This is a genomic window from Streptomyces sp. NPDC048349 (genome assembly GCF_040651925.1).
Classification (GTDB): Bacteria; Actinomycetota; Actinomycetes; order Streptomycetales; family Streptomycetaceae; genus Streptomyces.
The window spans coordinates 1-57671 of sequence record NZ_JBEZLA010000045.1; the positions used below are offsets into that span (position 1 = coordinate 1).

The 57671-nt window shown below is 73.1% G+C and carries 44 protein-coding genes; 26 read left to right on the plus strand and 18 right to left on the minus strand.

Annotated elements, in window-relative coordinates; genetic code table 11:
* The first annotated feature begins 265 nt into the window (after positions 1-265).
* Positions 266-832: a hypothetical protein gene (locus tag AB0D44_RS23370; RefSeq protein ID WP_362594275.1), complete on the plus strand. Its 567-nt coding sequence runs from the start codon at positions 266-268 to the stop codon at positions 830-832.
* Between the two features lie 54 nt (positions 833-886).
* Here the strand turns inward: AB0D44_RS23370 and AB0D44_RS23375 are convergent, their stop codons facing one another.
* On the minus strand, positions 887-1792 hold the full coding sequence (locus AB0D44_RS23375) for a Gfo/Idh/MocA family oxidoreductase (protein WP_362594362.1): 906 nt from the start codon (positions 1790-1792) through the stop codon (positions 887-889).
* A gap of 308 nt (positions 1793-2100) precedes the next feature.
* On the opposite strand from AB0D44_RS23375, the gene glnII reads away from it, so the two are divergent.
* Together glnII and AB0D44_RS23385 are read left to right on the plus strand one after the other, a co-directional pair.
* On the plus strand, positions 2101-3120 hold the full coding sequence (gene glnII / locus AB0D44_RS23380; protein ID WP_362594277.1) for a glutamine synthetase: 1020 nt from the start codon (positions 2101-2103) through the stop codon (positions 3118-3120).
* Between the two features lie 425 nt (positions 3121-3545).
* Positions 3546-4139, plus strand: coding sequence for a winged helix-turn-helix domain-containing protein (locus AB0D44_RS23385; RefSeq protein WP_362594279.1), 594 nt, complete (start codon positions 3546-3548; stop codon positions 4137-4139).
* Between the two features lie 73 nt (positions 4140-4212).
* On the opposite strand, the gene AB0D44_RS23390 is transcribed toward AB0D44_RS23385, so the two are convergent.
* Complete coding sequence (locus AB0D44_RS23390; RefSeq protein ID WP_362594281.1) at positions 4213-5688, minus strand: PepSY domain-containing protein; 1476 nt, start codon at positions 5686-5688, stop codon at positions 4213-4215.
* Positions 5689-5746: 58 nt separating this feature from the next.
* Positions 5747-6460, minus strand: a complete 714-nt coding sequence (locus AB0D44_RS23395) for a hypothetical protein (protein ID WP_362594283.1) — start codon at positions 6458-6460, stop codon at positions 5747-5749.
* 74 nt (positions 6461-6534) lie between these two features.
* On the opposite strand from AB0D44_RS23395, the gene AB0D44_RS23400 reads away from it, so the two are divergent.
* The 7 genes from AB0D44_RS23400 to AB0D44_RS23430 all read left to right on the plus strand — a co-directional run bounded on the left by AB0D44_RS23400 (position 6535) and on the right by AB0D44_RS23430 (position 13355).
* Positions 6535-7113 (plus strand): rhomboid-like protein, encoded by a 579-nt coding sequence (locus AB0D44_RS23400; protein ID WP_362594364.1) that lies wholly within the window; start codon positions 6535-6537, stop codon positions 7111-7113.
* 55 nt (positions 7114-7168) lie between these two features.
* Positions 7169-7966 carry a tyrosine-protein phosphatase gene (locus AB0D44_RS23405; RefSeq protein WP_362594285.1) on the plus strand — a complete coding sequence of 266 codons (798 nt, stop codon included), beginning with the start codon at positions 7169-7171 and terminating at the stop codon, positions 7964-7966.
* 183 nt (positions 7967-8149) lie between these two features.
* Positions 8150-10063: a hypothetical protein gene (locus AB0D44_RS23410; protein ID WP_362594287.1), complete on the plus strand. Its 1914-nt coding sequence runs from the start codon at positions 8150-8152 to the stop codon at positions 10061-10063.
* 55 nt (positions 10064-10118) lie between these two features.
* On the plus strand, positions 10119-11015 hold the full coding sequence (locus AB0D44_RS23415) for a metal-dependent hydrolase (protein ID WP_362594289.1): 897 nt from the start codon (positions 10119-10121) through the stop codon (positions 11013-11015).
* The gene (locus tag AB0D44_RS23420) at positions 11012-12055 is read left to right on the plus strand and encodes a PDR/VanB family oxidoreductase (RefSeq protein WP_362594291.1); all 1044 of its coding nucleotides are present in this window, start codon (positions 11012-11014) and stop codon (positions 12053-12055) included. The genes AB0D44_RS23415 and AB0D44_RS23420 overlap by 4 nt, the downstream gene beginning before the upstream one ends.
* Before the next feature lie 23 nt (positions 12056-12078).
* Complete coding sequence (locus tag AB0D44_RS23425; RefSeq protein ID WP_362594293.1) at positions 12079-12798, plus strand: TetR/AcrR family transcriptional regulator; 720 nt, start codon at positions 12079-12081, stop codon at positions 12796-12798.
* Between the two features lie 20 nt (positions 12799-12818).
* The gene (locus AB0D44_RS23430; protein WP_362594295.1) at positions 12819-13355 is read left to right on the plus strand and encodes a GNAT family N-acetyltransferase; all 537 of its coding nucleotides are present in this window, start codon (positions 12819-12821) and stop codon (positions 13353-13355) included.
* Here the strand turns inward: AB0D44_RS23430 and pulA are convergent.
* The gene (pulA, locus tag AB0D44_RS23435; protein ID WP_362594297.1) at positions 13342-18687 is read right to left on the minus strand and encodes a pullulanase-type alpha-1,6-glucosidase; all 5346 of its coding nucleotides are present in this window, start codon (positions 18685-18687) and stop codon (positions 13342-13344) included. The genes AB0D44_RS23430 and pulA overlap by 14 nt on opposite strands.
* Before the next feature lie 97 nt (positions 18688-18784).
* Positions 18785-20485, minus strand: a complete 1701-nt coding sequence (locus tag AB0D44_RS23440; protein WP_362594299.1) for a carbohydrate-binding module family 20 domain-containing protein — start codon at positions 20483-20485, stop codon at positions 18785-18787.
* Between the two features lie 178 nt (positions 20486-20663).
* Here AB0D44_RS23440 and cutA point away from each other — a divergent pair, with 178 nt between their 5' ends.
* Together cutA and AB0D44_RS23450 are read left to right on the plus strand one after the other, a co-directional pair.
* Positions 20664-20990 carry a divalent-cation tolerance protein CutA gene (gene cutA, locus AB0D44_RS23445; RefSeq protein WP_362594301.1) on the plus strand — a complete coding sequence of 109 codons (327 nt, stop codon included), beginning with the start codon at positions 20664-20666 and terminating at the stop codon, positions 20988-20990.
* Positions 20991-21154: 164 nt separating this feature from the next.
* Positions 21155-21547 (plus strand): nuclear transport factor 2 family protein, encoded by a 393-nt coding sequence (locus AB0D44_RS23450; protein ID WP_362594303.1) that lies wholly within the window; start codon positions 21155-21157, stop codon positions 21545-21547.
* Positions 21548-22011: 464 nt separating this feature from the next.
* On the opposite strand, the gene AB0D44_RS23455 is transcribed toward AB0D44_RS23450, so the two are convergent.
* Genes AB0D44_RS23455 through AB0D44_RS23475 form a run of 5 tightly spaced genes read right to left on the minus strand, consistent with a single transcriptional unit; the run spans position 22012 to position 27871 of the window.
* A complete protein-coding gene (locus AB0D44_RS23455; RefSeq protein ID WP_362594305.1) occupies positions 22012-23031 on the minus strand; it encodes a LacI family DNA-binding transcriptional regulator in 1020 nt (339 codons plus the stop codon).
* Positions 23019-24659, minus strand: coding sequence for a glycoside hydrolase family 13 protein (locus AB0D44_RS23460; protein ID WP_362594307.1), 1641 nt, complete (start codon positions 24657-24659; stop codon positions 23019-23021). The genes AB0D44_RS23455 and AB0D44_RS23460 overlap by 13 nt, the downstream gene beginning before the upstream one ends.
* A 54-nt stretch (positions 24660-24713) precedes the next feature.
* Positions 24714-25556, minus strand: a complete 843-nt coding sequence (locus AB0D44_RS23465) for a carbohydrate ABC transporter permease (RefSeq protein ID WP_362594309.1) — start codon at positions 25554-25556, stop codon at positions 24714-24716.
* Between the two features lie 2 nt (positions 25557-25558).
* The gene (locus tag AB0D44_RS23470) at positions 25559-26587 is read right to left on the minus strand and encodes a sugar ABC transporter permease (protein ID WP_362594311.1); all 1029 of its coding nucleotides are present in this window, start codon (positions 26585-26587) and stop codon (positions 25559-25561) included.
* Positions 26588-26596: 9 nt separating this feature from the next.
* Positions 26597-27871: an extracellular solute-binding protein gene (locus tag AB0D44_RS23475; RefSeq protein ID WP_362594313.1), complete on the minus strand. Its 1275-nt coding sequence runs from the start codon at positions 27869-27871 to the stop codon at positions 26597-26599.
* A 222-nt stretch (positions 27872-28093) separates the two neighbouring features.
* Between AB0D44_RS23475 and AB0D44_RS23480 the strand changes: the two genes are divergently transcribed.
* The 3 genes from AB0D44_RS23480 (at position 28094) to AB0D44_RS23490 (ending at position 31730) form a co-directional block, all read left to right on the plus strand.
* Positions 28094-29704, plus strand: coding sequence for a glycoside hydrolase family 13 protein (locus AB0D44_RS23480; RefSeq protein WP_362594315.1), 1611 nt, complete (start codon positions 28094-28096; stop codon positions 29702-29704).
* Positions 29705-29730: 26 nt separating this feature from the next.
* Positions 29731-30771, plus strand: a complete 1041-nt coding sequence (locus AB0D44_RS23485) for a LacI family DNA-binding transcriptional regulator (protein WP_362594317.1) — start codon at positions 29731-29733, stop codon at positions 30769-30771.
* Positions 30772-30845: 74 nt separating this feature from the next.
* Positions 30846-31730 carry a phosphatase PAP2 family protein gene (locus AB0D44_RS23490; RefSeq protein ID WP_362594319.1) on the plus strand — a complete coding sequence of 295 codons (885 nt, stop codon included), beginning with the start codon at positions 30846-30848 and terminating at the stop codon, positions 31728-31730.
* 70 nt (positions 31731-31800) lie between these two features.
* Here AB0D44_RS23490 and AB0D44_RS23495 read toward each other — a convergent pair whose 3' ends face one another.
* A complete protein-coding gene (locus tag AB0D44_RS23495; RefSeq protein WP_362594321.1) occupies positions 31801-33375 on the minus strand; it encodes an amidohydrolase in 1575 nt (524 codons plus the stop codon).
* A 272-nt stretch (positions 33376-33647) separates the two neighbouring features.
* Between AB0D44_RS23495 and AB0D44_RS23500 the strand changes: the two genes are divergently transcribed.
* Both AB0D44_RS23500 and AB0D44_RS23505 read left to right on the plus strand, forming a co-directional pair.
* Positions 33648-34181 (plus strand): SigE family RNA polymerase sigma factor, encoded by a 534-nt coding sequence (locus tag AB0D44_RS23500; RefSeq protein WP_362594323.1) that lies wholly within the window; start codon positions 33648-33650, stop codon positions 34179-34181.
* Positions 34178-35302, plus strand: coding sequence for a hypothetical protein (locus AB0D44_RS23505; protein ID WP_362594325.1), 1125 nt, complete (start codon positions 34178-34180; stop codon positions 35300-35302). Before AB0D44_RS23500 ends, AB0D44_RS23505 begins: the two co-directional genes overlap by 4 nt.
* A gap of 69 nt (positions 35303-35371) precedes the next feature.
* Here the strand turns inward: AB0D44_RS23505 and AB0D44_RS23510 are convergent, their stop codons facing one another.
* Positions 35372-38359, minus strand: coding sequence for a bifunctional [glutamine synthetase] adenylyltransferase/[glutamine synthetase]-adenylyl-L-tyrosine phosphorylase (locus AB0D44_RS23510; RefSeq protein ID WP_362594327.1), 2988 nt, complete (start codon positions 38357-38359; stop codon positions 35372-35374).
* 208 nt (positions 38360-38567) lie between these two features.
* Here AB0D44_RS23510 and AB0D44_RS23515 point away from each other — a divergent pair, with 208 nt between their 5' ends.
* On the plus strand, positions 38568-41396 hold the full coding sequence (locus AB0D44_RS23515) for a PIG-L family deacetylase (protein ID WP_362594329.1): 2829 nt from the start codon (positions 38568-38570) through the stop codon (positions 41394-41396).
* 292 nt (positions 41397-41688) lie between these two features.
* Entirely contained in the window at positions 41689-43743 is a 2055-nt protein-coding gene (locus AB0D44_RS23520; RefSeq protein ID WP_362594330.1) for a PIG-L family deacetylase, read from the plus strand.
* Between the two features lie 38 nt (positions 43744-43781).
* Here the strand turns inward: AB0D44_RS23520 and AB0D44_RS23525 are convergent, their stop codons facing one another.
* Positions 43782-44603, minus strand: a complete 822-nt coding sequence (locus AB0D44_RS23525; protein ID WP_362594366.1) for a helix-turn-helix transcriptional regulator — start codon at positions 44601-44603, stop codon at positions 43782-43784.
* Between the two features lie 151 nt (positions 44604-44754).
* On the opposite strand from AB0D44_RS23525, the gene AB0D44_RS23530 reads away from it, so the two are divergent.
* Positions 44755-46260, plus strand: a complete 1506-nt coding sequence (locus AB0D44_RS23530; RefSeq protein WP_362594332.1) for an MFS transporter — start codon at positions 44755-44757, stop codon at positions 46258-46260.
* Between the two features lie 75 nt (positions 46261-46335).
* Here AB0D44_RS23530 and AB0D44_RS23535 read toward each other — a convergent pair whose 3' ends face one another.
* Together AB0D44_RS23535 and AB0D44_RS23540 are read right to left on the minus strand one after the other, a co-directional pair.
* Positions 46336-46845: a hypothetical protein gene (locus tag AB0D44_RS23535; protein WP_362594334.1), complete on the minus strand. Its 510-nt coding sequence runs from the start codon at positions 46843-46845 to the stop codon at positions 46336-46338.
* Between the two features lie 268 nt (positions 46846-47113).
* Positions 47114-48475 carry a glutamine synthetase family protein gene (locus AB0D44_RS23540; RefSeq protein WP_362594336.1) on the minus strand — a complete coding sequence of 454 codons (1362 nt, stop codon included), beginning with the start codon at positions 48473-48475 and terminating at the stop codon, positions 47114-47116.
* Positions 48476-48649: 174 nt separating this feature from the next.
* On the opposite strand from AB0D44_RS23540, the gene AB0D44_RS23545 reads away from it, so the two are divergent.
* The 4 genes from AB0D44_RS23545 (at position 48650) to AB0D44_RS23560 (ending at position 51135) form a co-directional block, all read left to right on the plus strand.
* A complete protein-coding gene (locus AB0D44_RS23545; protein ID WP_362594338.1) occupies positions 48650-49072 on the plus strand; it encodes a hypothetical protein in 423 nt (140 codons plus the stop codon).
* A 54-nt stretch (positions 49073-49126) separates the two neighbouring features.
* The gene (locus AB0D44_RS23550) at positions 49127-49819 is read left to right on the plus strand and encodes a DUF3105 domain-containing protein (protein WP_362594340.1); all 693 of its coding nucleotides are present in this window, start codon (positions 49127-49129) and stop codon (positions 49817-49819) included.
* Positions 49816-50541, plus strand: coding sequence for a DUF305 domain-containing protein (locus AB0D44_RS23555; RefSeq protein ID WP_362594342.1), 726 nt, complete (start codon positions 49816-49818; stop codon positions 50539-50541). Before AB0D44_RS23550 ends, AB0D44_RS23555 begins: the two co-directional genes overlap by 4 nt.
* Before the next feature lie 174 nt (positions 50542-50715).
* Positions 50716-51135: a CBS domain-containing protein gene (locus tag AB0D44_RS23560; protein ID WP_362594344.1), complete on the plus strand. Its 420-nt coding sequence runs from the start codon at positions 50716-50718 to the stop codon at positions 51133-51135.
* On the opposite strand, the gene AB0D44_RS23565 is transcribed toward AB0D44_RS23560, so the two are convergent.
* Together AB0D44_RS23565 and AB0D44_RS23570 are read right to left on the minus strand one after the other, a co-directional pair.
* On the minus strand, positions 51120-51965 hold the full coding sequence (locus tag AB0D44_RS23565; protein WP_362594368.1) for an alpha/beta hydrolase: 846 nt from the start codon (positions 51963-51965) through the stop codon (positions 51120-51122). The genes AB0D44_RS23560 and AB0D44_RS23565 overlap by 16 nt on opposite strands.
* 194 nt (positions 51966-52159) lie before the next feature.
* Positions 52160-52861, minus strand: coding sequence for a DUF998 domain-containing protein (locus tag AB0D44_RS23570; RefSeq protein WP_362594346.1), 702 nt, complete (start codon positions 52859-52861; stop codon positions 52160-52162).
* A 331-nt stretch (positions 52862-53192) separates the two neighbouring features.
* On the opposite strand from AB0D44_RS23570, the gene AB0D44_RS23575 reads away from it, so the two are divergent.
* The gene (locus AB0D44_RS23575) at positions 53193-54521 is read left to right on the plus strand and encodes a DUF4190 domain-containing protein (protein ID WP_362594348.1); all 1329 of its coding nucleotides are present in this window, start codon (positions 53193-53195) and stop codon (positions 54519-54521) included.
* A 72-nt stretch (positions 54522-54593) separates the two neighbouring features.
* Positions 54594-56348 (plus strand): NAD+ synthase, encoded by a 1755-nt coding sequence (locus AB0D44_RS23580; protein WP_362594350.1) that lies wholly within the window; start codon positions 54594-54596, stop codon positions 56346-56348.
* Positions 56349-56413: 65 nt separating this feature from the next.
* Here AB0D44_RS23580 and AB0D44_RS23585 read toward each other — a convergent pair whose 3' ends face one another.
* Positions 56414-57436 carry an endonuclease/exonuclease/phosphatase family protein gene (locus AB0D44_RS23585; protein ID WP_362594352.1) on the minus strand — a complete coding sequence of 341 codons (1023 nt, stop codon included), beginning with the start codon at positions 57434-57436 and terminating at the stop codon, positions 56414-56416.
* Positions 57437-57671: the final 235 nt, after the last annotated feature.

Here is a 57671-nt window from a genome sequence, read left to right on the forward strand (position 1 = left end):
GAAGCGACGCGACGAAGGAGCGCCCTTGACAGGGCGGCCCGACCCGGAAGGACTATGGGACTGGCGGGAAACCCCCAAACCCTCCCTGATCGGCATCCACAGGAATCAGGCCCCCCCGAAGCCCCCGCCCGGCAAGACGGTCCGCCCCCGGCCGCTCAGTCCGCCCCCGCCCCCACCCCGCCCCCACTCTCACTCCGTCCTCACTCCCGTCCCCGTAGGGTGACTGCAGCACCAAATCGGTACGTACCGCACCAAAGGACCCGGAGTGAACCACCAGCAGCCGAGCACCCCGACCCCCACCCCCACCCCCACTACGCCCGCCGCCTCCACCCCCACGGCGACGGTTCCCCCGCCCCGCCGCGGTGCCGACTGGATGTTCGGCGGGGTGTACGGGACGGTGTTGGCCAGTGGGCTGTTGGCCGCGCTGGACCAGAAGGGCGGGGACTACACCCCGTTCTACGACGCGAGCTGGGTGCTCGTCACCGCAGCCACGGCCGGGCTCGCGCACGGCTACTCGCACCACATGGCCACCCATCAGCAGGGCTCCGTGGGACACCGCTGGCAGCTGCTGACCCGGGCGCTGGGGCACGAGTGGCCGATGGTCGCGGCCACGCTTCCCACCGTGCTGCTCCTCGTCCTGGCCGGACTGACCGGCTGGGACTCGTACGGCGTGACCGCCGTCGGCCTCGGGGTGAACACCGCCCTGCTGTTCGCCTGGGGTTCGTGCGTGGCCGTACGGGTCGGCTACCGGCTGCGCTCCGCGCTGCTCATCGGCCTGGCCGACGCAGCGATCGGACTGGCCATCATCGTCGCCAACGCCCTGATCAAGTAGCGCTCGGCGCTCGGGTAGTCCCCTCAGGCCGGCACCCCAACCAGCCCCACCCCCTCACCCCCGCAGCTGACCCTCCGCCTCCGCCAGGATCTCCGTCAGCCGGGCACCGAACTCCGCGCCCCGCGGATCCGGTACCCCCGTCCGGGCCGCGGTGAGCAGCGCGTCCAAGGCGCGCCCGTAGGCGCCGGGTACGTCGCTCCAGCCGGGCATCGTGTGGATGCCCTCCGTCCCGCGCAGCTCCAGCCCCACGCCGGCGGCCTCCTTCGGCGCGCCCAGGCTGAGCACGGCGGTGCTGGCCGCGCCGGAGGAGTGCCGCAGGGCCAGCTGGACCACGTCGGAGGGGCCGCGGGTGGCGCTGATCGAGGTGATGTCGCCGAGGATCGGGACCAGGACGGAAAGGGCGTGCGGGCCGACGTCCCACAGCCCGCCCTTGGCCTTGCGCCAGGGCGAGGCGGCGTACGCGCTGGGCGCGCCGTCGGGCGGGAAGACGGCGCCGAGCCAGTGGGCGGCGGCGGTGAACCAGCCGGGGCGCGCGGCCTGTTCCGCGACCCAGCCCGCGGTGGGCTCGGCGAAGCGGAGGGTGAGGAAGACGACGGAGGCGACCCGGTGCCGCGCGGCGGCGTCGGCGACGGCCCGGGCGTCCTCGGCGGTCGTCGCGACGGGCTTGTCGAGCAGCAGGTGGCAGCCGGCGGCGGCCGCGCGCACGGCGAGCGGGGCCTGGACGTCCGGCGGCAGGGCGAAGGCCACGGCGTCGCAGTCGGCGAACAGCTCGTCCGGGTCTTCGTACACCTTCACCCCGTACGCCTGCGCCAGCTCGGCGGCGGCCTCGGGGCGGCGGCCCCACACTCCGGCGAACTCGGAACCGGCGTGCGCGGCGAGCGCGGGGGCGTGCGTACGGTGCGCCCAGGGTCCGGTGCCCAGCAGTCCGACCCGGGGCCGGGGGCCTGCTGCGCCGCTCACCTCGGCGCTCTCCGCGCGGGTCTGCGCAGGGGGCTCCACTGCGCTCTCGACGACGCTCCCCGCAGGGTCTTTGACAGAGGCCACATCAGACAAAATGCTCACCCGCCCAGTCTGCCCCACTCGGACAGGTGTACCTCCCGCAACCCGCGATCGACCCGCACAACCCACCCGACCTGCGGTGCAAACCTCGGTAACACGGGGTTCACACATGGGCAACGGAAGGGAAATCGCGGGCGGGCACGCTGCGGTCATCACCGCAGCGATGAAGCAGCGGCCAGCAGCACCCGCAGAGTCTGAGGATGGGGCCCGTGAGCTACAAGGCTGAGTACATCTGGATCGACGGCACCGAGCCGACGGCGAAGCTTCGCTCCAAGACGAAGATCCTGGCCGACGGCGACGCGCTGCCGATCTGGGGCTTCGACGGATCGAGCACGAACCAGGCCGAGGGCCACGCCTCCGACCGCGTCCTGCAGCCGGTGTTCTCCTGCCCGGACCCGATCCGCGGCGGGGACAACGTCCTCGTGCTGTGCGAGGTCCTGAACATCGACATGACCCCGCACGAGTCGAACACCCGCGCGCTGCTGCGTCCGGTCGCCGAGAAGTTCGCGGGGCAGGAGCCGATCTTCGGCATCGAGCAGGAGTACACCTTCTTCGACGGCACCCGCCCGCTCGGCTTCCCGGTGAACGGCTTCCCGGCCGCGCAGGGCGGTTACTACTGCGGTGTCGGCTCGGACGAGATCTTCGGCCGCGACATCGTCGAGAAGCACCTGGACCACTGCCTGGCGGCGGGCCTGAGCATCTCCGGCATCAACGCCGAGGTCATGCCCGGCCAGTGGGAGTTCCAGGTCGGCCCCGTGGGCCCGCTGGAGGTCTCCGACCAGCTGTGGATCGCGCGCTGGCTGCTCTACCGCACCGCCGAGGACTTCAACGTGTCGGCGACGCTGAACCCGAAGCCGGTGAAGGGCGACTGGAACGGAGCGGGCGCGCACACCAACTTCTCCACGAAGGCGATGCGCGAGGACTACCGCGCGATCATCTCCGCGTGCGAGGCGCTGGGCGACGGCAGCAAGCCGATGGACCACGTGAAGAACTACGGCGCCGGCATCGACGAGCGCCTGACGGGTCTGCACGAGACCGCTCCGTGGAACGAGTTCAGCTACGGCGTCTCGGACCGCGGTGCCTCGGTCCGCATCCCGTGGCAGGTGGAGAAGGACGGCAAGGGGTACATCGAGGACCGCCGCCCGAACGCGAACGTGGACCCGTACGTCGTGACGCGCCTCATCACGGACACCTGCTGCTCGGGCCTGGAGAAGGACGGCCTGGTCTAGGACCGCGCCCCGACTCCCCGCACGGCACCGACGCCCGCCAGGCCGCCCAGGCCCGGCGGGCGTCGTCGTATGCCCGGATCCTGGGAGGTTATGTCCCGTATGGGCGAAGTCGCTGGAGGGAATATGGGATTCCGCTCCACTACGTGAGATGGGGCGTGCCCGCCTACCCGCGGGTCTGCTTGAATGGGGCCATGGCCAGCCACTCGCACACCTCGTCAGGTCGCAGCGACCTCGAGCCGTTCTGGCCCTCCCGTCAGGACCACGATTTCGACCGGGTGTGTTGCCGCGCGAAGAACGCGCCGGCCCTCTAAAGCCTCCGGGATCTCCTACCTGAGCTGTCCCCAGGCCTTCGGTCTGCGCGGAACGACACCGATGACGTCCGTACGTCTCCTGCCGACTCCTCCGCGTGAAAGAGCTGACCACTCATGGCGAACACCCGATCCCTGACCTCCGCTGCGACCGCCACCCGCCTGCCCTTCCCGCCCAGTCCGCGTCACCGGCTGCGGGCCGTGGACCGGGACGAGGTGGCCCGGGTGGTGGACCTGCTCCCGCCCGGTGCCACCTGGCTGCCCGCGCCGCAGCACACGCTGCCGGCGCTGCCCGGCCGGCCGCCGATGGTCGGCTACCTGGTCCTGGTGCCGGCCGACCAGCAGCAGCCGGTCGCCTTCGCCCCGCAGGCCGTGGCCGCGCCGGCGGTGCCCCCGGCCCCCTCCGCCCGCTCCGCCCCGTCCGCGGGCGACGCCCTGGTCCGCATCGACCCGGCACAGCGCACCGCCGAGGTCGACGGCCGGGTACTCGACCTGACGTACCTGGAGTTCGAGCTGCTGGCCCACCTGGTGAAGCACCCGCACCGGGTGCACAGCCGCGACCAGTTGGTGACGACGGTCTGGGGGTACGGCCACGTCGGCGACGGCCGGACCGTGGACGTCCACATCGCCCGCCTGCGCCGCAAGCTGGGCGCCGCGCACCGCGGCGCCATCCAGACGGTGCGCCGGGTGGGCTACAAGTACGCGCCCTGAGCGACCCGGTGAGCCTGCCCGCCGGGCCCGCACTCCGGGGTGGAGTACGGGCCCGGCGGCGTGGTGCGAGGTGTTACGCGGCCCCGGCCCGGCGCGCGGCGACGAAGCCGAGCAGCAGGTCGAACGCCAGGAACACGAGCAGGCTGATGCCGAGCATCGGGACGAACCAGCCGACCACGGCGGTCACCGCGGCCAGCGGCAGCAGGAGGGTCACCGGCAGCTTCCGCCAGGCGCCGCGCGGCTGGGCGCGGCCGACGGACAGCCTGCGGTCCTTGGTCGGGCGGCGCAGCCACCACATCCGGTAGCCCCAGAAGACGAGGAACATCAGCCCGACGGCGAGTGCGGCCAGCGCGATCTGGTTGGCGAGCCCGAAGGTCAGGCCCATGTGCAGGTCGATGCCGAAGCGGGTCATCTGGGCGAGCACGGGGTAGTCCGCGAAGCGCAGCTCGTCGAGGATGCGGCCGTCGGCGGGGTCGACGGCGACGGCGTCCAAGTGCACCGGGACCTGCTTGTCCTTCTCCTTGACCACGTACCCCTTGCCCTTGGCGGGGAGCGTGACCTGGAGGTACTCGGTGACCCCGGCGGCCCGGGCGGCCTCGACGGCCCGGTCGATGCCGATGTCGGCGGTCGGCGCGGGCGGGGGCATCTCGGTGCCCTCGGGCATGGTGTGGCCCGCGTGCTCGTCCGCGCCGCCCGCTGCCGCGCCGGGGTTCAGCTGGGCGGAGACGGCCGGGGTGGCCCCGCCGAGGCTGTCCTGGAGCTGCCCGATGTTCTCGCCGGCGTACTTCGACCAGGTCAGGCCGGTGACGGAGAGGACGAGGAGTCCGGCGACCGACCAGAGGCCGACGGCGCCGTGCCAGGACAGGGTCCGGCGCCGGCCGGTGGCCTTGCGGTCGGGCAGGAGGAGTTCGGCCGTGCGCTTGCGGCGGCGGCCGATCCACAGGGCGAGTCCGCCGAGCGCGACCACCCACAGCCAGCTCGCGGCGAGCTCGCTGTAGTTCCGGCCGAACTCGCCGAGCTGGAGGCTCGCGTGGAACTCGCTCAGCCAGGCCCTCAGCGGCAGCGCGTCGCCGGCGGTGGCGAGCTGTCCGCGTACCTCGGCCGTATACGGGTCGACGAACACGGTGAGGGTCTCGCCCTCGGGGAGCCCCTTGCTCTCCATGATCACCCGGGTGGTCGCCTCGGCCTCGGGGGCGGGCCACACGGACACGACTTCGCCCTGGGGGGCGGCCCCCTTGGCTGCTTCGACCTGGGCGCCGAGCGGCAGGACGCTGTCGCCGACGCGGGGGACGGTCAGCTCGTCGGAGTAGATGATCTTCTCGGCCTGCCAGGAGCCGGCGTAGAGCAGGCCGGTGGCGGCGGCGAGGAACAGCAGCGGGGCGATCAGCAGGCCCGCGTAGAAGTGCAGGCGCAGGAGCAGCGGGCGCAGGGCGGCCCAGCCGCCGCGGCGCTTGGCCTGGTCGGCCGAGCCCGCCGGATCGGATATGCCGGCCGGGTCGGGGGAAGCGGCGTCCGGGGTGCGGACGTCCTGGACATCGTCAAGGGACATGGGGGTCCTCAGGGTGGGAGGAGACATGGGGAGCCGGCCCCGGGTCTCTCCCCCTCGCTCAGGCGCGGGCGGGTCGGCCGGGGGCCGTGGTGCGGAAGGCTCGGTCCGCGGGCGGCCCGCGCCGCACCACGGCATGGGCGTGCAGGGCCCCGCGCAGGCGGCGCGGCCGCTCGTACCGGGGGCGGGGCGCGGCCGGGAGGGGTACGGCGGCCACCCGCGCGCCGGCCAGGGCGAGCGCGCGGGCCAGCGGCCGGGCCGCGTGCAGTGCGGCGGCGCCCAGGGTGCGGGCCAGCCGGAAGACGGCCGCTTCGCCCCACGCCAGCCAGGCGGCGCAGAACAGTCCGGCCAGCACGTGCGCGGCGATCATCCCGGCCCCGCCGTGCCCGGCCGCGGCGGCCATGTCGCCCACGGCGGCCATGTCGGCCGTGACGGCCGTCTCCGTCGCGGTCCCGGTGGCCGTCGCGCCCATGTCCATGCCCGGCATGTGGTGGTGCAGCGCCTCGGGCGCGGGCTCCGCCGCCCGGCTCCCGGAGAAGAGGAGGTGCAGCACTCCCTGGACGGCGAGCACTGCGGCGGCGATCCCCGCCGGTCCGCGCCGCCGGCCGGCGGCAAGCCAGGCCAGCGCGCCGGTCACCCCGAAAGCCCCCAGAAGCCCCGAAGGCGGAATGTCGGTGCCGGACATGTACGAATGCCCCACCGCACCCAAAGCGGTACACACCGCCGCGAACATCGCGGCCCGCGTGGCGCGCATCGGCGCGGTGTGCTGGGACATGGCCGGAACATGCTCGCACGGGGCCCGGTGGTGTCCGCCAGAGGGCCGTAACCGATCATGGTCGGGTGAAGCCGATGTCACTGGGAGCCGTGTACGCGGGCGGGGTCCAGCTCGGGGCGTACGCCCTGGAGCGGAGGGGGCCCAAGGAGCGGGAGCGACTGCTGCGGGAGTGCTCGACGAACGTCGACAATCTGGCCGCCGGACGCTGGGAGACGCTGCTGACCAGCGCCCTCGTGGTCGAGGAGCCCATGCCCCTGCCGTACGCGCTGCTGCTCGTCGCCGTCCTCGGATACGCCGAGTACGCCTACGGCGCCTGGTGGACGGCCGCGGTGTTCCTGTTCGGGCACGCCACGGCGACCCTGCTCGTATACGGCGCCCTGCGCAGGACGACCGATCCGCTCACTCGACGCGCCCTGGACGTCGGGACCAGTTACGGGTTCAACTCCGTACTCGGCGCGCTGACTTCGGCCCTGCCGCGCGGGGCGGTCCGCACGACCGCCCGGGTCGGGCTGCTGGCGCTCGCCGCGGCGCCGGTCGTCAAACGGGGGCGGACCTTCACGGACGCCGGGCACCTGGCGGCACTCGGGATCGGCATCGGGGTCTCGCTGGCCCTCGATTGTCTTTCCGGAGTGAAACACCAGAAAATTGCATGAACTGCGCAAACCGCTTGATCACACGCGTCACTCGAACACCGCTGGAGCCGCCACGATGACCGCCACCCCCGCCACCACCGTCGCCAACCTCCGCGACCTCGGCGGCACCCCGCTCTCCGGCGGCCGCACCGTCCGTCCCGGCCTCGTGCTGCGCTCCGGCCAGCTCGACCGCCTCGACCTCGACGCCGACCCGGTGGTGGCGGCGCTGGGGCTGCGCACCGTCATCGACTTCCGCACCGCGACGGAGCGCGCCGCCCACCCGGACCGGGTGCCCGCCGGAGCCCGGCTCCTGGTCGCCGACGTGCTGGCGGACAAGGTGAACGCGGCCGCCGGCCGGATGCCCGCCGCCGCCCAGCTCAAAGACCTGCTGGCCGACCCGGTCGTCGCCGAGGAGCACCTGGGCGGCGGCAAGGCGCAGGCCCTGTTCGCCGACGTGTACCGCTCGTTCGTGTCCTCCGCCTCCGCCCACGCCGCGTACCGGCTGCTGCTCACCGAGGCCGCCGACCCCGACTCCGGCCCGCTGCTCTTCCACTGCACGGCCGGCAAGGACCGCACCGGCTGGGGCGCGACGGTCATCCTGTCGCTGCTCGGCGCGGACGACGAGACGCTGATGACCGAGTACCTGGCGGTGAACCCGGCGGTCAAGCAGGCTTTCGCCCCGATGATCGAGGGCTTCACGGCGGCCGGCGGCGACCCGGACATCGCGCTCGCGCTGATCGGCGTCTTCCCCTCCTACCTGGAGGCCGCGCTGGCCGAGGTCGAGACGCGCTACGGCTCGATGGACAAGTACGTGCGCGAGGGCCTCGGCGTCGGCGACGACACGGTCGAGGCGCTGCGCGCCCGCCTGGCGTAGGACCGTCCGGCGCACGCGCCCCCGGCGCGGGTCGGGCGAGTGGACCGGGGACGGGTGAGTGGACCGGGGACGGGTGGGTGGACCGGGGACGGGCGAGTGGGCCGGGGACGGGCGAGTGGGCCGGGGACGGGCGAGTGGACCGGGGACGGGTGACCATCCGACGATTCGCTCGTTCTGCTGAACGTGACTGCGCCGGATACCGCCACCCTCGTCCCGTCTCCCGATGTCGAGCAGGCCGAGGCCGCCATCGTCGAGCACTACCCGCGGCTGGTGCGGCTCGCCTACCTGGTGCTGCCGCCCGCCCTCGGCCGCAACCGCCGGGTGCTCACCGCCCACTCGCTGGTCCAGCGGGCACTGCCGCGCGGGCGGCGGGAGGGGGCGGCCGCCGTGCGCGGCGGGGTCCCCGGCCAGCGCGGCGGCGAGGGCGAGGCCGGGTACGCCTACGTGCGGCTGCGCGTGCTGCGGGCGGCTCTGGAGGCCGGGGTCCCGCTGACGTTCCGGGCCCTGCCGCGCCGGGCGCAGCTGCCGCCGGCTCTGCCGCAGGTGTGGGGGCTGCGGCTGTTCCCCCGTTCCGGCGGGGCCGAAGAGCTGGCCCTCGACCAGTGGCTGGCCACCCTGGACGGGCCCGGCCGGGCCGCCTGCGTGCTGCGGGCGCTGGAGCGGCTGCCCGAGCCGGAGGTGCTGCGGGTGCTGGACGAGGCGGGGGTCGCGGACCCGGCCGCCGCGGTCGCGGAGTCCGGCGATCCGGCGAACGACGCCCTGTTCGCCTCCCCCGAGTTCGACCCGTGCGTGCTCCAGGCCCGGCCGACCGACCTGCTGCGCCGGCGCCGCCTCGCGCGCGCCGCGCTGGCCGCCGGGGCCGCGCTCGCCGTGTGCGGTGCGCTGCTGGCGCTGCCGGGCGGGGGCTGGGGCCCGGACGGGCCCGCCGCCCCCTTGTACGCGCGCAACGCCGCGGCCGAGCAGGCGCTGGACCCCGGCACGCTGCTGCGGGCCGCGCCCGCGCTGTGGCGTACGTCTTCCCGTACGGACTTCTCCGCCTGGCCCGCCCGCGGCGACCGCGCCGACGACACGGCGCTGCTGCGCCGGGCGCTGGCCGTGTGGGCCCGCCCCGGCGCGTCGGTGGTGGTCTCGGCGACCCCGGGAACGCCTGCCGGGCCGCCGATGGGTCCGGCGCAGCTGCTGTTCGCGGGCGCCGTCGACCAGGCCGTCGTGGTCCTGCTGTACGACGGCCTGCGCGTGGTCCGGTACGCGGAGCCGCGGGGCGGGGCCGGCGGCGCGGCCCTCGACTTCGCGCGGACCGACGGCGCCTCGGCGGACACCGCGACCGCCCTGGTGCTCAGCCGGGTGGACGGGAACGTCCGCTACCTGACCGCTCCTTGGGTCACCGGCGCGGCCCTGCGGGACCTGCTCAAGCCCGGCGAGGCCGCGGTGGCGCTGAAGCCGACGCCGGACGGGGTGACCCCGCCGGTGCCGGGCCCCGCGCCGACGGGCGACTGCACCAGCTGGAACGCCCTGGCCCTGACCGGCGACGGCGCCACCCGGCTGATCACCGACCTGGGTGAGCTGACCCCGGCCCGGCTCACCTCGGGAGCGCCGGGTGCCGAACGCGATGTGACGGAGGCCGCGGAGCTCGGCGACTGGTCGCGGATCGCCTGCCTGCTGCCGTCGGTGCGCTCGCACGGGGTGCGTACGGTCAACGCCTGGACGTACGCCAAGCAGCCGCTGCCGGAGGGCGACGGGACGGCGACCTGGCTGTGCACGCGGGCCGAGACCTGGCAGGGCGCGGCGGACCGGGTGCAGGCGCAGTTCCTGGCGCCGGGCGCACCGCTGGCCGCGCAGGCCGCCCGGTCGGAGGGCTCGCCGGCGTGCGGGCCGCGGGAGCCGCGGGTGCTGGCGGGGGTGCTGTGGAAGTCGCGCGCGGGGCAGTGGTACGTGTTGGCGGCGGGCAGTGCGCAGTTCGCCTCGCTGTCGGCGTCGGGCGGCGGGGTGAACGGTTCGGCGAACGGCAACCGGCTGGCGGTCAAGGCTCCGGCCGGTGCGCAGGTCGATCTGTCGGGCAGGCTCACGGACGGGACCAAGGCGGGGGCGCTGCGCTGAGAGAAGTCCGCGCAGAGGGGTTCTCCTCTCCCCTACCCCTCAGTACATTGACGCCATGTCTAATACGCCGCTCGCGCCCGCCCCCGTGGCGTCGGAACACGTGGACCTGAGGCCCCGGAACGTGTCCTTCGGCTGGGAGGACACCCCGCTCCACTGGCTGCCGAACGATCCCTTCACCGGACACATGATCAATGTGCTGCACCTGCTGCTGCCCGCGGGTGAGCGGTGGTTCGTGCACGTCTACAAGCAGGTGCTCCCGTACATCAAGGACGAGCAACTGCACGCGGACGTGGTGGGCTTCATCGGCCAGGAGGCCATGCACGCCGCCGCCCACGACGACGTACTGCCCCACCTCAAGCGGCTGGGGCTGGACCCGACCCCCTACACGGCACAGGTCGACTGGCTCTTCGAGAAGCTGCTGGGCGACAAGACCCTGCCGCCGGGCAGGGCGCGCCACTGGTGGCTGATGGAGCGGGTCGCGATGATCGCCGCGATCGAGCACTACACCGCGTTCCTGGGCGACTGGGTGCTGAACGCGGACGAGTTGGACCGGCGCGGCGGCGACCCGATGATGCTCGACCTGCTGCGCTGGCACGGGGCGGAGGAGGTCGAGCACCGCTCGGTGGCCTTCGACCTCTTCATGCACGTGGACGGCGGCTACCGGCGCCGCGCGCGGACCTGGGCGACCGCCTTCTCGGCGCTGGTCTTCCTGTGGCAGCGGGGGGTGCGCTTCTTCATGGAGAACGACCCGCAACTGGTCGACGGCAAGGCCTCCTTCGGGCAGTTCTTCCGGGCGGGGCAGCAGGGAGTCCTGCCGTCCGCCGGTGCCATGCTGAAGTCCATACCGACGTACCTCGCCCGCACCTACCACCCCTCGCAGGAGGGCTCGACGGCCCAGGCGGTGGCCTATCTCGCCACCTCCCCCGGCGCGAACGGCGGGGTGAGGGCATGAGGCGCGTGCTGACCGTGGCGGTGGCGGCCGGTGCGGCCTGGGCGGCCAGGCGCGCCCTGAGCCGCCGCATCGCGGCGTCCCCGCTCTGGCCGCTGCCGGCCCTGGAGACCCCGGTGTCGGGGTACTCGCCCCGCCGCCCGCTGCGCGCGCTCATCACCTCCCGCACCCAACCGGCGGACGGGGTGCTCGGGCTGACCCTGGAGTCCCCGGAGCTCCCGGCCTGGACCCCGGGCGCGCACGTGGACGTCATCCTGCCCTCGGGCCTGGTCCGCCAGTACTCCCTGTGCGGTGACCCGGCGGACACCGGCAGGTACACGCTCGCGATCCGGCTGGTCGAGGACGGCCGCGGCGGCTCCCGCGAGGCGCACGCCCAGCTGGTCGAGGGCGCCGAGCTGGAACTGCGCCCGCCGCGCAACCGGTTCGAGCTGCTCCCGGCGCCCTCCTACGTGTTCGTCGCGGGCGGCATCGGCATCACCCCGATCCTGCCGATGCTGCGGGCGGCCACGGCGGCGGGCGCCGACTGGACCCTCCTGTACGGGGGCCGCTCGCGCGCCTCGATGCCCTTCCTCGACGACCTGGCGGTCCACGGCGGGCGGGTGAGCGTCGTCCCGGAGGACGAGGCGGGCCTGCCCGACCTGTCCGTCGTGGCCGCGGCCGCGCCCGGCACGCTGGTCTACTGCTGCGGTCCCGAACCGCTGATGCAGGCCGTCACGGCGGCGGCCCCCGACCCGGCGGCGGTGCGTCTGGAGCGCTTCGCCGCCCCGGCGCCGGGGCCCGCCCGGCCCTTCACCCTCGAACTGCGGCGCTCCGGGCTCACGGTGGAGGTGGGAGCGGACGAGACCGCGCTCGCCGCGGTGCGCCGGGAGCTGCCGGCCACCCCGTACTCCTGCGAGCAGGGGTTCTGCGGAACCTGCCAACACCGGGTGCTGGAGGGTGAGGTGGACCACCGCGACGAGCTGCTCACGGACGGCGAACGCGAGGACTCGATGCTGCTGTGCGTCTCGCGCGCGAAGGACGCTCACCTCACCCTGGACCTTTGACCCGTCCGAAGTAGGGTGTCCGCATGACGACCGGGGTGCGGCGCAGGATGGGTGTCGAGGAGCGGCGGCAGCAGCTGATCGGGGTTGCCCTGGAGCTGTTCAGCCACCGCTCCCCCGACGATGTGTCGATCGACGAGATCGCGGCGGCCGCGGGGATATCGCGGCCGCTGGTCTACCACTACTTTCCGGGCAAGCTGAGCCTGTACGAGGCCGCGCTGCGGCGGGCGGCCGACGAGCTGGCGCTGCGGTTCGAGGAGCCGCGGGAGGGGCCGCTCGGGGCGCGGCTGCTGCGCGTGATGGGGCGGTTCTTCGCCTTCGTCGACGAACACGGGCCGGGCTTCTCGGCGTTGATGCGCGGCGGCCCGGCGGTGGGGAGCAGCCAGACCAACGCCATGATCGACGAGGTGCGGCAGGCGGCGTACGAGCAGATCCTCGCGCACCTGGACATCGGTCCCGCGGACCCGCCGGCGCGGCTGGAACTGGTCGTGCGGTCCTGGGTGTCGCTGGCCGAGTCCACCGCGCTGATCTGGCTGGACGGGCGGAAGATCCCTCGGGCCGAGCTGGAGTTGCAGCTGGTGCACGATTTCGCGGCGCTGGCCGCCGTGAGCGCGGCGTACGACGCCGAGATGGCGGGGATCCTGGTACGGATCCTGGCCGGTGAGCCCGCCGACGGGCCCTTCGGGGACCTGGTGGGGCGGCTGGCGGCGCTGGTTCCTGCCGGGGCGCCCGGTCCCGTGATGTGATCCTGCCCGATAATGCCCGCGTGATCATTGACGACGGGATCTTGTTCCGGCAGGCCGAGGAGAAGGACGCCGGACAGCTGGTGCGGCTGTACGACCAGGCCGCGCGGTGGATGCAGAAGCACGGGATCGAGCAGTGGAAGCCCGGCGACAAGGACGCCGCGCACTTCCGGGCGAAGATGCGCGAGGGCGAGGTGTGGATCGCCGCGGACCCCGACGGGCAGGTCTGCGGGGCGTACGAACTGTGGTGGTCCGACGAGGAGGCCTGGGGCGTCCAGCCGCCGGTCGCGGGCTACGTGCACCGGCTGATGGTCGCCCGCGAGGCCGCCCCCGCCGGGGCCGGGCGCCGCATGCTCGAGCATGCCGAGCGGCGGATCGCCAGGACCGGGCGGGAGCGGGCGCGGCTGGACTGCGTCTCCACCAACCCCCGGCTGCTCGCGTACTACCGGGGTGCGGGCTACCGGGTGGTCGGGGAGTTCCCCCACAAGGAGGGGAAGGACGGCAGGATCTACGGGGTGATCCTGCTGGAGAAGCGGCTGGACCGGCTCAGCGTCGCGTGAAGACCGCAACCGTCCGTCCGGGGACGGTGAACTCCCCCGTCGTCCTGTCGTAGGTGGACCGCTTGACGGTGGCGTCGGAGCCCGCGGCCTGCACGGGGTGCAGGGCGTAGCCGGTGCCCGCGAGGGCCGGGACGCGCTGGGGGCGGGCGGTGGGGGTGGCGTTGAAGACCACCACCAGGTCCCCGAGGACCATGGTGATCACCCCCGGGGTTTCCTCCGGGCCGGAGAGCGGGAAGGACAGCCGGTCCTGGACCGCCTGCGGGGTGGTGAGGGCGAAGGCCCCTTCCGTCGTGCGGATCCTCAGCAGGTCGCGGTAGGCCGCCGAGGCTCCGGTGATCTCGGCGCAGCCGGGGGCCGGGGCGGTCAGCAGGGGCTTCGCGTAGAGCCACTTCGAGGCGTTGTCGGCGGCCGGGGGCAGGCCGCGGCCGAAGCCGTTGCCGTCGCGGCAGTCCCAGTGGATCGCGTTGAACCAGTCGCCGCTGTCGTAGGAGTTGCGGTCCAGGGACTTGGAGCGGAGCAGGTCCGTGCCCGCCTGGGAGAGCGCCGGGCCCTGGGAGAGGGCGGCCGTGGCCATGGCCAGGACCTGCATCCGGGCCTTGTCACCGGCTCCGGTGGCCGCAGGGAGCTTGTAGGCCAGGGCGTCGGCGAGGGTCTCGTTGTCGTGGGCGTCCGCGTAGGCGAGGGCGTCGCCGGGGGCGGCCGCGTAGCCGGCCGGGGCGCCGTTGTAGTCGACCTCGGAGCCCTTGACCCGGCGGCCGGCGGTGTCGGTGAAGGTGTAGGCGGCGAGGTTGCCGGACAGGCCGACCTTGATCAGGTCCTGGGCGTGCAGGAGGCGGGCCTTCTGTTCGGCCGGGGTGCCGTTGGCGGGTGATCCGTTGGGCTCGGTGAACAGGCCGGTGGCGAAGCCCTGGACGCGCGGGTCCTCGTCGAAGGGGCCGCCGCCGCGGACCGCGTCGCGCGCCCGGTCGGAGAAGGTGGCGATGCCGGTGCCGGCCATGTTCTGCTGGGTGGCCTGCACGAACCGGGCGTCGTTGGCGATCTCGCCGAAGTTCCAGCCCTCCCCGTAGAGCACGATCCTCTTGCCGTCGACCCCGTCCTTGGCGACGGTGAGCTCGTCGAGGGCCTTGCGGACGGCGAGGATGTTGGCCTTCGGGTGGTGGCCCATCAGGTCGAAGCGGAACCCGTCGACCTTGTACTCCTTGGCCCAGGTGACGATCGAGTCCACGACGAGCCGGCCCATCATGGCGTTCTCGGGGGCCGTGTTGGCGCAGCAGGTGGAGGTGGCGACGGTGCCGTCGGCGAGCAGGCGCTGGTAGTAGCCGGGGACGATGCGGTCCAGGACGGACTTGTCCGCCTGGCCGGAGGCCACGGTGTGGTTGTAGACCACGTCCATCACGGTGCGCAGTCCGGCCCCGTTGAGGGACTGGACCATCCTGCGGAACTCGACCGTACGGGCCGTGCCGTCCGGGTCGCTCGCGTAGCTGCCCTCGGGGACGGTGTAGTGCAGCGGGTCGTAGCCCCAGTTGTAGGCGTCCTTCGCGGCCGCGGCCGCCACGCACGCCTGCTGCTCCTGCGAGTCCGGGGCGTAGACCTTCAGGTCGCAGGCGGGCTCGGTGCGGTCCGCCGCCTTCTCCGGGACGGTGCCGATGTCGAAGGCCGGCAGGAGGTGGACGTACGAGGTCCCGGAGGCGGCCAGGCCGCGCAGGTGGGTCATGCCCGCCGAGCCGCTGTCGGTGAAGGCCAGGTACTGGCCGGGGTGCTTCGAGGTGCGGTCCGCGATCGAGAAGTCGCGGACGTGGAGCTCCTGGATCTGGGCGGAGGTGAAGGGGACGGGCGCGGGCTTGCGCAGCTCCTTCCAGCCGGGCGGGGCGAGCTTCGGGTCGGCCAGGTCCACGGCCAGGCTATGCGTGGAGTCGGCGGTCAGCGCGGTGGAGTAGGGGTCGGTGGCCAGGTTGCGGACCACCTGCCCGGTGGTCGGCGCCCAGACGGTCACGGCGTAGCGGTAGGGCTTCGCGGTCCAGGAGCGCTCGCCGCGCACCGACCAGACGCCGGTGGCGTCGTCGCGGCGCATGGGGACGGTGCGGCCGTCGAGTTCGAGGGAAACCTCCTGGGCGGTGGGGGCCCAGACGGACAGGGTGGGGCGGCCGTCCTTGAAGACGGGGCCGAGGGATGCGGTCGTGGCGTACAGGTCGTCCAGGACGCCGGCGAGCTGGACGCCGGTGGCGGCCAGGACGGCGCCGTTCGCGGCGCGGGCGCTCGCGACGAGCTGGCCGCGCAGGGCCTCGCGGACCCGGTCGCGGTCGCGCGGGTCGACGGTGAAGGCCGAGTACGCGGCCAGGTGCGGGAACTTCTGCTTCTGCGCGGCGGTGAGCTCGGTGCGGTTCAGGCGCAGCCACCGCGCCCCGCCCTCGTGCAGGATGCCGTTCTCGGCCTTGACGGCGCCGTCGCGGGAGGCGAGGAGCTGGGCGGAGGCGGCGGCCGCGGGGGCGTTCCAGGCGAGGGTGTCGCGGTCGATCCAGACGGCCTGGGCCTTGGTGAGGTCCAGGGCGGCGCCGGAGCCCGCGGGCTGCGGGAGGAGGTACTTCTCCTTGCCGCCCAGCATCCAGACCTCGTGGCCGGTGGTCTTCAGGTCCAGGGACTGGTCGGAGGGGAGGTCCTTCTCGTCGCCCTTGTGGAGGATGTAGCTGAGGCTGGTCGCGCCGGCCGCGAGCGGGACCTCGTACACCGCGCCGTAGGAGTCGGTACGGGCGGGGAGCAGCGGCTTGGACCAGTCGGTGGGGGTGGCGGCTCCGGTCCAGACGTGCAGGCCCCAGCCTTCGTAGGCGCCGTCGGGGCGCTGGTAGTGCAGGACGGCCTTGGACGTGTCCTGCGGCGGGTAGGCGGGGCGGTCGGTGCGGGCGGGTTCCTTGCCCTGCTCCAGCCAGATCTCGCCGGTCCGGGTCACGTCGATGGTGCGGTCGGCGGCGACGTCCTTGGTGCCGTCCTTGTCGATGACGAGGTAACCGACGGAGGAGGCACCGGGCTTGAGCTTGACGTACGCGAAGGCGCCGTACGCGTCGCGGCCGGTGAAGCCGTGCCCGGCGGGCCACGGCGTGGCCTCGCCCTCGGCGATGTCACCCCATGCGTAGAGCCGCCAGTCGGTGTAGTCGCCGTCGGGGCGGTTGTAGTGGACGACGGCGTAGTCGCGCTGGGTGGCGGTCGGGGTCTCCTCGGGCGGGGCCTGTCCGGCGGTGGACGCGGCGAGCGCGCTCGCGGTGCGGCCGGCGGAGTCGACGGCGACGGCCTTGTAGCGCAGGGCGGTTCCGGCGGGGGCGGTGACGTGCTGGGTGACCTTGTAGGGGGCGTGGTCGGCGGAGCCGAGGACCTGCCACTTCCCGTTGCCGGTCTGCGCGGCGAAGACGACCCGGTTCAGGCCGCCGCCGCTCACGTCTGCGGAGAGCTCGACGGTGCCGGCGGCTCCGGGGGCGGGGGCTTTGAGGGTCAGGACGGGCTTGGTGGCGGGGGCTGCGAGGGGGGCGGTGGCCTGGAGCACCACGGAGCCGAAGGCGGGGACGACGACGGTGAGCTTGCCGGCGGCCGAGGCGCGGATCAGTGCGGTGCCGCCGTACAGGGTGCGGTACTGGGCGCCGGCCGGGGCGTCGATCTCGACCGTCCGGGACTCGGCCGCGTTGTTGGCGGCGACCAGGTACTCGGTGCGGCTGCGGGTGTCCGTACGGGCGAAGGCGTAGACGGAGCCGTCGGCCAGGCGCTCGCTCTGGACGCCGTCGCGCAGGGCGGGGTGGTCCTTGGCCAGCTTGGAGAGAGCACTGATCTGCCGGTAGAGCGGGTGCTCCGGATCGTAGGCGTCGCTCGCGTGGGTGCGCGCCGTGCCGAGCTGGTCGTCGTCCAGGTAGTCGGCGACCCGCGACCCGAACAGCGGCTGCCGTGCGTCCTTGTCGCCGCCGGCGCCGGTGAAGCCCTGCTCGTCACCGGAGTAGACCACCGGGTTGCCGCGGGAGAAGAACATCAGCTCGTTGGCCAGCCGGTAGCGGTCCAGCAGCTCCTGCTCCCCGGCACCGGGCCGGTCCTGCTTGAGGAAGGAGCCGAACCGTCCCATGTCGTGGTTGCCGAGGAAGGTCACCTGCTCGTAGGCGTTGGCCTTGTCGGTGGTGTACCGGTAGTCGTCGCCGAGGACGGCGGCCAGCCGCCCGGCTCCCGCGCCCTGGGCCGCGTACGAGCGGATGGCGTCCTGGAGCGGGAAGTCGAGGGTGGCGTCGAGGCGCCCGCGCGTCACGTACGGGGAGGTGACGGCCGTGTCGGCGGAGTAGACCTCTCCGAACATGAAGAAGTCGTCCCGGCCGCGCTTGCCCGCGTACGCATCGAGGGCGGTGGCCCACTGGCTCCAGAAGTCCATGTTGACGTGCTTGACGGTGTCGATCCGGAAGCCGTCGATATCGAATTCCCCGACCCACTTCTCGTAGATCTTCTCCATTCCGCTGACGACCTCGGGACGCTCGGTCCACAGGTCGTCGAGGCCGAAGAAGTCACCCTGCTCGGAGGACTCGCCGGCGAAGGTGGAGTCGCCCCGGTTGTGGTACATCTGCGGGTCGTTGAGCCAGGACGGCACCTTGAGCTTCTTCTTGGCGTCGGGCACGAAGGGCGTCCGCGGGAAGGACTCCGTCCCGGTCCTGGGGAACTTGCCCTTCCCGTCCGCGTAGTCGGCGTCGTCGAAGGGCACCCCGTCCTTGGTCAGATAGGGGAAGGCCCCCTTGGACAGGTAGCCGTAGGAGCCCTCCCGGTAGTCGACGACATCGGCGGTGTGGTTGGTGATGACGTCGAAGAAGACCTTCATCCCCTTCCCGTGCGCCTTGTCGATCAGCCGCTCCAGATCGTCGTTGGTGCCGAAGTGCGGGTCGACCTGGGTGAAGTCGGTGATCCAGTAGCCGTGGTAGCCGGCCGAGACGTCCTCGCCCTTGCCCTGCACCGGCTGGTTCTTGAAGATCGGAGCCAGCCAGATGGCCGTCGTCCCCAGGCCCTTGATGTAGTCGAGCCGGTCGGTGAGCCCCTTGAGGTCGCCGCCCTGGTAGAAGCCCTTGTCCGTCGGGTCGAGGCCGGTCTCCAGGCGGGAGCCGGTGAGGCCGCCGCGGTCGTTGCGCGGGTCGCCGTTCGCGAACCGGTCCGGGAGCACGAAGTAGAACTGCTCCCGGGTCAGGTCGTGCCGGGCCGGCGTGCCGGCGAGTTTCGCGTCCGAGGGCGGGGCCGGCGGCCCGGCCGTCGCGGCCGCTGCGGGGAGGGCGGGCAGGAGCGTCACGGCCAGGGCGGCGGCGAGGACTCCTGCGGCAGGGCGTATCAAGGCGGATCTCCTTGTGTACGGGTCGCATGGATGAGGGCCGCCCGGCGGTGGCGGGAATCGAAAGTGCCGGGCGGCCCTGGTCGGTGGGGCGGGCGGGTCAGCTGCGCCAGGTGTCGGTCAGCGCGACCTTGCCGCTCGCGGGGACGGTGGCCGTACGGTTGGCGCCGCTCTCCCAGGTGACGTTGCCGGAGGCGTCCTTGCGGACGTACTTGTACGCGAAGGTGGTCCCGGCCGGGAGGGTGACGTCGAGCTTCCAGACGGGGTAGGCGGCGGGGTCGAGCTTCGGCGCGGCGGCGGTGTTCCAGGCGCCGAGCTCGGCGCGGTCGCCGACGACGTGGATGTTCTGGCCGAGGGCGGTGGTGGCGTTGACGGCGAAGGAGGCACCGCTGGAGACGGCGGGCGCACCGGAGCAGCTGCGGGCGCCGGCGTGCAGGGCGACGGCGGTCCCGGCGGGCAGGGTGGCGGTGAACTGGCCGCCGGAGTTCACCGTGACGGTGCGGTTGTTCTGCACGTCGCAGTAGTCGCCGCCCGGCAGCGAGGTCTGGAAGGTACGGGTCAGGGCGCTCGCCTCGTGGTTGATCGCCACGTACGCCTTGGAGCCGCGTCCGAAGGCGATCTGGTCGCCGCCGTTGTCCCACCAGCCGGTGACGGCCTGCCCGCGGGCCGCGTTGCGGAAGCCGACCATGGAGGAGATCTCCCGCCAGGCGTGCTGGCACTTCCAGCCGTCCGCGTAGCAGGCGCTCACGGCGCCGCCGTTGGGCGGGCCGGCGTCCTTGTCGGTCCACTCGTAGCCGGAGTGCACGTCGGGCGACCCGTAGGGCCAAGCCAGCATGAACACGTTCGCCAGGGTGTAGTCCGAGCCGTTCTTGTAGCTGAGGGTGTCCCCGCCGCGCTCGGTGTCGTGGTTGTCGACGAAGACGGCGGACTGCCCGCCGGGCATGTACCCCCACGCCTCGCCGAAGTTCTTCAGGTAGGCCAGGTTCTCGCTCTGGAAGACCCGCTTGAGGTCCCGCGCGTAGCGGAACTCCTGCACGTCCCCGCTGCCGAGGTACTCGGCCGGCGAGACGGCTTCACCGGCCCCGTGGATCGCCTCCTGCTTCCAGTAGACGCCGGGGTTCGTCAGCCGGGACTTGATGTTGGCGAGGTCGGCGGCGGGCATGTGCTTGGCGGCGTCGATGCGCAGCCCGTCCACACCCAGCGACAGCAGGTCGTTCAGGTACCCGGCGATCCGCCCCCGCACGTACTCCTCGCCGGTGTCGAGGTCCGCGAGCTGCACGAGCTCGCAGTTCTGGACGTTGGCCTTGTCCTGGTAGTTCGAGATGGTCGCCCGGCAGTCGTCCATGTCGGAGCCGGAGTAGATCCCCGGGTACCCGTACTTCGTGTACGAACTCCCGCCGGTCCCCGTCCCGTCCCCGGCGGCCATGTGGTTGATGACGGAGTCGGCGACGACCTTCACCCCCGCGGCGTGGCAGGAATCGACCATGGCCTTGAAGGCGGCCCGGTCCCCCAACCGCCCGGCGATCTTGTAACTGACGGGCTGGTAGGACGTCCACCACTGGGGCCCCTGGATGTGTTCCTGGGGCGGCGAGACCTGGACGTACCCGTACCCGGCCGGCCCGAGACTGTCGCCGCAGGCCTTGGCCACGGCATCGAACCGCCACTCGAACAGCACGGCGGTGACGTCCTTGTCGCCGGGCGGCACGGCCTGCGCCTGCGGTGCCTGCGCGGTGAGGGAGGCGCCGGCGAGCGCGGCGACGGCAGCGGCGGCAGCCACCAAGGATCTACGGGTGCGGGGCATGTGGGGCCTCCTGGCGGAGAGGTGGGGATTGCACGCGACCGTATGGGCCGAAACCCGCCCCTGCAAGACCTTGCGCAAGAGATTGCAGAATTGTTTCTCGGGCGTGTCCTCCCGGGGCCCGCCGGGCAACCGAATGGGTAGGGTCCGACCGGGCAACCGACGCCGGAGGAGGACCCCGATGCCGACCGACATCGTGATCGCACAGACCACCATCGACAGCGAACACCGGGCGGGCGAACTGGCGCGGGGCGCGGTGGAGGCCCGCCTGGCCGCCTGCGCCCACATCGACGCGCCGCTCACGGCCGTCTACCGCTGGAAGGGAACCGTGGAAACGGCCACCGAATGGCGCATCACGTACAAGACCACACGCGACCGCCTCCCCGCCCTCGGGGCGTGGGTCGCCCAGGAGCACAGCTACGACGTCCCGGAGTGGATCGTCATCCAGGCCGACGCCGGCTCGGACCCCTACCTGTGGTGGGTCACCGAGGAGACCACCCCGGAGTAGCAGCGCGGAAACGTGCCGAAAGCCGGCCGATCACCCGATGTCCACGGCGGCCGCGGTCTGCTGTGCGACGCATCCGATCAGGTGGCACCGCCCGCCGGCGAGTGCGCCCACCGACCCCGCAGACCGGCCCGGGACTACGTTGGCGGCCGACGAGGGAGGAAGCGTTGACCGATCATCCGCACATCGGTGTGTTCCGGCGCGCCATGGAGGCCTTCTCGGCAGGCGACATGGAGTCGCTGGCACAGGTCTTCCACCCCGACGTCGTCTGGCACCACCGGGGCCGGGGGCCGCTGTCGGGGGACTTTCACGGCCGAGAGGCCACGTTCGAGATGTTCAAGCGCGCATTCGAGCTGTCAGGCGGCACGTACCGTCCTCAGCTCCACGACGTTCTCGCCAACGACGCCCATACGATCGCCCTGCTCCATGCCACAGCGTCACGCGAGGGCAAGCAGCTCGACATGGACTACGTCATCGTCTTCCACATCAACGCCGGCAGGGTCGTCGAAGCATGGGAGCTCTGGGCCGACCAAGCGGCATACGGCGCGTTCTGGTCGTAGAGCCCCTCTGCATCGGATCGAACATCCGGATGCGCTTCTGGTCGCTGTCTCGTGCAGGTAGCCCCCAGACGGCCGTCGGACGCCGAGACGTGAGGAGCGCGTAGCGATCTGGCGCGCCCGCCGACCCCGCGTCCCCTCTCCGGCGGGGCCGGGCCGGGGCATGGCTCCCTGCAACCTGGGAGCCGGTCCCTGACGGGCAGTGCCCCGGATCATGAACCAGTGGACCGTTCCTTTGGGGGCTTCCCGGCAGTCCTTGTCTTTCCGGGGCGGGACGGCCTGTCAAGGGTGGCCGAAGGCCATCGCGAAGCGACGCGACGAAGGAGCGCCCTTGACAGGGCGGCCCGCCCCGGAAGGACAGTGGGACTGACGGGAAACCCCCAAACCCTCCCTGATCCGGCCCCGCCCCGAAGGCCGGCTGCGGCGCCACAACCGGCTGGAAACGAGGCGGGCTCCGGGCCCCCCCTTCACCCCCCGGTCGGCGCCTGCGCCGTAGAGCCCCTGACCACCAGCTCCGGCTGGAAGACGTACTCCGTGCGCTGGACCGGCGTGCCGGCCACCGCCTCCAGCAGGGCTCCCACCGCCGCCGTCGCCATGGCGCGCACCGGCTGGCGCACGGTCGTCAGGGGCGGGTCCGTGAAGGCGATCAGCGGGGAGTCGTCGAAGCCGACCACCGACACGTCCTCGGGGACGCGCAGCCCCCGCTCGCGGGCCGCCCGTATGACGCCGAGCGCCATGGGGTCGCTGCCGCACACCACCCCCGTGCAGCCCCGGTCCAGCAGTGCGCCGCCCGCCGCGTGGCCGCCCTCCACCGTGAACAGTGTCCGCTGGATCAGCCCCTCCGCCTCCGCGGAAGGGCAGGCGGCCACGAATCCCTGCTCCTTGCGGGCCGACGGCACGTAGCGGGTCGGCCCGATCGCCAGGCCGATCCTGCGGTGCCCCAGGTCCTCCAGGTGCCGCACCGCCATGTCCGCCGCCGCCCGGTCGTCCGGGGAGATGAACGGCGCGTTCACCTGCTCGTTGAAGCCGTTGATCAGGACGAAGGGGGTGCCGCGCGCGGCCAGCCGCTGGTAGCGCGACGGGTCCGCCATCGCGTCCGCGTGCAGGCCCGACAGGAACACGATGCCCGTGACCCCGCGTTCCTCCAGCTGCTCCACCAGCTCGTCCTCGGTGGCCCCGCCCGGTGTCTGCGTGCACAGCACGGGCGTGTACCCGTGCCCGGCCAGCGCCTGCTCGATGACCTGGGCGAACGCCGGGAAGATCGGGTTGGTCAGCTCCGGGATGAGCAGCCCCACCAGACCGTTGCTGCGCCGCTTCAGCCGTACCGGCCGCTCGTAGCCCAGCAGGTCGAGCGCGGCCAGCACCTTGTGCCGGGTGCCGGCCGCCACCCCCGATTTTCCGTTGAGCACACGGCTGACGGTCGCCTCGCTGACCTGGGCCTGCGCGGCGATGTCCGTCAGCCGCAGCGGGGAAGTCACCCCTGCCACCACACCGCGGTGTCGGCGGGCAGCACGTCCGGGTCCGCGACCGGTCCGCTGGACAGCAGCACCGTGCCCGGCGCGGGGAGCCGTACCGGCTCGCCGGTGGTGTTGGCGGTGCACACGAAGCCGCCGCGGCGGAAGGCCAGGACGCCCTCCGGCGCCGGCAGCCACTCCACCGCATCGCCGGCGCCGAGGTCGGCCCGCTCCCTGCGCAGGCGCAGCGCGCTGCGGTACAGCTCCAGGGTGGAGCTCGGGTCCCCGGTCTGTGCCTCCACGCTCAGGCCGGCCCACTCGGCCGGCTGGGGCAGCCAGCTGCCGCCGTCGCCGAAGCCGTAGGGGGCGGTTTTGCCGGACCACGGGATGGGGACCCGGCAGCCGTCGCGGAAGCCGTCCTGGCCGGCCGCGCGGAAGAACGACGGGTCCTGGCGCACCTCGTCGGGCAGGTCGGTCACGTCGGGCAGGCCCAGCTCCTCGCCCTGGTACACGTACGCGGAACCGGGCAGCGCGAGCATCAGCAGCGTCGCGGCCCGGGCCCGCCGCAGGCCCAGCTCGCGGTCGCCCTGCTCGCGCAGCTGCGTGCCGAGGCCGGCCGGGTTGGCGAAGCGGGTGGCGTGCCGGGTGACGTCGTGGTTGGACAGCACCCAGGTGGTGGGGGCGCCGACGGGGCGCATCGCGGCGAGCGAGCCGTCGATGATCTCGCGCAGCTCGTTCGCGTCCCAGTCGGCGGTCAGGTACTGGAAGTTGAACGCCTGATGCATCTCGTCGGGGCGCACGTACAGGGCGGTGCGCTCGACGGTCGGGGTCCAGGCCTCGGCGACCAGGACGCGGTCGCCCTCGTACTCGTCGAGGATCCGTCGCCAGGAGCGGTAGATCTCGTGGACCCCGTCCTGGTCGAAGAACGGCAGCACCTGGTTGCCGAGCAGCTTGAGCTGCTCGTCGCGGCCGAGGTCCGGCAGGCCGGGAGCCTTGACCAGGCCGTGGGCCACGTCGACGCGGAAGCCGTCGGCGCCGAGGTCCAGCCAGAAGCGCAGGATCGAGCGGAACTCGTCCTGGACGGCCGGGTGCTCCCAGTTGAAGTCGGGCTGCTCGGGCGCGAACAGGTGCAGGTACCACTGGCCGCCCTCGACCTGGGTCCAGGCCGGGCCGCCGAAGATGGACTCCCAGTCGTTGGGCGGCAGTTCGCCGTTCTCGCCCCTGCCGGGGCGGAAGTGGAAGCGCTCGCGCAGCCGGGAGCCCGGCCCCTCCCGCAGGGCCTGCTTGAACCATTCGTGCTGGTCGGAGCAGTGGTTGGGGACGAGGTCCACGATGATGCGCAGCCCCAGCTCATGCGCCTCGCGGATCACGGCGTCGGCGTCGTGCAGGGTGCCGAACATCGGGTCGATGGCCCGGTAGTCGGCGACGTCGTAGCCGGCGTCGGCCTGCGGGGAGGCGTAGAAGGGGCTCAGCCAGACGGCGTCGACACCCAGTTCCTTGAGGTAGGGCAGGCGGCTGCGGATGCCTTCGAGGTCCCCCATGCCGTCCCCGTTGGAGTCGGCGAAGCTGCGCGGATAGACCTGGTAGATCACCGCTTCTCTCCACCAGCCGGGCTGGGTGCCGGTGGAGGTGGGGAGCGCGTCGGCGAGGTGCTGGGTCATGTCGTCCTTGGAGAGATCGGGCCGGGGGTGAGAGGGGGCAGGCAGCACGGGTGGTCAGCCCTTGGTGGCGCCTGCCGTCATCCCGGCGACGAGGTGACGCTGGGCGAAAACGAAGAAGATCGCCGCGGGGATGGCGATGAGGACCGAGGCGGCACTCATCGCACCCCAGTTGGAGGTGTACTGGGTGACGAAGGTCTGCAGCCCGCCGGCCAGGGTGAGGTTCTCCTCGCCGACCATGAAGGCGGAGGCGTACGCGACTTCGCCCCAGGCGGTGATGAAGGCGTAGAAGCCGGTGACGGCGAGGCCGGGCTTGGCGAGCGGCAGGATCAGCCGCCAGAAGGTGCCGAAGGGGTTGAGTCCGTCGACGCGGCCGGATTCGTCGATCTCCACCGGGATGGTGTCGAAGAAGCCCTTCATCATCCAGGCGCAGAACGGCACGGCGATGGTGAGGTAGGTGATGATCAGGCCGACCGGCTGGTTGAGCAGGCCGAGGTCGCCCATGAGGTTGTAGAGCGGCACGATGAGGATGGCCATGGGGAACATCTGCGTGATGAGCAGGGTCCACATGAGCGGCTTCATGCCGGGGAACTTGAAGCGGCTCACCGCGTATCCGGTGGTGGCGGCGATGAAGACGCCGAGGACGGTGGTGACGCCGGCGACCAGGACGGAGTTCGCGAACCAGCTCAGGAAGTGGCTGGAGTCCAGCAGGTACCGGTAGTTGGAGAGCGTGGGTTCCCTGACGAAGTCCGTGGTGATCGCGTGCTGCGCGGGCTTGAGCGAGGTCAGCAGGATCCACAGCACCGGGAAGACGGCGATGACGGACGCGACGATCAGGGTCGCGTGCAGGCCGACGGAGGCGAGCGGGGAGCGGGTGCCCCGGGTACGAGCGCTGGTCATGGTCACCACACCTCTCCCTGCTTGCGCAGCGAGCGCCGGTAGACCAGCGCGAAGATCATGAGCAGGGCGAGGATCAGTACGCCCCAGGTGGCGGAGCCGGCGAAGTCGCGCGGGCTCGCGACGAACGCCTCGCGGAAGGCCTGGGTCACCAGGATCTCGGTGGAGTCTCCCGGTCCGCCGCGGGTGAGCAGGAAGATCACCGGGAACATGTTGAAGGTCCAGATGGTGGAGAGCAGGATCACCGTCATGCTCACCGCGCGCAGCCCGGGCAGCGTGATGTGCCGGAACCGCTGCCAGGCGCTCGCGCCGTCCATCTCGGCGGCCTCGTAGAGCTCTCCGGGGATCGACTGCAGTCCGCCGAGCAGGGCGACCATCATGAAGGGGACGCCGAGCCAGACGTTGACGGCGACGACCGAGAACTTGGCCCAGGTCGGGTCGTCGAGCCACGGGACGGCGGCGATGCCGCCGCCGTCGAGGATCTTGTTGAGGATGCCGCTGTCGCGGTTGAAGAGGAACCGCCAGGCGAAGACGGAGACGAAGCCGGGGACGGCCCACGGCAGGATGAGCGCCATCCGGTAGGCGGCGCGGCCCCGGAAGGTGCGGTTGAGCATGTTGGCCAGGACCAGGCCGAGCGTGAAGGTGATGGACACGCATGCGACGGTCCACACCACCGTCCACACCAGTCGCTGCAGGAACACCGGGTCACTGAGCACGGCCGCGTAGTTGTCGAGTCCGACGAACTCGTACGTGGCCTGGATGTGCCGGGCGCCGATGGTGCGCGAGACGTTGCGCTCGTTGGCGTCGGTCAGCGACAGGTAGATGCCCCGGACCAGCGGCCAGCCGATGATCACGCCGAGGACGAGCACCACCGGGGCGATCATCGCCCAGGCGTACCAGTGGGTGGCGAGGGCGCGCCTCAGGCCACCGGGGTTCCTGCTGTCAGTCCTGCGGCTCCGGCCGCGGGCGGCGGCGTCGTCTCCGACGCCGTCACCCGCGGCCTTCGCCACCGACTGGCTGGTGTGAGCAGCCATCTTTATCTACTACTTCCAACCCTTGAGGATCTTGCGGAACTCGACGCCGGCCGCCTTGGCCGCGTCCTCCGGGCTCGAGGCCCCCGTGATCGCCTTGGTGTATTCGACCTTCAGCGGCTCGAAGAGGGAGCCGTTCTCCGGGATCCAGGCGCGCTCGACGGCCTTGTCCACGGCCGGCTTGAAGAACTGCACCATCTCGCTGCTCTTCACGTCCGGCTGCTCGTAGGCGGCGGTGCGGGTGGGGAGCAGGCTCAGCTCCTTGGCCGACTGCACCTGGACCTCCTGCGAGGTCATGTACTCGACGAAGGCGTGGGCCGCGTCGCGGTTCTTGGAACCGGCGTAGACGCCGAGGTCGTGGCCGCCCTGCGGGGCACCCGCCTTGACCGAGCCGGCCGGGACGGCGGCGACGCCGAGGTTGGACTTGTCCTTGAACTGCTCGCCGGCGTAGGTGTCGGCGACGGCCCACGGGCCGTTGATCATCATGGCGGCCTCGCCGGACTTGAAGGCCGTCTGCATGTTGGTCCAGCCGTCGGTGGCGTTGGTGACCGCCGCGCCCGAGGTGACCAGGTCGCGGGCGGTCTTGAACGCCTTGACGCCCGCCGCGTTGTCGACGGTGACCGTCTTGTTCTTCGCGTCGACCAGGTCGCCGCCCTCGCCGTAGATCAGCGGGAGGAACCAGTAGGAGTCGTCGCCGCGCAGGTAGAGGCCGGCCTTGCCGGTCTTGGCCTTGATGGCCGCGGCGGCCGTCTTCAGCTCCTCGAGCGTCTTGGGGGGCTGGACCCCGGCGTCGGCGAGCATCTTCTTGTTGTAGAAGAGGCCGAGGGTGTCGATGACCTGCGGCACCGCGTAGGTCTTGCCCTCGTACTTGCCGCTGGCCGCGGCCTGCGGGAGGAACTCCGCGTCGATCTTCTTCGCCGTCTCGGCCGGGACCTCGTCGAGGTAGCCCAGCGAGGCGAAGTCGGCGACCCAGCCGACGTCGGCGCGGATCACGTCGGGGGCGTCGGAACCGCTGCTGAAGGCGTTCTTGACCTTGTTCTGCGCGTCGCCGTACGGGACGTTGACGTACTTGACGGTCACCTTCGGGTGCTTCGCGGTGAACGCCTCGGCGATCTTCTGGAAGCTGGCCTTCTCGGCGTCGTTGGACGTGTCCCACCAGGTGACGGTGCCGGACAGCTCGCCACCGGCCTTCGTCTCGCCGCTGTCGTCCTTGGTGTCACCACCGCAAGCCGTCGCCGCGAGCGCCAGGGCCGCGACCAGCGCGGTGGCCGCTATGCCACGCCGCATATGAACTCCTTCGATGATCCCGGACGCGCCCTCGCGGTCCCGAGTTGCGAGGAACGTAACAAGGCTGAAAGAAGACCGAAAGGGCTTGCGGCAAATTTCTGCAAGAGGGGCTGATCGTTACATCGGTGTGTCCGTACGGTTGCCGCAGCTTGCTGGTGGTTCGAGTCAGCTTCCCCTGTCCTGGCCCGCAACCAGGGGGCGTGCACGAGCGTTGACCCCGATATGACCCAAGAGGTGACGGCCGTCGAGCTTGCAAGCGCTTCCAGCAAGGCCACCACGAGCGGGGGCTGGTGGCGTGATGCCGTCATCTACCAGGTGTACGTGCGCTCCTTCGCCGACAGTGACGGAGACGGCGTCGGGGACCTGCGCGGGGTGCGCGAGCGGCTCCCCCACCTGGCCCGCCTGGGGGTCGACGCCGTGTGGCTCACCCCCTTCTACGTCTCCCCGCAGGCCGACGGCGGCTACGACGTGGCCGACTACCGGGCCGTCGACCCGCTCTTCGGAGACCTCTCCGACGCCGACGACCTGGTGCGGGCCGCCCACGCGCTGGGCCTGCGGATCATCGTGGACGTGGTGCCGAACCACACCTCCGACCAGCACGCGTGGTTCCGGGCCGCCCGGGCCGGGGACCCGCGGGCCCGGGCCCGCTACCACTTCCGCCCCGGCCGCGGACCGGGCGGGGCCGAGCCGCCGAACGACTGGGAGTCCGTCTTCGGCGGCCCCGCCTGGACCCGGGTCGAGGACGGCGCCTGGTACCTGCACCTCTTCGCCCCCGAGCAGCCCGACCTCGACTGGGAGCATCCCGAGGTCGCCGCCGAGTTCGCCTCCGTCCTGCGCTTCTGGCTGGACCTGGGCGTGGACGGCTTCCGCGTGGACGTCGCCCACGGGATGGTCAAGGCCGACGGCCTGCCCGACATCGGCCACGGCGCCCAGGCCACCCTCATCGGCACGCAGCCGCTCCCCTTCTTCGACCAGGACGGGGTCCACGAGATCCACCGCTCCTGGCGCCGGCTCCTCGACTCCTACGAGGGCCACCGCATCGGGGTCGCCGAGGCCTGGGTGCCGACCTCCGAACGCCTCGCCCTGTACGTCCGCCCCGACGAACTGCACCAGGCCTTCAACTTCCGCTTCCTCAACTGCCCCTGGGACGCCCTCGCCCTGCGGACCGTCATCGACGAGTCCCTGGCCGCCACCGCCTCGGTGGGGGCGCCCACCACCTGGGTGCTGTCCAACCACGACGTCGTACGCCACCGGACCCGCTACGGCAGCCTGGACCGCGCCCGGGCCGCCGCCCTGCTGATGCTGGCCCTGCCCGGGTCGGCGTACGTCTACCAGGGCGAGGAGCTGGGCCTGCCGGAGGTGGCCGACCTCCCGGCCCAGGTCCGCAAGGACCCGGCCTTCCTGCGCACCGCGGGACAGGACGGGCTGCGCGACGGCTGCCGGGTGCCGCTGCCCTGGTCCGGCGCGGAGCCCCCGTACGGCTTCGGGCCGGCGGGCGCCTGGCTGCCGCAGCCCGCCGGCTGGGGCGCGCTGAGCGTCGCCGCCCAGACCGGCGACCCGCACTCCACCCTCGAGCTCTACCGCGCCGCCCTGGAACTGCGCCGGGCCCTGCCCGGCCTCGGCTCCCCGGACGCCGGAGCCCTGACCTGGCTGCCCGCGCCCGAGGGCGTGCTGCTCTTCACCCGGCCCGGCTTCGCCTGCACCCTCAACAGCCGGCCGTCCGCCGTCGAACTCCCCGCGCCGGGACGTCCCGTCCTGTCCAGCGCGCCCGTGGAGACGGACGGCCGCACCGTGCTGATGCCGGCGGACTCGTGCACGTGGTGGGCAATCTGAACGTGCGACCGGTACAGTCCAATCCCGTGACCGCACGGCTAGCCGACATCGCAGCCCAGGCGGGGGTCAGCGAAGCCACAGTCAGCCGCGTGCTCAACGGCAAGCCCGGCGTGGCCGCGGGCACCCGTGAATCCGTCCTGGCCGCGCTCGACGTGCTCGGCTACGAACGGCCCGTCCGGCTGCGCCAGCGCAGCGCGGGCCTCGTCGGGCTGATAACCCCCGAACTGGACAACCCCATCTTCCCGGCGCTCGCCCAGGTGATCGGCCAGGCGCTGACCCGGCAGGGCTACACGCCCGTGCTGGCCACGCAGACGCCCGGCGGGTCCACCGAGGACGAACTGACCGAGATGCTCGTCGACCGCGGGGTCTCCGGCATCATCTTCGTCTCGGGCCTGCACGCCGACACGACCGCCGACACGGGCCGCTACGACCAACTGCGCGGCCAGGGCGTCCCGTTCGTCCTCATCAACGGGTTCTCCGACAAGGTGCAGGCCCCCTTCGTCTCCCCCGACGACCGCGCGGCGATGCAGCTCGCGGTCACGCACCTGACGGCGCTCGGGCACACCCGTATCGGGCTCGCCGTCGGACCCAAGCGCTTCGTGCCGGTGCTCCGCAAGATCGAGGGCTTCCGGATCGGGATGAAGGAACGGCTCGGCCTCGACGAGGCAGAGACCGAGGAGCTCATCCAGCACTCCCTGTACTCGCTCGAGGGCGGCCAGGCGGCCGCGGCCGCGCTGATCGCACGGGGCTGCACGGCGGTGGTGTGCGCGAGCGACATGATGGCGCTCGGCGCGATCCGGGCCGCCCGCCAGCAGGGGCTGCGGGTGCCGCAGGACGTGTCGGTGGTCGGCTTCGACGACTCCCCCCTCATAGCGTTCACCGATCCGCCGCTCACCACCATCCGGCAGCCGGTCCAGGCCATGGGGCAGGCGGCCGTGCGGACCCTGCTGGAGGAGATCGGCGGTACGCCCGCCCCGCACAGCGAGTTCGTCTTCCTGCCCGAACTGGTGGTCCGGGGCTCCACGGCCTCCGGCCCGGGGCAGGCTCGGGGCCGGAGTCGTCCGTAGGTCGGAGCGCAGGCGCCGAAGACCGTCCCGAGGGATGATCGGAGGCGAGATCGTATCTGGCAGACTCTCTCCCCATGGGTGAAGCGAGCGTGAAGACACTGGAAACCCGGACGGACGTCTCGTCACCCCCCGTGACCGAGAGTGAGGTCCGGACGGGGTCCGAGCGCACCCTGCTGACCCGGTTGCGCAGCCCGCGCCGTCCGCGGATCTGGTTCGAGATCCTGCTCATCGCGGTCAGCTACTGGACCTACTCGCTGATCCGCAACGCGGTGCCCGAACAGAAGGCGGCCGCCCTCGCGAACGCCGACTGGATCTGGAGCACGGAGCGGACGCTGGGCATCGCCGTGGAACAGACGGTCAACCACGCGGTGAACTCCGTGACGTGGCTGATCGTGGGCATGAACTACTACTACGCCACACTCCACTTCATCGTGACCATCGGCGTGCTGGTGTGGATCTACCGTTTCCATCCCGGGCGTTACGCCGCCACCCGCCTCGTCCTCTTCGCCACCACGGGCGTCGCCCTGGTCGGCTACTACCTCTACCCGCTCGCGCCGCCCCGGCTGATGAACGGGCAGGACTTCGTCGACACGGTGCTGGTCCACCACACCTGGGGCTCCATGGCCTCCGGGAACCTCAAGCACATGTCGAACCAGTACGCCGCCATGCCGTCCATGCACATAGGGTGGTCGCTCTGGTGCGGGCTGACGATCTTCGCGGTCGCCACCGCCCCCTGGGCCCGGATCCTGGGCCTGCTCTACCCGGCGGCGACCCTCGTCGTGATCGTGGCCACCGCCAACCACTTCTGGCTCGACGCCGTGGGCGGCATGCTCTGCCTGGCCTTCGGCTACACCACCTCGCGGGCCTGGTTCGGCTCGCTCCCGCACCGGCTGCCGCGCCACCCCCAGCACCTGGGTCCGCACCCGGCGGCCGCGCTGCTGAACCGTTTCCGGCGGTAGCCTCCGGCCTGGTTCCTCCCCGGGGACCCGCTGTCTTCCCGGATCCCGCGGGATCCCGTCCAGATCCCGTTCAGATCCCGTCCGCCCGGTGGGTGATGCGCCCGCCGGACATCGTGAGGAGGACCGGGGTCTCGGCCAGCTCGTCCACCCCGGCCGTGACCGGGTCGAGCGCCAACGCCGTCAGATCCGCCCGCAGGCCGGCCGCGATCCGGCCCCCCAGCTGCTCCTCCCCGGCCGCGAGGGCCGCGTGCGAGGTCATGCCCTCCAGTGCCATCAGCCCGGTCAGGGCGGGACCCGCCGCTGCCGCGCCGTGCGGGCTGCGGGCGGTGACCAGTACCCGGCGGGCGTCGTAGTGCGCGATGGGCCAGTCGGAGCCGAGCGCGAGGACGGCTCCCGCGTCCCGCAGCTCCCGGCAGCGCCAGGCGCGCCCGGCGCGGTCCTCCCCCAGCCGCCTGGACCACTCGTCGGTGTGGTCGGCGCGGGTGTAGGCCGTGTGCGGCGGCTGCATCGAGGCGATCACCCCGAGTTCCGCGAACCGCTTCAGCTGGTCGTCGGGCAGGGTCTCGATGTGCTCGATCCGGTGCCGCATGCGGGCCTGTCCGCCGAGCGCGGCGACCGTGTCGAGGACGTGGCAGACCGCCGCGTCGCCGATGGCGTGGGTCGCGGTGCGCACCCCGGCCGCGTCGAGGACCCGTACCGCGTGGGCGTAGGCCCGGGGGTCGGGCCAGAAGGCGTCGGTGCCCTGGCCGTGGCAGTCGGCGTGCTCCAGCCAGGCGGTACCGCCTTCGACGGTGCCGTCCATGAAGAACTTCACGCCGCCGACCTGCCAGTGGCGGCCGGCCAGGCGCTGGAGCTCGACCAGCCCGGCGAGCTCCTCCTCGTCCGCACCGGGCATGCACCACGGGGCCAGGCGCAGCCGCAGGGGCAGGTGGCCCTCGTACTCGACGGTCGCGAGGAGGGCCGGTACGTCCCCGTCGCCGAGATCCATGACGTGGGCGCCGGTCAGCCCGGTGGCGGCCATGGCGTCGAGGAGGGCGAGGAGGCGGGCGCGGCGCTCGGCCGGGGCCGGCTTGGGGACCAGGGCCATCGCGGCGTGCTCGAGGAGGTGGCCCGTGGGGCGGCCGGCCGCGTCGCAGACGACGGCGGAGCGCTGGGCGAAGACGCGGGGTCCGGTGATGCCCGCGGCGGCCAGGGCCGCGCCGCTGGCCAGGGCCGAGTGGCCGTCGTAGAGGCGCAGGAAGGCCGGGGCGCCGTCCAGGGCGTCCTCGATCAGGGCCCGGTCGACGGGCTGTCCGCCGAAGGCGTTGTGGTCGAGGCCGTGGCCGACGACCCATCCCCGGGTGCGCTCGGCGCTGCGCAGGGCGGCCCGCAGCTGGTCCGGGTCCCGTACGGCGGACAGGTCGGTGCCGGTGGCCATCTCGATGCCCCAGACGGGGTGACTGTGGGCGTCGGTGAGGCCGGGGGTGAGGGTGGCGCCCCCGAGGTCGACCACCTCGGTACCGGGGCCGCGCCAGTCCCGTACGTCGCCCTCGCCGCCCACGGCGACGATCAGCCCGCCGCGCACGGCGACGGCCCGGGCCTCGGGCCGGCCCGGGTCCAGGGTGCGGACGCGGGCTCCGGTGAGGACGGTGTCGGCAGCGGGCACGGATCGGCTCCTTCGGGACGGGCGGGCTCAGCGGTCGTGGCGGGTTCAGCGGCGCGGCGGGCTCAGCGGCGCGGCGGGGGCGGGGGCCCCGGGCCACTGTGCCGTGTCTGCGGGGTACGGCCGCGTGAACCCGCACCCCATCCTGCCGGTTCGCCGGGGCCGTGACGTCGGTCCTCCCTGCCGGTCGTACGGGCGACGGGATCGCGGAATTGTTCCGGCGCCGGGCAACCGAATCCGATCGGTTGGTGGTCAAGGAGGCGAAGGGGGTGCCGATGCAGGCCGAGCAAGAAGCTCAGTTCCAGGCGTTCGTGGCCGCACGCTGGAGCCATCTGGTGCGGACCGCGTATCTGCTGACCGGCGATCCGCACGACGCGGAGGACGTGACGCAGAGTGCGCTCGCCAAGGCGTACCGGTCGTGGCGGCGCGTGTCGCGCATGGACAGTCCGGAGGCGTACGTGCGCCGGATGCTGGTCACCTGCAACAGCGACCGGTTCCGCAAGCGACGCGTCGCCGAACGGCTGACGGACCGCGTGCCGGACACCTCGGTGCGCGACAACGCCGTGGCCTGGGCCGACGAGCGCAACGTGCTGATGGCGGCGTTGGCCCAACTGCCCGCCCGGCAGCGCGCGGTCGTGGTGATGCGGTACTGGGAGGACCTCTCCGAAGCCGAGACCGCCGACGTCCTGGGGTGCTCCCCCGGCACGGTCAAGAGCCAGGCGTCCAAGGCCCTGGCGAAACTGCGCGCCTGGCCCGGGCTGGGCCGGATCACGACGACGAACGAGACGCAACAGGGGGCGTTCCGGTGAACGGGCGAAGCGACGGCGAGCGGGACGGACGCGGAGGTCAGGACGGGCTGGGCAGTCGGGACGGGCTGGGCGGTTACGACGGGCCGGGCGGTCGGGATGGGCTGGGCGGTCGGGGCGGGCTGGGCGGTTACGACGGCCAGGGCAGTCCCGACGGCCAGCGCGGTCACGACGGGCTGGGCGGTCACGGGGCGTTCGAGCTCAGCCTGCGGGAATGGATGGCCCGGGACGCCGCCTCCGTGCGGCCCGCCGCCGTGCCGTATCCGGCGATCGTCCGGCAGGGGCGTGCGGAGCGGCGGCGGCGGCTCGCCGTGGCGGGGGCGGCCCTGGTCGCGCTGACCGTCGTACCGGCCACGGCCCTCGCCTTCACCGGCAGCGGCAGCGGCGGGGGCGGCGACGGGCGGGCGGACCAGGTGTCCGTGTCGGGCGGCGGTCCGACGGCGAGCTCGGCGCCGCAGTCGCCCGAACCGCCCGCCGGACCGGCCGCTCCCGCCACCCCCGGACAGCTCGCCGACGGCATCACCCTGAAGGACGCGGCCGCCGGGCTCGAGCAGTGCCTGGAATTCGACCGGCAGCGCCCCGGCGGCGGCGGTACCGCCACCGGGACCGGGGCGCAGCGGGCGTCCCTGGGCAGGGCCGCCGACTACCGGATCCTGCTCGCGCACCGCAGCACCGGCAACGACAACAGCCCGGGCGACGGCCGCTACATCGTCGCCGTCAAGGAGACCCCGCAGCCCACCCGGATCATCTGCCACGTCAAGGACGGCGAGGCGAGCGGCCTGAACACCTCCGTCGGCGCACACGAGGACCCCACGCGGGGCGCCCTCGTACCCGACATCAACGCGGGCAAGCTCTACCTGCAGCGGCTGCGCTCCGAGGGCCCCTGGAAGCTGCCCTACCGCTGGGGCAGCATCGGTACCGTGGACGACCCCCGCGTCGCCCGGGTCACCGTCAGCTACGGCGGCGCCACCGCCGAAGCCGCCCTCGACCACGGCTGGTTCGCCGCCACCGGCATCCTGGAACGGGCCGTCACCCAGGCCCCGCGGATCAGGGGCTACGACGCCCAGGGCACCCAGGTCTACGACTCCGACCAGGACAAGTACTACGACAAGCCCATCCCGTAGGCCCTGGGCCCCGCGAACAAGGACCTCGCCGCCGCACAGGGGTCGGCGGCGAGGTCCTGTCCTGCGTGGCTACGCCCCGTAGAACAGCTCGTCCACGACCGCGCGGGCCCGGCGCGTGATGCGGCGGTAGTCGTCCAGCATCTCGCCGACCGTGCCCTCCGCGTAGCCGAGGTAGCGGCCCACTGCCCCCAGTTCGCGGGCTTCGGAGGGGAAGGTGTCCCCGGCGCGGCCGCGGACCAGCATCACCGCGTTGCGGACCCGGGTGGCCAGGACCCAGGCCTCGTCCAGGACCTGCGCCTCCTCGGTCGGGATCAGCCCGGCCGCGTGCGCGGCGGCCAGGGCTTCGCGGGTGCGGGTCGTGCGCAGGCCCGGCTCGGCCCAGGCGTGCTGCATCTGGATCAGCTGGACGGTCCACTCGACGTCGCTGAGGCCGCCGCGGCCGAGTTTCGTGTGCAGGGTCGGGTCGGCGCCGCGCGGCATCCGCTCCGATTCCATCCTGGCCTTGAGCCGGCGGATCTCCCGTACGGCGTCCTCGCCGAGGCCCTCCATCGGGTAGCGCAGCGGGTCGATCAGGTCGATGAAGCGCCGGCCCAGGTCGGTGTCGCCCGCGACCGGTTCGGCGCGCAGCAGGGCCTGGCTCTCCCAGGTCAGGGCCCAGCGCCGGTAGTACGCGGCGTAGGAGGCCAGGGTGCGCACGAGCGGGCCGGAGCGGCCTTCGGGGCGCAGGTCGGCGTCGATGAGCAGCGGCGGGTCGGCGGTGGGCAGTTGGAGCAGGCGGCGCATTTCGGCGACGACGGCCTGCGCGGCCTTCGCGGCCTCCTGTTCGTCGACGCCCTCGCGGGGTTCGTGGACGAACAGGACGTCGGCGTCGGAGCCGTAGCCGAGCTCGTGGCCGCCGAAGCGGCCGACGCCGATGACGGCGAAGCGGGTGGGCAGGGTGTCGCCCCACTGGGAGCCGACGGCGGCGCGCAGGGCGCCGGCGACGGTGGCGGCGGTCAGGTCGGAGACGGCTCCGCCGACCCGGTCGACGAGGGCCCCGTGGTCCTCTTCGGCCGGGCTGTCCTCCGTACCGTACGAGCGGATGATGTCGGCCGCGGTGGTGCGGAAGAGCTCGCGGCGGCGGACCCCGCGGGCGGCGGCGACGGCGGCTTCGGGGTTCTCGGCGCGGCCGACGGCGGCGAGGACCTCCTGTTCCAGCGCCTCGTGGGTGCGGGGCTGGAGGCCTTCGGGGTCACCGAGCAGGGCGACGGCCTCGGGGGCGCGCATCAGCAGGTCGGGGGCGAGGCGGCCGGCGGACAGGACGCGGGCGAGGTTCTCGGCGGCGGCCCCCTCGTCGCGCAGCAGCCGCAGGTACCAGGGGGTCTTGCCGAGGGCGTCGGAGACCTTGCGGAAGCCCAGCAGTCCGGCGTCCGGGTCGGCGGAGTCGGCGAACCAGCCGAGCATGACCGGCAGCAGGGTGCGCTGGATGGCGGCCTTGCGGGTGACGCCGGAGGCGAGGGCCTCCAGGTGGCGCAGGGCCGCGGCCGGGTCGGCGTAGCCGAGGGCTTCGAGGCGCTGGCCGGCGGCGCGCGGGGAGAGCCGGGTCTCGCCGGGGGCGAGCTGGGCGACGGCGTCGAGGAGCGGCCGGTAGAAGAGCTTCTCGTGCAGGCGGCGCACGACGGAGGCGTGGCGGCGCCAGGCCTTGGTGAGTTCGGCGACGGGTTCGGTGCGCAGGCCCATGGAGCGGCCCAGGCGCCGCAGGTCGTGCTCGTCCTCGGGGACGAGGTGGGTGCGGCGCAGCCGGTAGAGCTGGATGCGGTGCTCCATGGTGCGCAGGAAGCGGTACGCGTCGTGCAGCTGGGCGGCGTCGGCGCGGCCGACGTAGCCGCCGGCGGCGAGGGAGTGCAGGGCGTCGAGGGTGGTGCCGGAGTGCAGGGTGTGGTCGCTGCGGCCGTGGACGAGCTGGAGCAGCTGGACGGCGAACTCGACGTCGCGCAGGCCGCCGGGGCCGAGCTTGAGTTCGCGGTCGACGTGGGCGGCCGGGATGTTGTCGACGACGCGGCGGCGCATCTTCTGGACGTCGGCGACGAAGTTCTCGCGCTCGGCGGCCTGCCAGACCAGCGGGCTTATGGCCTGGATGTACTGCGCGCCGAGGTCGGGGTCCCCGGCGACGGCGCGCGCCTTGAGGAGGGCCTGGAACTCCCAGGTCTTGGCCCAGCGCTGGTAGTAGGCGAGGTGGGAGGACAGGGTCCGCACGAGCGGACCGTTCCTGCCCTCGGGGCGGAGGTTGGCGTCGACGGGCCAGATGGTGCCTTCGACGGTGGTCTCCGAGCAGATCCGCATGAGGTGGGAGGCCAGCCGGGTGGCGGCCTGGATGCCCTTGCCCTCGTCGGTTCCCGGGGAGGCCTCGCCGACGAAGATGACGTCGACGTCGGAGACGTAGTTGAGCTCGTTGCCGCCGCACTTGCCCATCGCGATGACGGCGAGGCGGCACTGCGCGGCGTCCTCGGGGGCGGCTGCGCTGGCGATGCGCAGGGCCGCGCGGAGGGTGGCGGTGGCGAGGTCGGCGAGCTCGGCGGCGGTCTGGGCGACGTCTATGGTGCCGCAGACGTCGCGGGCGGCGATCGAGAGCAGGCAGCGGCGGTAGGCGACGCGCAGGGCCACCGGGTCGTGGGCGTCGGCGAGGCCGCGCTCGAACTCCGGGAGCCCGGGGTGCAGGTCGGCGGCCTCGTAGGTGACGAGGGCGTGCCAGTCGCGGGGGTGGCGGGCGAGGTGGTCGCCGAGGGCCTCGGAGGCGCCGAGCACGCCGAGGAGGCGGTCGCGCAGCGGCTTGGCGCTGACCAGGGTGTCGAGGAGCCGGGACAGCTCCTCGGGCGGCTGCGCCTCGGCGAGCCGGACGAGTCCGAGGAGGGCGAGGTCGGGGTCGGCGGTGGCTCCGAGGGCGTCGAGGAGCACCGGATCGGCGCGTACGGAGGCCAGCGCGTCGGTGTCGAGCAGCCGGGCCGCGGCCGAGGGGTCGGTGAACCCGCTGCGGAGCAGCCGGATGAAGGTGCTGCTCCTGCGTCCCGGGACTGTCATCCCGCCGCCTCCCGCGGTTGTCGCTGCCGCTGCCCTGGCGTGCCTCCGGGTGAGCCTAGCGCTGTGACCGGGAAGTTCAGCGGGCCACGGCACCGGGCGGAGCAGGTGTTCGACCCATCGGCACGTACCATGAAGGGGATTATCGGATTATCCGAAGACTTATGGCGTGATGGGGCTCACTCCCCGCCTACCGGCCGCGAGGAGCCCCATGTCCGACGGACGCCCCTACTCCGGCTCCGCCTGGCCGGAACCGGAGCCGATACCCGGACCGTTCCCGCCCGCGGGAGCCTGGCACCCCGGCCACCCGACCCAGGCCCAGCCGACGGCACCCTGGCACCCCGGCCACCCGGCCGACGCCCGGCCGACCCCGCCCGCCACAGCCTGGCAGCCCGGCCCCCCGGCCGAGACCCCGCCCGCGGTGGCCTGGCACCCCGGCCACCACCCGGCCGACGCCCGGCCGACCCCGCCCGCCGCAGCCTGGCACGCCGACCACCTGACCGAGGCCCCGCCGACGGCGGGTCGGCAGCCCGCCCGCCCCGCCGAAGCCACGGTGCCGGCGCCCCGGTCCGGCGGCCGCAAGGCCGACCGCGAGGCCCGCGAGGCCGACCGCACCGGCGGCCGCGGCAAGCGCGCGAAGACCTCCGCCCCGCCGGACACCAAGCGCGGCCGCCGCCGGGCCGGATCGCCCCCGGCCGGGACACCCGCCCGCGGGACGGCCGCCGCCGGCTCGCCCACCGCGCCGGAAGCGTACGGCAGCCGCGGCCGCAGCCGGGCCGCGCACCCCGCCACCCCCCACCCGCCCACGACCGCACCGGCGGACGGCAGACGCCGACGGACCGGGACCCCGGCCACCCCCGACTCGCCCACCTCGCCGGAGGCGTACGGCAGACGCGCACGCCGCCAGGCCGCGGGCCCCGTCGCCGTCGGGTCGTCCACCGGGCGGGAGGCGAAGGGCCACCGGTGGGCCGGGTTCGTCAAGGTCGTCGCCTTCTGCGCGGCCACCGCCGCCGGCAGCATGCTCCTGCTCCGGGGCAACGAGGCCCTCGACCGCCTGGCCGCCCCCGTGACGCCCGACAGCAAGGCCACCGCCCCCGCGGCCCCCGCGGCCGCGCCCGACCCGGGCCGGGTGCTCCAGATCATCGCGCACCCCGACGACGACCTCTACTTCATGAACCCGGACCTGCGGTATTCCATATCCGCCGGCCTCCCCGTGACCTCGGTCTACCTGACGTCCGGTGAAGCCGACGGCATCAACGCCGGCTCCGCCAAGCAGGCCACCACCGCGCCCAACAAGCCCGCCTACGCCGAGGCCCGCCAGAACGGCATCCGCGCCGCCTACGCCAAGATGGCCACCGGCGACCGCGGCAGCGCCTGGAAGCGCACCGTCGTCCCGACCAAGGGCGGCGGCCACGCCGAGGTCGACATCCTCGTCGCCAAGCCCCAGGTCAACCTGGTCTGGCTGCAGATGCGCGAGGCCGGCTACGTCTACGCCGACGTCCCCGAGAGCCTGCACGGCCTGTGGGACGGCAGGGTGCCCCGCCTGGAGTCGATGCTGGCCTCCGGGACCCCGGTCAAGCAGAGGTTCACGTACACGAAGGACCAGGTCGTCCAGACCCTCGTCGGCATCCTGGAGCAGTACAAGCCGACCACCGTCCGCTCCCAGGACCCGACCCCCGGCCGGTACCCCGACACCAAGCGGTACACCGACCACCAGGACCACTTCTACGGCGCCCGCTTCGTGCAGCTGGCCACCGCCGCATACGCGAAGGACGTCAAGGACCGCCCCCACTTCGCGCTGCAGAACTACCTCGGCTACTTCAACGGCTCCCTGCCCAGCGCCCTGGACCCGGACGAGGCCAAGGAGAAGCTGGACATCCTGGACACCTACGCCTGGCTCGACCAGCAGAACCACTGCGGCAGCGACGCCGGCTGCGGCGACCTCAAGGTCGCCGACCACCCGGGCGGCAACCGCTGGTCGGACTCCATCAACTACGCCCGCGGCACCAGCACCTCCTGGCTGACCTCCGACAGGGAGCACGGGCTGTGGGCCTTCAAGGTGCTCGACGGCCAGGTCGCCCTCTGGCACCGGCCGGGCCTGATCGGCCGCTGGAGCGGCCCGACGCTGCTGCCCGGCACCGGCATGGACCCGGGTGTGTCCACCGTCACCCTCGGAGACGGCCGGATAGCCGCCTTCGGCACCCGCACCTCCTTCGGCACGAAGCCCGCGGACTACACGCGCGAGATCGTCTACGCGGTCCAGAAGGCCCCCGGCTCCGAGGAGTTCGGCACGTGGCAGTCACTGGGCACCCCCGAGACCGCCGACGAGAACTGGACCTCCGACATCAGCGCCCCGGCCGTCTCGGTCGACGGCACCGGGCAGCTGGCGGTGTACGTCCGCGACGGCGCGTACACCCTGCGCGGCAGGGTGCAGCAGGCGGACGGCGGCTGGAGCCCCTGGGAGAAGTACGGCGGCTCCGACCTGCACGGCACCCCGGCGACCGCGACCGACGGCGCCGGCCGCCGCATGGTGTTCTCGGCGACCTCGAAGACGGTGGTCGGCTGGGTGCAGCCGAAGCCGGGCGCCGCACTGGGCCCGGTCACCGAAACCGGCCTGCCGGAGACCACGCTCCCGCTCACCGCGGAGGGCCGCGAGGGCGGGGTGCGGCTGTGGTTCCGCAAGCCGGGCTCCGGCAACGTCCGTACCGCCCTCATGACGGGTGACGGCGGGCTGAAGGTGAACAATCTCACGGACCTCGGCGGCCTGAAGGGCTTCGGCTCGGTGACGGCGAGCGGGCACGTGCTGGCGGGCCGGGCGGCCGGCGGACAGCTGGGCTCGGAGGTCGGCCGGGGCCGGCCGTGGGGGCGCTCGCCGCTGATGTTCGTCGGCGCACCGTCCTCGACGATGACCGGAAAGAACCTGGTCAGCCTGGCCGTGGTGGGGCTCGACGCGCGGCTGTACGTGACCTCGTCGGCGGACGCCCCGGACGCGTACCTGGCGCCGTGGCAGCCGGTGGGCCCGCGCAACGCGGGGCCCTAGCGCGCTGCGCCCGCCCGCGACCAAGCGGACATAAGCCCCAGATCTCATAAAGCACTACATTCACCCCGCAACGCCCCACACCGGTACGTCGGTTGATCCAGCGTGCGGACGAACGGCGTCCACATCTCGGGCACATATCCGGATCAAAATCTCCACAGGGCACAATCACGTCCGGTCATTTCCGCGCAGCCGGAGTCATCGCCGAAATCGGTGAACCAAGTTCCCCGTAATGGCCTCTCTCTGACTGCTCAGCGGTTTTCCCGCCCGGACGATCGAACCCTAGGCGTGCCCGATGCCCATGACCCGCCGCCGCTTCGCGGCCCTGCTCGGTGTCCTCACCGCCGGCACCACCGGCGTGCTCGCCGTCGCCTCCGGCCAGCAGACGTCGGCCGAGGCCACCCAGGAGAAGAGCGCCGCCGCCCTCCTGCCCGCGAGCGTCACGGCCGGATCGGTCGTCCAGGTCGTCGCGCACCCCGACGACGACCTGTTCTTCATGAACCCCGACCTCAGCCGCTCACTGCTGTCCGGGGTCCCCGTCACCACCGCCTACCTCACCTCCGGCGAGGCCGACGGCCGCAACGAGGCGCGCGGCGCGAGCATCCGGGACCCCGAGCAGCCCGCCGACCGCACCCACTACGCGGAGGCCCGGCAGAACGGCATCCGCTCCGCCTACGCGCAGATGGCCACCGGGGACCGGACCAGCGCGTGGAAGCGCACCGTCATACCCACCGCGGGCGGCGGCCAGGCCGAGCTCGACGTCCTCATGGCGAAGCCGCAGGTGAACCTGGTGTGGTTCCAGCTGCGCGAGGCCCGCAGCACCGGCGCGGACAACCCGGACAGCCTGCGCGGCCTGTGGAACGGGCGGATACCCGCCCTGGGCGCCCAGCTGACCTCCGGCACCCCGGTCAAGCAGCAGTTCGCGTACACGAAGGACCAGCTGATACAGGCGATAGCCGGGGTCCTGGCGCGGTACAAGCCCACGACGATACGGATGCAGGACCCGACGCCGGGCCGGTACGGGGAGACCGGCCGGTACACCGACCACCAGGACCACATGTACGGGGCGCGGTTCGTGCAGGCCGCCACCGCCGCCTACGCCGCCCAGCACACGGACCGCCCGCACTTCACGGTCCAGAGCTACCTCGGCTACCACAACAGCACCCTCCCGCACGCGCTGGACCCGCAGACGGCCGAGACGAAGACCGGCTACCTGCGGACCTACGCCTGGCAGGACCGCAAGGACTACTGCGGCTCCCCCTCCGGCTGCGGGGACCGCAAGGTCGCGGGCAACCCGACGGGCCGCAACTGGGCCCAGTCGCTGCGCTACACCCGCGCCGACCACACCTCCTGGCTGGTCGAGGGCACACCCGGCCGGCTCTGGGCGTTCGCCACGCTGGACGGGCAGACCGCGTACTGGACGCGGACCCCCGCCGGCGACTGGGCGGGCCCGTCCCTCCTGCCGGGCACGGGCATCGACCCGGGGGCGACCACCGCCCGCTTCCCGGACGGGCGGATCGCGGTCCTCGCCACCCGCACCGTGTTCGGCGCGCGACCCGAGGACTACCGGCGCGAGGTCGTGTACGCCGTCCAGTCCGCGCCCGACGCGCTGTTCGGCCCGTGGCAGTCGCTCGGCACGCCCGAGCGGGCCGACGAGGACGGCACCTCGTCGATCAGCGCTCCCGCCGCGGCCGTGGACGCGGACGGCCGCCTCACCGTCTTCCTGCGCGACGCGCGACGCACCCTGCGCGCCACCGTCCAGCAGCCGGACGGCGGCTTCTCCCCCTGGCGGCGCCTGGGCGGGGAGGACCTGCAGAGCGATCCGGTGACGGCGGTCGACTCCGCCGGGCGCCGCCACGTGTACGCCACCACCACGAAGTCCGTCCTGGCCTGGACCCAGGCCGCCCCGGGCGCCCCCCTGGCCGGGCCGCAGCCCACGGGCCTGCCCGCCACGACGGTCCCGCTCTCGGCGGCCCCGGACGGCGCGGGCGTCCGGCTGTACTTCCGCCGGCCGGACTCCGGGGTCGTCCGCTCCGCCCTGGTGACGGCGGTCCCGGGCAGACCCCAGGTCTCCAGCGTCTCCGAGGCGGGCGGCCGGGCCGGTTACGGCGCGGTCGGCGTCGCGGGCCGCCACATCTCGGGCCGCGCGGACAGCGGCACCGTCGGCACGACCGGCCTGGGCGGCCCGCCCGCCTGGACGGAGTCCGGGATGCTCTACGCGGGCGCCCCGGCGGCCGTGGCCGAAGCGGCGGGCTCGACGATGGCGGTCGTGGGCCTGGACGCGCAGCTGCACACCACCACGACGGCCCCGGCCCCCGGCCGGCCCACGTGGCGCCGCGCGGTGCGCTGATCCGCCCCGGTCCGAGAGTCCCGGGGGCGGCCGGGACGCTAGCCGGCGACGGGGTACATCGACCCCCGCCGGCCCTCCGGCGAGGTCAGCCACTCCAGCTTCTGTGCCGTCTCGGTGCCGGGCAGCGGGGTGTGGAGCACGATCGCCAGGTCGGGGCGGGCCGGGACGCGCAGCTGGGTGGACTCCACGTACAGCCTGCCGACGACCGGATGGTCCATCTGCTTCTGGAGCTGGCCGCCGGGCTCGACGTCCCGCCGCTCCCACAGCTCGGCGAACTCCGGGCTGAGCTCGCGCGCCTCCTCGACCACGGCCCGGAAGCCCTCGTCGTGCGGGCGGTCCGAGCAGGCCGCCCGGAACTGGGCCACCACCTGGCAGGCGACGTCCTCCCACTGGGGGGAGCGGGCGCGGTAGATGGGGTCGGTGAAGAAGGCGATCAGGCAGTTCTGCACGATCTCCGGGCGCATGCCGAAGACCAGCGCGGCCGCGTCGTTGTACATCACCGTGTTCCAGTACGGGTCCAGGATGTGCGCGGGGAACGGCATCCAGGCGTCGATCAGCCGCCTCAGGCCCTGGCACATGTTCCGGTCGGCGGGGGCGACCTCGGGGGCGGGCGGGTTGAGCCCGGCGAGGACGTACAGGTGCCTCAGTTCGGCGCTGCTGAGCTTCAGCACCCGGGCCACGGAGTCCAGTACCTGCGAGGACACCGTGATGTCCCGGCCCTGTTCCAGCCACTGGTACCAGGAGGCCCCGACTCCGGCGAGCACCGCGACCTCTTCGCGGCGCAGGCCCGGGGTGCGGCGGCGGGCCCCGCCGTCGGGCAGACCGGCCTCGGCCGGCGTGACCCGGGCCCGCCGGCTCATCAGGAACTCGCGCAGTTCGGCCCGGCGGTGCTCGTCGGACGGTGTGGCCACGAAGTCCCCCTGTTCGGCTGCCCGGTGACGCCTGGTGGTGTCGCCACCAGGATAAGTTCCCACTCTGCACGGGCATTCCCGGGCCGCGAGGGTGGTGGCCATGGCGATCAACACACGCACGACACCCCCCGGGCCGCACACGGCGGCTCGCCCGACCCCCGCGGCTCCGGCGGCTTCCGCACGGCCCGCGCCGTCCCCGGCCGCCGGCCCCGCCCGCCTGTCCGGCCGGGCCCGACTGGTCCTCTTCGTCCTGTGCGCCGCCCAGTTCATGGTGGCGCTCGACTTCTCCGTACTCAACGTGGCCCTGCCGGTGCTCGGCGCGGACCTGGGGCTGAGCCGGTCCGCGCTCCAGTGGGCGGTCACCGCGTTCGCGCTGCCCTCCGGCGGCTTCCTGCTCCTCTTCGGCCGGATCGCCGACCTCTTCGGGCGCAAGAAGCTGTTCCTGGCCGGCCTCGCGGTCTTCGGCGCGGCCTCGCTGCTCGCCACCCTCGCCTGGGATCCGGCGTCCTTCCTCACGGGGCGGGCCCTGCAGGGCCTGGGCGCGGCGGTCATCGTGCCGACCGGGATGTCCCTGCTGACCACGACCTTCCCGGAGGGCCCGTTGCGCGACAAGGCGCTCGGCATCTCCGGAACCCTGCTCTCCCTGGGCTTCACCGTCGGCATGCTGCTCGGCGGTGTCATGACCGACACCCTGGGCTGGCGTTCCACGATGGGCCTGCTCACGGTCGCCGCAGCGGTCGTGCTGCTCCTCGCGCCGGGGCTGCTGCCGGAGTCGCGGACGCCCGAGCGGCCGCGGCTGGACGTGCCGGGCGCCGTGACGGTGACCGGCGGTCTGCTCGCGGTGATCTACGCCCTGTCGACGGCGGCCGAGCGCGGCTTCGGCGGCGTGGACGTGTGGGGCACGCTCGTCGTCGGACTCGCCCTGCTCGTCGCGTTCGTGGTGGTGGAGTCGAAGTCCCCCGCTCCGCTGGTCTCCCTGCCGATGCTGGGGCGGCGTACGGTCGCCTGGGGCAATGCGGGCGGCCTGGTGACGTTCTCGATGATGTCGACGGTCGTCTTCGTGCTGACGCTCTACCTCCAGGAGACGCTGGGGCTGTCGTCCTTCCGTACGGGGCTGGTGTTCGGCATCCAGGGCGCGGCCTCCGTGCTGGCCGGTTCGTACGCCCCGAGGGTCATCGGCCGCTTCGGCGCCCGCCGCACGCTGGTCGCCTCGCTGGCCGGCCAGGGCGTGCTCACCGCCGCGCTGCTCGGGGCGGGCCCGGACGCGGGCGCCGTGCTGGCGACCGTCGCCGTATCGCTGGCCAGCATGTGCCACCTCGGCGCGATCATCTCGTACGGGCTGGTGGTGACGAGCGGCGTGCCCGACGCGCAGCAGGGGCTGGCGACCGGCCTGGTCACCACCACCCAGCAGGTCGGCCTCACCATCGGCATCCCGCTGCTCGGCGTGCTGGCCACCACCCAGGCCGCGCTCTTCGACGGGGTGCGCACGGTCCTCGCCGTGGACGCGGTGATCGTGCTCGCGACGGCCGTGCTGGTGGCGGCGGGCCTGCGCCGCGGCGCAGGCCGCTCGGGCGCCGATCGGCGCGGCCGCGTCACGGCCCCGTGACAGCCGCCGCACGCCGCTGCGGGCCGCCGGTCACCGACCGGGGGCCCGCAGGGCGATTCAGCGGACGGGGGCCGGTCAGTACTCCAGGTCGATCGTGAAGCGCCTCGTGCCCGTGCCGATCGTGTCGGCGTGGATCGAGCCACGGGCCCGGTCGAACTCCCCGGTTCCGCCGGTGATCGCGTTGTCGAACGAAGGGGGAGGTCCCGGGACGAGATGGCCGAAGACCATGCCCTGCACGGTGATCTGGCCGCCCGGGAGGGTGTAGGTCACGACGCAGGCCTCCGCTCCGCCGTTTTCGACCCGGGTGGTGGTGCAGGTGCCGCCGGTCTCGCCGACCTCCGCGCCGTTCTTGTCGAAGAGGACCGAGCGGAAGACGGTCCGATCGCCCTGGGCGGGGACGCCGCCCGGGTTGACCGGGAACCGCGACTGCTGCGCGAGCCGGCCTGTGAGGGTGATGACCCGGCTCTTGCCCTTGTCGTGGGCGGAACCGCTGTCCGTCGCGGCGGCGGTCGCGACGGGGACGCAGGCGAGCAGGGTGGCCAGCGCAGTGGCCGAGCCGAGACAGGCTGCTCTGATGGGGCGCATCGTGGGGCTCCCGAGGTTGGTGCTCACGGATGGTCAGATGACAAAACCGTCATGCGATGTCATTCATAACCTCGGCTCCGCGGCCGCCCCGGGCGTCCCGGCACGACCCACCGGCAGATCCGACCGATCGGACCAACCCGGACCGGGAGCAGACCTGCGGCCCCCGCACAGCCCCCGCACGGCCCGGGGGCGCAAGGCGGCGCCGGGCCGACGGTCGGCGACCGACGGCCCGGCGTGTCCTGCATCCTGCGAAAGGCCTGGCCTGCGGTTACAGGACGGGGAGGTTCTTGCGCAGTTCGAAGGCCGTGACCTCGCTGCGGTACTCCTCCCACTCCTGCTTCTTGTTGCGCAGGAAGAAGTCGAAGACGTGCTCGCCGAGGGTTTCGGCGACCAGTTCGCTGCGTTCCATCAGGGAGATGGCCTCGCCCAGGTTCTGCGGGAGGGGTTCGATGCCCATGGCGCGGCGTTCGGCGTCGGAGAGGGCCCAGACGTCGTCGTCGGCTCCGGCCGGGAGTTCGTAGCCCTCCTCGATGCCCTTCAGGCCGGCGGCCAGCAGGACGGCGTACGTGAGGTAGGGGTTGGCGCCGGAGTCGATCGAGCGGACCTCGACGCGCGCGGAGCCGGTCTTGCCCGGCTTGTACATCGGGACGCGGATCAGGGCCGAGCGGTTGTTGTGGCCCCAGCAGATGTAGGAGGGGGCCTCGCCGCCCGAGCCGGCCGTGCGGGAGGAGCCGCCCCAGATGCGCTTGTAGGAGTTGACCCACTGGTTGGTGACGGCCGCCGTCTCGGCGGCGTGCTTGAGGAGGCCCGCGATGAAGGAGCGGCCGACCTTCGAGAGCTGGTACTCGGCACCCGACTCGTAGAAGGCGTTGCGGTCGCCCTCGAAGAGGGACAGGTGGGTGTGCATGCCGGAACCCGGGTACTCCGAGAAGGGCTTCGGCATGAAGGTGGCCTGGACGCCCTGTTCGAGGGCGACCTGCTTCATGACCAGGCGGAAGGTCATGATGTTGTCGGCCGTGGAGAGGGCGTCGGCGTAGCGGAGGTCGATCTCCTGCTGGCCCGGGGCGCCCTCGTGGTGGCTGAACTCGACCGAGATGCCCATCGATTCGAGCATGGTGATCGCCTGGCGGCGGAAGTCCATGCCCACGTTCTGCGGAGTGTGGTCGAAGTAGCCGGAGTTGTCGGCCGGCACCGGGCGGGTGCCGTCCAGCGGCTTGTCCTTCAGCAGGAAGAACTCGATCTCGGGGTGGGTGTAGAAGGTGAAGCCCAGGTCCGAGGTCTTGGCCAGGATGCGCTTGAGGACGTAGCGCGGGTCCGCGAAGGACGGCGAGCCGTCCGGCATCAGGATGTCGCAGAACATCCGGGCGGTCCCGGGGGCCTCGGCGCGCCACGGCAGTATCTGGAAGGTGCTCGGGTCCGGCTTGGCGATCATGTCGGACTCGTAGACCCGCGCGAAGCCCTCGATCGCGGAGCCGTCGAAGCCGATGCCCTCGTCGAAGGCCTGCTCCAGCTCCGCGGGGGCGACCGCGACGGACTTGAGGAAGCCCAGTACGTCGGTGAACCACAGGCGCACGAAGCGGATGTCGCGCTCCTCAAGCGTCCGGAGGACGAATTCCTGCTGCTTGTCCATGCCTTCATCCTCGCAGTTCAGACGGCCTGTGCACCACCACCGAGGGGGCCCGGCGCACAGCTGGGGGCGGACCAGTATCGCCAGCGGTGGTTTCCGCCACATTACGCACCCCGCAAAGGTCGTGGCACCCCCGCTCTGACCATGGACTCGTCATGCGCATTACCATCTGCGCCCATGGGGGGCCGGCAGTACACGCGAGGGGGGCGTCACGCACGCCCCGGCCTTCTGCGCGCCGTCCTGACGGCCTTCGGCGTGCTCGCCGCGGGACTCGCCGGGGCGCTGCTCTTCTGCGCGCCGCCCGGTGAACCCCCGGCCCGTGCCGGCGTCCAGGCGCAGGTCCCACGACACCTGCAGGGGCACGTCCAGGGGCACGGACCGGCGACGCACGTCGTCTGCGTGTCCCCGTACGACCTGCCCGGCTGCTCGGCCCTGGCGCACGGGATGCCGGGGCTGCTGCCCGTGCCGCCGCCCGCCGTGACCGTGGCCGGCGGCGATCCGCCGCCCGTCGCCGCGGCCGGCGGCCCGGGCCGGATCCGGGCTCCCCTCGCGCTCGCGCGCGCCCCTGACCTGCATGCCCTCCAGGTGCTGCGGACCTGACGGGTCCGGTTTCGCGTCCACCCACCCCCCTCCAGCAGAAGGAACCAGGGCACCATGGCCAGCAAGTCCGCACACACCCCAGACCCGCACTCCCGCCAGGCGCGCATAGCCGAGATGCGCCGGGCCGAGAAGGCCCGGGAGCGGCGCAACAAGGCAATCGCGATCACGGTCTCGTCGGCCGTCGTCGTCGGTCTCGTCGGCTTCGGCGCCTGGGTGCTGATCGACCAGAAGCAGACCGAGCAGCGCAAGCAGGAGGCCGCGGAGCAGCTCCGCAAGGAGGCCGAGGAGATCCGCAAGAAGCCGGTCGAGGGCGAGCAGCTCTGGGACGCGAAGAAGCTCGGCCGCAACCACGTCGAGACGCCGGTGAAGTACGAGATGAACCCGCCGGTCGGCGGTGACCACCACCCCCGCTGGATGAACTGCAACGGCGACGTCTACAAGACCCCGCTGCCCGAGGTGAACGCCGTCCACTCGCTGGAGCACGGCGCGGTCTGGGTGACGTACAACGAGAAGGCCGCCCCGGCCGACGTGGACAAGCTCGCCGCGACCGTCGGCAAGACGCCCTACACGCTGATGAGCCCGGTCAAGGAGCAGACCGGCTCGATCATGCTGAGCGCGTGGGGCAAGCAGCTGACGGTGGACAGCGCGGACGACCCCCGGGTCAAGCAGTTCTTCACCAAGTACGTGCAGGGCGAGCAGACCCCGGAGCCGGGCGCGGCCTGCACGAACGGGCTGACGGCCAAGTGAGCGGCGCGATCCCCCGTACGTACTGGGTGGCGGGCACGGCCGTGCTGCTGGCGCTGCTGTTCGCGGCGGCGGCCACGGTCGCCGCCGCGAACGGCGGATCGGCGGCCCCGCCCGCGGCCGTGCCCCGGACGCCGGGACTGCACTCCCCCGACGCCGGCTTCGCCCGGGACATGGCGGTGCACCACCAGCAGGCGGTGGAGATGTCGTTCATCGTGCGGGACCGCACGCAGGACGAGGCGGTGCGCAGCCTCGCCTACGACATCGCCAACACCCAGGCCAACCAGCGGGGGATGCTGCTCGGCTGGCTGGACCTGTGGGGGCTGCCGAAGGTGGTGGCGGGCGAGCCGCCCATGTCCTGGATGGGGACGGCCCCGGAGGCCGGCAGCGGGCACACCGGCCACGGCGGCGACGGCGGGCACGGCGGCGCCACCGGCCACGGCCCCGGGCACGCCGCAAAGCCCGGCGCCCTGATGCCCGGCATGGCCACCAAGGAGGAGCTCGCCCGGCTCGAGGCGGCATCCGGCCGGGACGCCGAGGTGCTCTACCTCCAGCTGATGACCGACCACCACCAGGGCGGCGTCGCGATGGCCGAGGGCTGCGCGCGCCAGTGCGCGACCCCGGTCGAGCGTGAGCTGGCCCAGGGCATGGTCGACGCGCAGCGCTCCGAGCTCACCCTGATGGCGGACATGCTGGGGCGGCGCGGGGCTGCGCCGCGCGGGTGACGGGGCACGCCCGTACGGTGGGGGGAGGGCGCCTCCCAGCCGTACGGGCGTGCACTGCCCTCGTCGCACGCCTCCGCTGCAGCCTTTGCGCTGCGGCCCTTCCGTACCGGCCGGGGGCCGCCGAGGCGGGCGCGTCCGCGTCCGCCGCACCACGGCGCTCAGGAGGTTGATGCGATGACCACCGCCGGAGAGATCATGCACGCAGGGGCCCAGTGGATCCCCGCCACCGAGACCCTGGACCGGGCGGCTCAGCTGATGGCCCGCCTCAATGTGGGTGCGCTGCCCATCAGCGACAAGACGGAACGGCTCTGCGGCATCCTGACCGACCGCGACATCGTGGTCGGCTGTGTGGCCAAGGGACACAACCCGGCGAAGGTGACGGCCGGTGACATGGCGCAGGGCACGCCGCGCTGGATCGACGCGGGTGCGGACGTCTCCGAAGTGCTCGAGGAGATGCAGAGCCACCAGATCAAGCGGCTCCCGGTGATCCGGAACAAGAAGCTCGTCGGCATGATCAGCGAGGCCGATCTGGCCAAGCACCTCACGGACGACCAGCTCGCCGGCTGGGCGGAGAAGGTCTACGCGCGGTCCTGATCCGCCGCGTGCCGGACCGCCCGGGCCACCTGGTCCGGGCGGTCCAGCATGACCAGGTGGCCGGCGGGCTCGGCGACCTCGAAGCGGGCCCCGAGCCGGTCGGCGAGGTCCGCCTGCCGGGCCAGCCAGCGCAGGGCGCCGCGGCTCCCGGAGCCGTCGTGGCCCGCGAGGACGGTGGCCGGCGCGGCCAGCGCGTGCGTCGCGCGCAGCGCCAGGACCTCGGCGGCCGCGTCCGGGTAGCCCGCGTTCTCCAGCAGGGCCCCGCGCCAGACGCGGGCGGTGCGGTAGCAGCGGCGTACGAGGTCCCGCTCGGCCGGGTCGCCCCCGCCGGTCCGCGAGGCCCGTACGGTCATCCGGCGGACCGCGGGTCCCAGCGCGGCGGGCAGCCCTGCGGCGGTCACCGCCCGGCCGAGCGCGCGGGCCGCGGCGGTGCGCAGGGCGGCGGGCAGGACCGGCCGGGGGGCCTCCTCCACGCTGGAGTCGACGAGGACCAGGGCGGCGGTGCGCTCGGGGTACAGGCGGGCGAAGGCCTCGGCGTGGAAACCGGCGATCGAGTGCCCGACGACGGTGGCCGGGCCCGTCAGACGCAGGGCGTCCAGCAGACCCGCGATCCGGCGGGCCTCCCCGACGGCGGTCACCGGAGCGGTGGCCGGTCCGCTGAGGCCGTGCCCGGGGCGGTCGAAGCGGACGACGGTGCGGCCCCGGGCCACCAGCAGCCCGGCGACCGCGTCCCAGTCGAACCAGGCCATGGCGAGACCGGCGCTGAGCACGGCCACCGGGCCGCAGCCCTCGGCGACGACGTGCAGCGGGACCCCGTCGACCCGCACGATCCGTCCGACGCCGGTCCCGTGCGAGGCATCCCCGAACGGCACGCCCCCGTGCGGCGCGTCCCCGTACGGCAGGCCCGTGTACGGCGCGTCCCCGTACGGCGCGTCCCCGTACGGCACGCCCCCGTACGGCACGCCCCCGTACGGCACGCCGCCGCACGGCGCGTCCCCGTACGGCACGCCCCCGTACCGCGCGTTCACGTGCGCCGTTCCCGGTGGACGGAGTACGCGAGCAGGCCCAGCCAGAGCGCGACGAACAGCACCTGCAGCCGCTGGCCCGCACCCAGCGCCCAGGTTCCGCGTCCGGCGGTGAACAGGGCGATGGCGGACAGGGTCCAGACGGTGGCGAGCAGTTCGAGGCCGACGAGCACGGGCCCGTAGCGGCCGAGCGGCGCGAACCAGCCGTAGCGGCGGGCCGCAACGGTGAGCGCCACGATCCCGACGAGGGCGCCGGTCATGGCCAGGCTGCTGCTGACGGCATGGGCCTGGTGGGTGGCAGGGACGAGCCCGGCGGTCTCGCGGGCCGCGCACTCCGGGTCCACGGTGGGCGCGCAGCTCAGCGGCAGCCAGGCGTCGGCGGCGGTGGCCGCGCCGAACAGGGCGACCCCGGACCAGCCGGCGACGGCCCACGGGCGGCGGGACTCGGCGTGCCGCACCAGCCGGAGCAGCGCCAGCAGACCGCCGAGGAAGGCGAACAGCCCGGCGGTGAAGTCCGTGGCCCGGAACAGGCCGCCGAGGGGCTGGTCCTGGGCGGCGAGCTCGCTCACGTACGTCTCGATGGGGTTGAGGCCCGTGGAGAGGACGACTTCGAGCACCCACGCGGTGTAGGCGGCGGCGCCCAGCCCGATGAGCGCGGCGACGGGCCCGGCCGTGCGCGGAGAGAGGCCATGAGGGGACATAGTGTGACTAATCCTATGCACACGGGGCGTCGGTCTTCCGATCGGATACCCGCCCCCGGTAACGTCCCGGCCTGACGTGCAGTTCCCGGTGAACCGCCGCGCCGCTCGGGGGCGCGGCACCACCCGGCCGTCAGGTTCCCCCTGCGCTCCCTCCCCAGCGGTACGCCGTGCCCGGCAGCGAGGGTTCCGGGTGCTCGCCGCCGATGTCCGCCCTCCCGGACCGCGGCCACCGGCTCCGGGAACCGCCCGGGAAAACCCGGCGGCGGGCGGGCGGCGGCGTGGCACCCTTGCGGTGATCAGGACAGCTGCGACAAAGGACGCCCCCGCCGGTATGAGCACCCCGCCGAACCCGCCCAGCACCCCGAACGGCCCGCCCACCGAACCGGCCGGCACGCCCATACCCGAGGCGGCCCCGCCGCCGGGAACGCCCACCACGCCGCAACCGCTGTCGCTGGAGAAGCGGCGGCCCGCCGAGCAGACCGCGCCGCCCGGAGGGACCCCGGCGCCGGAGCCGCCTGCGGAACCCGAGGCGCCCGCCGCGCCCCTCTCGCCGGACGAGGCGACCTCCGCGCCCGCGCAGACCGCACCCCCCGCCCAGACCGCACCCCCCGCCCGGACCCCCTCGCTCGAGAAGACCCCGCCGCCCGCGGAACCCGAGGCACCCCGGCACAACCCCTTCGCCCCGCCCCACCCGGACGCCCCCACTCCGCCGGCTCCCGCGACGGGCCCCGCCGGCGGCGGCTTCGGCCCCGGCGGCCCCGGCGGCCCCGCTCAGCCGTGGGCCCAGCCGGGGGCCCAGCCGGGGGCCGGCTTCGGCGCAGGCCAGTACGCGGGGTACGCCGGGTACCCGGGGTACGCGGGGTACCCGCAGGCCGCCCCGGTCACCAACGGGCTGGCCGTCGCCGCCCTGGTCGTCGGGATCATCGGCGTCGTGCTCGCCCTCGTCCCCTTCTTCTTCTGGGCCGGCGCCATCCTCGCCGCGACCGCCCTCGGCCTCGGCATCGGTGCGCTCGTCCGCGCCTCCAAGGGCGCCCCGCGCAAGGCGATGGCCGTCACCGGAACGGTGCTCGGCGTCCTGGGCCTCGGAGCCGCCGTCGGCGGTGTCTTCCTGACCGCCCTCGTCGTGGAGAAGGCCGTCGACCGGGCCGGCGCGGAGCTCGACCCGCAGCAGGACCGCGAGCTGATCCCCTACCCCGACTCCTCGCCGACCGCGAAGCCGATGCCGACGGCCGCCCCCTCCCAGATCCCCGGCCTGACCAGCCCGCTGGCGTTCGGCGAGACCTTCACGTACCCCAACGGCGTCAAGGTGACCCTCTCGGCACCGAAGAAGTACCAGCCGAAGGGCATCGTCGCCCGCGAAGAGGTGAAGAACGCGATCCAGATCACGATCACCATCACCAACGGCTCGACCGAGCCGCACGAGGTGATCTACGCGATGCCCAACGTCCGCGACGACAAGGGCATGACCGCCGAGATGGTCTTCGACATCGGCGGCGCCGGCGGCGGCGTCCCCAAGATGATCCAGGGGTCGATCCTGCCCGGCGAGTCCGCCAGCGGGATCGCGGCCTTCGAGGTTCCCGAGGGCACGACGGGCATCAGCGCGGACATCTCCGCCGGCACCCTGCTCGACGACGTGCAGTACGCCGGCCCCCTCACCTGAGCCGGCGGTCCGGAACGGAAAACGGCCGGGCGCCCAGGACATCGCGTCAGAAAGACGATTACACTGGGCCCCGTGCCTCAACTACGCCTCGCTCTGAATCAGATCGATTCGCACGTCGGCAACATCACCGCCAACGCCGACTCGGTCGTCCACTGGACCCGGCACTCCGCCGAGCAGGGCGCCCACCTGGTGGCGTTCCCGGAGATGGTGCTGACCGGGTACCCCGTCGAGGACCTCGCGCTGCGCGCGTCCTTCGTCGAGGCCTCCCGCACCGGCCTGCGCGAGCTCGCGCGGCGGCTGGCGGACGAGGGGCTCGGCGAACTGCCGGTCATCGTCGGCTACCTCGACCGCACCGAGAAGGCGACGCCCCGGCTCGGCCGCCCGGCCGGCTCCCCGGAGAACGCGGCCGCCGTGCTGTACCGCGGCGAGGTCGTGCTGCGCTTCGCCAAGCACCACCTCCCCAACTACGGCGTGTTCGACGAGTTCCGGTACTTCGTGCCGGGCAACACACAGCCCGTCATCCGGGTCCACGGCGTCGACGTGGCCCTGGCCATCTGCGAGGACCTCTGGCAGGAGGGCGGCCGCGTCCCGGCGACCCGGTCGGCCGGCGCCGGGCTGCTGATCTCGATCAACGCCTCCCCGTACGAGCGCAACAAGGACGACGTGCGCCTCGAACTGGTCCGCAAGCGCGCCCAGGAGGCCGGCTGCACCCTCGCCTACGTGGCGATGATCGGCGGCCAGGACGAGCTGGTGTTCGACGGGGACTCGATCGTCGTCGACAGCGCCGGCGAGGTCATCGCCCGCGCCCCGCAGTTCTCCGAGGGCTGTGTGCTCGTCGACCTCGACCTGCCCGCGGCGCACCCCGACGCCCCCGAGGGCGTGGTCGACGACGGGCTGCGCATCGACCGGGTGGTCCTGTCCGAGGAACCGGTCGAGCCGTACGAGCCGGTCGTACCCGGCGGGTACGCCGACCGCCTCGACGACGACGAGGAGATCTACGACGCGCTGGTCGTGGGCCTGCGCGCGTACGTCAAGAAGAACGGGTTCCGCTCCGTCCTGATCGGGCTGTCCGGCGGCATCGACTCCGCGCTGGTCGCCGCGATCGCCTGCGACGCCGTCGGCGCGCAGAACGTCTACGGCATCTCGATGCCCTCGAAGTACTCCTCGGACCACTCCCGGGGCGACGCGGCCGACCTGGCCGAGCGCACCGGCCTGAACTTCCGCACCGTGCCCATCGAGCCGATGTTCGACGCGTACATGGGCTCGCTGGGCCTCACCGGCCTGGCCGAGGAGAACCTCCAGTCGCGGCTGCGCGGCACCATGCTGATGGCGGTCTCCAACCAGGAGGGCCACATCGTGCTGGCGCCGGGCAACAAGTCGGAGCTGGCCGTCGGTTACTCCACGCTGTACGGCGACTCGGTGGGCGCGTACGGTCCGATCAAGGACGTGTACAAGTCGGACGTCTTCCGGCTGGCCCACTACCGCAACCGGGCCGCGGCCGAGCGCGGCGAGGTCCCGCCGATCCCCGAGAACTCGATCGTGAAGCCGCCGAGCGCCGAGCTGCGCCCGGGCCAGGTGGACACGGACTCGCTGCCCGACTACCCGGTGCTGGACGCGATCCTCGCCCTCTACGTGGACCGCGACCAGGGCCTGGAGGAGATCGTCGGGGCCGGCTTCGACGGCGAGCTGGTCGCGAGGACCCTGCGGATGGTGGACACGGCGGAGTACAAGCGCCGCCAGTACCCGCCGGGCACGAAGATCTCGGCGAAGGGCTTCGGCAAGGACCGCCGGCTGCCCATCACCAACGGCTGGCGCGAGCACACGTAGCCGCCGGTCCCGGCTCACGGGGAAGGGGCCCGCCGCACCGGCGGCGAGCCCCTTCCCCTGTCGTCCTACAGCGTCAGCCGCGCCGCGATCGGCAGGTGGTCGCTGCCCGTGCGCGGGAGGGTCCAGGAGGCCTCCGGGGTGATCCCGCGGACCATGATCTGGTCGATGCGGGCCATCGGGAACTGGGCGGGCCAGCTGAAGCCGAAGCCGTCGCCCGCGGCGCCCTGCGTGGAGCGCATCTGCGAGGTGACCTCGGACAGGGCGCGGTCGTTCATCGTGCCGTTGAGGTCGCCGAGCAGGATGACCTTCTTCAGCGGTTCGGCGGCGAGCGCGGCGCCCAGCGCGTCGGCGCTGTTGTCGCGCTGGTTGGCGGTGAAGCCCGCGTTCAGTTTGACCCGTACCGACGGCAGGTGGGCGACGAAGACGGCGACCTTGCCGTGCGCGGTGTCCACGGTGGCGCGCATGGCCCGGGTCCAGCCCATCTTGATGTCGACGGGGCTGCCGGCGCTCAGCGGGTACTTGCTCCACACGCCGACCGTGCCCTCGACGGAGTGGTACTTGTACGTGCCCGCCAGGGCCTTTTCGTAGACGGGGACGGCGCTGCCCTTGAGCTCGGTCAGGGCCAGCACGTCGGCTCCGGACCTCGCCACGGACTCGGCGGTTCCACGCGGGTCGGCGTTGTCGGCGTCGACGTTGTGGGTGGCGACCGTCAGGTTGCCGCCGGAGCCGGATTTGTCGGTGACCAGGCCGCCGAACAGGTTCGCCCAGACCACGGCCGCCAGCAGTATGGCGAGGAGCGCGGTCGCCGACCGGCGGAGCAGGGCGGCGGCCAGCAGCACCGGGACGGCCAGGCCCAGCCAGGGCAGGAAGGTCTCGGTGAGGCTGCCGAGGTTGCCCACGTCGTTCGGCAGCTGCGCGTGGAAGATCATGACCAGCGAGATCAGGACCGAGATCGCGGCGAGCACCAGCCCGCGCCGCCAGATCCCCGGGTCACCGCGCAGTTCGGCCAGCCGGCGCCGGAAGCGGGATCCGGAGGGCTCGGGCTCCGAGCCGCCGTTCCCCTTTTCCGTCATGTACGCCTGTGCCATGCCACTGCCCTCACTGCCGTGCTCGCGCTCCGTCCCCGCCCCTTGACCCTAGGCGATGTACGGAGCCTTCCGTGCGCTATGTCACGACCGCCTGTCGCGGCCGTACGTTCCGGAGGACGAACGCCCGCGTGCCAGGGGTTCCGCTTGTCACGAAACGCGCACATTGGCTCGAGCCGGCGTGGAGGGGGCGCCGTGCGGCCCGCCACACGGCCCGTACCACTTCCGCCGCGGGCCG

Coding starts and splice junctions, on each gene's coding strand:
- AB0D44_RS23385 (WP_362594279.1), top strand. CDS start 3,546: ATGGCGAACACCCGATCCCTGACCTCCGCTGCGACCGCCACCCGCCTG.
- AB0D44_RS23390 (WP_362594281.1), bottom strand. CDS start 5,688: ATGTCCCTTGACGATGTCCAGGACGTCCGCACCCCGGACGCCGCTTCC.
- AB0D44_RS23395 (WP_362594283.1), bottom strand. CDS start 6,460: ATGTCCCAGCACACCGCGCCGATGCGCGCCACGCGGGCCGCGATGTTC.
- AB0D44_RS23400 (WP_362594364.1), top strand. CDS start 6,535: ATGTCACTGGGAGCCGTGTACGCGGGCGGGGTCCAGCTCGGGGCGTAC.
- AB0D44_RS23405 (WP_362594285.1), top strand. CDS start 7,169: ATGACCGCCACCCCCGCCACCACCGTCGCCAACCTCCGCGACCTCGGC.
- AB0D44_RS23415 (WP_362594289.1), top strand. CDS start 10,119: ATGTCTAATACGCCGCTCGCGCCCGCCCCCGTGGCGTCGGAACACGTG.
- AB0D44_RS23420 (WP_362594291.1), top strand. CDS start 11,012: ATGAGGCGCGTGCTGACCGTGGCGGTGGCGGCCGGTGCGGCCTGGGCG.
- AB0D44_RS23425 (WP_362594293.1), top strand. CDS start 12,079: ATGACGACCGGGGTGCGGCGCAGGATGGGTGTCGAGGAGCGGCGGCAG.
- AB0D44_RS23440 (WP_362594299.1), bottom strand. CDS start 20,485: ATGCCCCGCACCCGTAGATCCTTGGTGGCTGCCGCCGCTGCCGTCGCC.
- cutA (WP_362594301.1), top strand. CDS start 20,664: ATGCCGACCGACATCGTGATCGCACAGACCACCATCGACAGCGAACAC.
- AB0D44_RS23460 (WP_362594307.1), bottom strand. CDS start 24,659: ATGACCCAGCACCTCGCCGACGCGCTCCCCACCTCCACCGGCACCCAG.
- AB0D44_RS23465 (WP_362594309.1), bottom strand. CDS start 25,556: ATGACCAGCGCTCGTACCCGGGGCACCCGCTCCCCGCTCGCCTCCGTC.
- AB0D44_RS23470 (WP_362594311.1), bottom strand. CDS start 26,587: ATGGCTGCTCACACCAGCCAGTCGGTGGCGAAGGCCGCGGGTGACGGC.
- AB0D44_RS23475 (WP_362594313.1), bottom strand. CDS start 27,871: ATGCGGCGTGGCATAGCGGCCACCGCGCTGGTCGCGGCCCTGGCGCTC.
- AB0D44_RS23480 (WP_362594315.1), top strand. CDS start 28,094: ATGACCCAAGAGGTGACGGCCGTCGAGCTTGCAAGCGCTTCCAGCAAG.
- AB0D44_RS23490 (WP_362594319.1), top strand. CDS start 30,846: ATGGGTGAAGCGAGCGTGAAGACACTGGAAACCCGGACGGACGTCTCG.
- AB0D44_RS23500 (WP_362594323.1), top strand. CDS start 33,648: ATGCAGGCCGAGCAAGAAGCTCAGTTCCAGGCGTTCGTGGCCGCACGC.
- AB0D44_RS23510 (WP_362594327.1), bottom strand. CDS start 38,359: ATGACAGTCCCGGGACGCAGGAGCAGCACCTTCATCCGGCTGCTCCGC.
- AB0D44_RS23515 (WP_362594329.1), top strand. CDS start 38,568: ATGTCCGACGGACGCCCCTACTCCGGCTCCGCCTGGCCGGAACCGGAG.
- AB0D44_RS23520 (WP_362594330.1), top strand. CDS start 41,689: ATGCCCATGACCCGCCGCCGCTTCGCGGCCCTGCTCGGTGTCCTCACC.
- AB0D44_RS23525 (WP_362594366.1), bottom strand. CDS start 44,603: ATGAGCCGGCGGGCCCGGGTCACGCCGGCCGAGGCCGGTCTGCCCGAC.
- AB0D44_RS23530 (WP_362594332.1), top strand. CDS start 44,755: ATGGCGATCAACACACGCACGACACCCCCCGGGCCGCACACGGCGGCT.
- AB0D44_RS23535 (WP_362594334.1), bottom strand. CDS start 46,845: ATGCGCCCCATCAGAGCAGCCTGTCTCGGCTCGGCCACTGCGCTGGCC.
- AB0D44_RS23540 (WP_362594336.1), bottom strand. CDS start 48,475: ATGGACAAGCAGCAGGAATTCGTCCTCCGGACGCTTGAGGAGCGCGAC.
- AB0D44_RS23545 (WP_362594338.1), top strand. CDS start 48,650: ATGGGGGGCCGGCAGTACACGCGAGGGGGGCGTCACGCACGCCCCGGC.
- AB0D44_RS23550 (WP_362594340.1), top strand. CDS start 49,127: ATGGCCAGCAAGTCCGCACACACCCCAGACCCGCACTCCCGCCAGGCG.
- AB0D44_RS23560 (WP_362594344.1), top strand. CDS start 50,716: ATGACCACCGCCGGAGAGATCATGCACGCAGGGGCCCAGTGGATCCCC.
- AB0D44_RS23570 (WP_362594346.1), bottom strand. CDS start 52,861: ATGTCCCCTCATGGCCTCTCTCCGCGCACGGCCGGGCCCGTCGCCGCG.
- AB0D44_RS23575 (WP_362594348.1), top strand. CDS start 53,193: ATGAGCACCCCGCCGAACCCGCCCAGCACCCCGAACGGCCCGCCCACC.
- AB0D44_RS23585 (WP_362594352.1), bottom strand. CDS start 57,436: ATGGCACAGGCGTACATGACGGAAAAGGGGAACGGCGGCTCGGAGCCC.